45 protein-coding genes (1 of these 45 only partly in view) are annotated in these 50,497 nt (G+C 36.8%); 33 read left to right on the forward strand and 12 right to left on the reverse strand.

Annotation, left to right across the window (positions count from 1 at the left end; translation table 11 throughout):
• From uppS to tilS, 13 genes are all read left to right on the forward strand, one after another.
• A protein-coding gene (uppS, locus tag V6255_RS02530) for a polyprenyl diphosphate synthase (protein WP_425355897.1) crosses the window boundary here: on the forward strand, positions 1 to 553 show its 3' portion. 134 nt of this gene lie to the left of the window's left edge; the window shows 553 of its 687 coding nt (coding positions 135-687); its start codon lies beyond the left edge, outside the window; its stop codon occupies positions 551 to 553.
• Positions 554 to 603: 50 nt separating this feature from the next.
• Positions 604 to 1,455 (forward strand): phosphatidate cytidylyltransferase, encoded by an 852-nt coding sequence (locus V6255_RS02535; protein ID WP_341626728.1) that lies wholly within the window; start codon positions 604 to 606, stop codon positions 1,453 to 1,455.
• A 2-nt stretch (positions 1,456 to 1,457) separates the two neighbouring features.
• On the forward strand, positions 1,458 to 2,654 hold the full coding sequence (ispC, locus tag V6255_RS02540; RefSeq protein ID WP_341626729.1) for a 1-deoxy-D-xylulose-5-phosphate reductoisomerase: 1,197 nt from the start codon (positions 1,458 to 1,460) through the stop codon (positions 2,652 to 2,654).
• The gene (rseP, locus tag V6255_RS02545) at positions 2,648 to 4,024 is read left to right on the forward strand and encodes a sigma E protease regulator RseP (RefSeq protein WP_341626730.1); all 1,377 of its coding nucleotides are present in this window, start codon (positions 2,648 to 2,650) and stop codon (positions 4,022 to 4,024) included. The genes ispC and rseP overlap by 7 nt, the downstream gene beginning before the upstream one ends.
• Positions 4,025 to 4,139: 115 nt before the next feature.
• Positions 4,140 to 6,557 carry an outer membrane protein assembly factor BamA gene (gene bamA / locus V6255_RS02550; protein WP_341626731.1) on the forward strand — a complete coding sequence of 806 codons (2,418 nt, stop codon included), beginning with the start codon at positions 4,140 to 4,142 and terminating at the stop codon, positions 6,555 to 6,557.
• Positions 6,558 to 6,650: 93 nt separating this feature from the next.
• Positions 6,651 to 7,160, forward strand: coding sequence for an OmpH family outer membrane protein (locus V6255_RS02555; RefSeq protein WP_341626732.1), 510 nt, complete (start codon positions 6,651 to 6,653; stop codon positions 7,158 to 7,160).
• An 8-nt stretch (positions 7,161 to 7,168) separates the two neighbouring features.
• Positions 7,169 to 8,191 (forward strand): UDP-3-O-(3-hydroxymyristoyl)glucosamine N-acyltransferase, encoded by a 1,023-nt coding sequence (gene lpxD / locus V6255_RS02560; RefSeq protein ID WP_341626733.1) that lies wholly within the window; start codon positions 7,169 to 7,171, stop codon positions 8,189 to 8,191.
• Positions 8,192 to 8,202: 11 nt separating this feature from the next.
• Positions 8,203 to 8,655 carry a 3-hydroxyacyl-ACP dehydratase FabZ gene (gene fabZ, locus V6255_RS02565; RefSeq protein ID WP_341626734.1) on the forward strand — a complete coding sequence of 151 codons (453 nt, stop codon included), beginning with the start codon at positions 8,203 to 8,205 and terminating at the stop codon, positions 8,653 to 8,655.
• Positions 8,655 to 9,443, forward strand: a complete 789-nt coding sequence (gene lpxA / locus V6255_RS02570) for an acyl-ACP--UDP-N-acetylglucosamine O-acyltransferase (RefSeq protein ID WP_137297505.1) — start codon at positions 8,655 to 8,657, stop codon at positions 9,441 to 9,443. The genes fabZ and lpxA overlap by 1 nt, the downstream gene beginning before the upstream one ends.
• A gap of 119 nt (positions 9,444 to 9,562) precedes the next feature.
• Positions 9,563 to 10,702 (forward strand): lipid-A-disaccharide synthase, encoded by a 1,140-nt coding sequence (gene lpxB, locus V6255_RS02575; RefSeq protein WP_341626735.1) that lies wholly within the window; start codon positions 9,563 to 9,565, stop codon positions 10,700 to 10,702.
• 42 nt (positions 10,703 to 10,744) lie between these two features.
• Positions 10,745 to 11,356: a ribonuclease HII gene (gene rnhB, locus V6255_RS02580; RefSeq protein ID WP_341626736.1), complete on the forward strand. Its 612-nt coding sequence runs from the start codon at positions 10,745 to 10,747 to the stop codon at positions 11,354 to 11,356.
• 6 nt (positions 11,357 to 11,362) lie between these two features.
• Positions 11,363 to 14,905, forward strand: coding sequence for a DNA polymerase III subunit alpha (dnaE, locus tag V6255_RS02585; protein WP_341626737.1), 3,543 nt, complete (start codon positions 11,363 to 11,365; stop codon positions 14,903 to 14,905).
• Between the two features lie 7 nt (positions 14,906 to 14,912).
• Positions 14,913 to 16,334, forward strand: coding sequence for a tRNA lysidine(34) synthetase TilS (gene tilS, locus V6255_RS02590; RefSeq protein WP_341626738.1), 1,422 nt, complete (start codon positions 14,913 to 14,915; stop codon positions 16,332 to 16,334).
• Here tilS and V6255_RS02595 read toward each other — a convergent pair.
• Both V6255_RS02595 and V6255_RS02600 read right to left on the reverse strand, forming a co-directional pair.
• Positions 16,314 to 17,207 carry a GGDEF domain-containing protein gene (locus V6255_RS02595; protein ID WP_341626739.1) on the reverse strand — a complete coding sequence of 298 codons (894 nt, stop codon included), beginning with the start codon at positions 17,205 to 17,207 and terminating at the stop codon, positions 16,314 to 16,316. The genes tilS and V6255_RS02595 overlap by 21 nt on opposite strands.
• 346 nt (positions 17,208 to 17,553) lie before the next feature.
• Positions 17,554 to 18,747, reverse strand: coding sequence for an NnrS family protein (locus tag V6255_RS02600; protein ID WP_341626740.1), 1,194 nt, complete (start codon positions 18,745 to 18,747; stop codon positions 17,554 to 17,556).
• Positions 18,748 to 18,828: 81 nt separating this feature from the next.
• Here V6255_RS02600 and frsA point away from each other — a divergent pair, with 81 nt between their 5' ends.
• The 4 genes from frsA (at position 18,829) to V6255_RS02620 (ending at position 23,113) form a co-directional block, all read left to right on the forward strand.
• Positions 18,829 to 20,088 (forward strand): esterase FrsA, encoded by a 1,260-nt coding sequence (frsA, locus tag V6255_RS02605; protein ID WP_341626741.1) that lies wholly within the window; start codon positions 18,829 to 18,831, stop codon positions 20,086 to 20,088.
• A 53-nt stretch (positions 20,089 to 20,141) separates the two neighbouring features.
• Complete coding sequence (gene crl / locus V6255_RS02610) at positions 20,142 to 20,513, forward strand: sigma factor-binding protein Crl (RefSeq protein ID WP_341626742.1); 372 nt, start codon at positions 20,142 to 20,144, stop codon at positions 20,511 to 20,513.
• Between the two features lie 200 nt (positions 20,514 to 20,713).
• Positions 20,714 to 21,823, forward strand: coding sequence for a glutamate 5-kinase (proB, locus tag V6255_RS02615; RefSeq protein ID WP_341626743.1), 1,110 nt, complete (start codon positions 20,714 to 20,716; stop codon positions 21,821 to 21,823).
• Between the two features lie 42 nt (positions 21,824 to 21,865).
• The gene (locus V6255_RS02620) at positions 21,866 to 23,113 is read left to right on the forward strand and encodes a glutamate-5-semialdehyde dehydrogenase (RefSeq protein WP_341626744.1); all 1,248 of its coding nucleotides are present in this window, start codon (positions 21,866 to 21,868) and stop codon (positions 23,111 to 23,113) included.
• A 189-nt stretch (positions 23,114 to 23,302) separates the two neighbouring features.
• Here the strand turns inward: V6255_RS02620 and xseA are convergent, their stop codons facing one another.
• Positions 23,303 to 24,631: an exodeoxyribonuclease VII large subunit gene (gene xseA, locus V6255_RS02625; RefSeq protein ID WP_341626745.1), complete on the reverse strand. Its 1,329-nt coding sequence runs from the start codon at positions 24,629 to 24,631 to the stop codon at positions 23,303 to 23,305.
• A gap of 178 nt (positions 24,632 to 24,809) precedes the next feature.
• On the opposite strand from xseA, the gene guaB reads away from it, so the two are divergent.
• The 9 genes from guaB to V6255_RS02670 all read left to right on the forward strand — a co-directional run bounded on the left by guaB (position 24,810) and on the right by V6255_RS02670 (position 38,329).
• Entirely contained in the window at positions 24,810 to 26,276 is a 1,467-nt protein-coding gene (gene guaB, locus V6255_RS02630; RefSeq protein WP_341626746.1) for an IMP dehydrogenase, read from the forward strand.
• Positions 26,277 to 26,460: 184 nt separating this feature from the next.
• Positions 26,461 to 28,041 (forward strand): glutamine-hydrolyzing GMP synthase, encoded by a 1,581-nt coding sequence (gene guaA, locus V6255_RS02635; RefSeq protein WP_341626747.1) that lies wholly within the window; start codon positions 26,461 to 26,463, stop codon positions 28,039 to 28,041.
• A 109-nt stretch (positions 28,042 to 28,150) separates the two neighbouring features.
• Positions 28,151 to 28,696: a 1,6-anhydro-N-acetylmuramyl-L-alanine amidase AmpD gene (ampD, locus tag V6255_RS02640; RefSeq protein WP_341626748.1), complete on the forward strand. Its 546-nt coding sequence runs from the start codon at positions 28,151 to 28,153 to the stop codon at positions 28,694 to 28,696.
• A 327-nt stretch (positions 28,697 to 29,023) separates the two neighbouring features.
• On the forward strand, positions 29,024 to 29,773 hold the full coding sequence (pdhR, locus tag V6255_RS02645) for a pyruvate dehydrogenase complex transcriptional repressor PdhR (RefSeq protein ID WP_160060516.1): 750 nt from the start codon (positions 29,024 to 29,026) through the stop codon (positions 29,771 to 29,773).
• A gap of 196 nt (positions 29,774 to 29,969) precedes the next feature.
• Complete coding sequence (gene aceE / locus V6255_RS02650; protein ID WP_341626749.1) at positions 29,970 to 32,630, forward strand: pyruvate dehydrogenase (acetyl-transferring), homodimeric type; 2,661 nt, start codon at positions 29,970 to 29,972, stop codon at positions 32,628 to 32,630.
• Between the two features lie 57 nt (positions 32,631 to 32,687).
• A complete protein-coding gene (aceF, locus tag V6255_RS02655) occupies positions 32,688 to 34,265 on the forward strand; it encodes a dihydrolipoyllysine-residue acetyltransferase (protein WP_341626750.1) in 1,578 nt (525 codons plus the stop codon).
• Between the two features lie 106 nt (positions 34,266 to 34,371).
• Positions 34,372 to 35,802, forward strand: a complete 1,431-nt coding sequence (gene lpdA, locus V6255_RS02660) for a dihydrolipoyl dehydrogenase (protein WP_341626751.1) — start codon at positions 34,372 to 34,374, stop codon at positions 35,800 to 35,802.
• 1,006 nt (positions 35,803 to 36,808) lie between these two features.
• A complete protein-coding gene (locus V6255_RS02665; protein WP_160060520.1) occupies positions 36,809 to 37,642 on the forward strand; it encodes a winged helix-turn-helix domain-containing protein in 834 nt (277 codons plus the stop codon).
• A 321-nt stretch (positions 37,643 to 37,963) separates the two neighbouring features.
• Positions 37,964 to 38,329: a YacL family protein gene (locus V6255_RS02670; protein ID WP_341626752.1), complete on the forward strand. Its 366-nt coding sequence runs from the start codon at positions 37,964 to 37,966 to the stop codon at positions 38,327 to 38,329.
• Positions 38,330 to 38,400: 71 nt separating this feature from the next.
• On the opposite strand, the gene mgtE is transcribed toward V6255_RS02670, so the two are convergent.
• The 9 genes from mgtE to kdsC form a co-directional block, all read right to left on the reverse strand.
• Entirely contained in the window at positions 38,401 to 39,762 is a 1,362-nt protein-coding gene (gene mgtE, locus V6255_RS02675) for a magnesium transporter (RefSeq protein WP_341626753.1), read from the reverse strand.
• 14 nt (positions 39,763 to 39,776) lie between these two features.
• The gene (locus tag V6255_RS02680; RefSeq protein ID WP_341626754.1) at positions 39,777 to 40,052 is read right to left on the reverse strand and encodes an HPr family phosphocarrier protein; all 276 of its coding nucleotides are present in this window, start codon (positions 40,050 to 40,052) and stop codon (positions 39,777 to 39,779) included.
• 6 nt (positions 40,053 to 40,058) lie between these two features.
• On the reverse strand, positions 40,059 to 40,901 hold the full coding sequence (gene rapZ / locus V6255_RS02685) for an RNase adapter RapZ (RefSeq protein ID WP_341626755.1): 843 nt from the start codon (positions 40,899 to 40,901) through the stop codon (positions 40,059 to 40,061).
• 16 nt (positions 40,902 to 40,917) lie between these two features.
• Positions 40,918 to 41,361 (reverse strand): PTS IIA-like nitrogen regulatory protein PtsN, encoded by a 444-nt coding sequence (gene ptsN / locus V6255_RS02690; protein ID WP_341626756.1) that lies wholly within the window; start codon positions 41,359 to 41,361, stop codon positions 40,918 to 40,920.
• Positions 41,362 to 41,458: 97 nt separating this feature from the next.
• Positions 41,459 to 42,904: an RNA polymerase factor sigma-54 gene (locus tag V6255_RS02695; protein WP_341626757.1), complete on the reverse strand. Its 1,446-nt coding sequence runs from the start codon at positions 42,902 to 42,904 to the stop codon at positions 41,459 to 41,461.
• Between the two features lie 33 nt (positions 42,905 to 42,937).
• A complete protein-coding gene (gene lptB / locus V6255_RS02700) occupies positions 42,938 to 43,663 on the reverse strand; it encodes an LPS export ABC transporter ATP-binding protein (protein WP_160060527.1) in 726 nt (241 codons plus the stop codon).
• Between the two features lie 2 nt (positions 43,664 to 43,665).
• The gene (gene lptA / locus V6255_RS02705) at positions 43,666 to 44,220 is read right to left on the reverse strand and encodes a lipopolysaccharide transport periplasmic protein LptA (RefSeq protein ID WP_341626758.1); all 555 of its coding nucleotides are present in this window, start codon (positions 44,218 to 44,220) and stop codon (positions 43,666 to 43,668) included.
• Entirely contained in the window at positions 44,207 to 44,770 is a 564-nt protein-coding gene (lptC, locus tag V6255_RS02710; protein ID WP_341626759.1) for an LPS export ABC transporter periplasmic protein LptC, read from the reverse strand. Before lptC ends, lptA begins: the two co-directional genes overlap by 14 nt.
• The gene (gene kdsC, locus V6255_RS02715; RefSeq protein WP_341626760.1) at positions 44,771 to 45,319 is read right to left on the reverse strand and encodes a 3-deoxy-manno-octulosonate-8-phosphatase KdsC; all 549 of its coding nucleotides are present in this window, start codon (positions 45,317 to 45,319) and stop codon (positions 44,771 to 44,773) included.
• Between the two features lie 366 nt (positions 45,320 to 45,685).
• On the opposite strand from kdsC, the gene V6255_RS02720 reads away from it, so the two are divergent.
• The 7 genes from V6255_RS02720 to murA are packed head-to-tail and all read left to right on the forward strand — an operon-like array spanning position 45,686 to position 50,157.
• Positions 45,686 to 46,492 carry an ATP-binding cassette domain-containing protein gene (locus V6255_RS02720; RefSeq protein ID WP_341626761.1) on the forward strand — a complete coding sequence of 269 codons (807 nt, stop codon included), beginning with the start codon at positions 45,686 to 45,688 and terminating at the stop codon, positions 46,490 to 46,492.
• The gene (mlaE, locus tag V6255_RS02725; RefSeq protein ID WP_341626762.1) at positions 46,492 to 47,280 is read left to right on the forward strand and encodes a lipid asymmetry maintenance ABC transporter permease subunit MlaE; all 789 of its coding nucleotides are present in this window, start codon (positions 46,492 to 46,494) and stop codon (positions 47,278 to 47,280) included. Before V6255_RS02720 ends, mlaE begins: the two co-directional genes overlap by 1 nt.
• A gap of 1 nt (position 47,281) precedes the next feature.
• Positions 47,282 to 47,752, forward strand: coding sequence for an outer membrane lipid asymmetry maintenance protein MlaD (mlaD, locus tag V6255_RS02730; protein ID WP_341626763.1), 471 nt, complete (start codon positions 47,282 to 47,284; stop codon positions 47,750 to 47,752).
• Positions 47,752 to 48,372 carry an MlaC/ttg2D family ABC transporter substrate-binding protein gene (locus tag V6255_RS02735; RefSeq protein WP_341626764.1) on the forward strand — a complete coding sequence of 207 codons (621 nt, stop codon included), beginning with the start codon at positions 47,752 to 47,754 and terminating at the stop codon, positions 48,370 to 48,372. The genes mlaD and V6255_RS02735 overlap by 1 nt, the downstream gene beginning before the upstream one ends.
• Entirely contained in the window at positions 48,369 to 48,620 is a 252-nt protein-coding gene (locus V6255_RS02740) for a hypothetical protein (RefSeq protein ID WP_341626765.1), read from the forward strand. The genes V6255_RS02735 and V6255_RS02740 overlap by 4 nt, the downstream gene beginning before the upstream one ends.
• A 9-nt stretch (positions 48,621 to 48,629) precedes the next feature.
• Positions 48,630 to 48,878 (forward strand): BolA family protein, encoded by a 249-nt coding sequence (locus tag V6255_RS02745; protein WP_160060536.1) that lies wholly within the window; start codon positions 48,630 to 48,632, stop codon positions 48,876 to 48,878.
• 19 nt (positions 48,879 to 48,897) lie between these two features.
• The gene (gene murA / locus V6255_RS02750; protein WP_341626766.1) at positions 48,898 to 50,157 is read left to right on the forward strand and encodes a UDP-N-acetylglucosamine 1-carboxyvinyltransferase; all 1,260 of its coding nucleotides are present in this window, start codon (positions 48,898 to 48,900) and stop codon (positions 50,155 to 50,157) included.
• The last annotated feature ends 340 nt before the right edge of the window (positions 50,158 to 50,497 follow it).

The following is a 50,497-nucleotide window of genomic DNA, read 5'->3' on the forward strand; positions in this document are numbered from 1 at the left end:
TTTTAGTAGTGAAAATTGGAAACGTCCTGAACAAGAAGTCAGTATGTTAATGGAGTTGTTTTTTATTGTGCTAGGGCGCGAAATAAAAAAACTGCATAAAAGTAATATCAAGCTAAACATTATTGGTGATATATCTGGTTTTAGTGACCGATTACAAAAAAAAGTACATGAAGGCCAAGAGTTAACAAAAAATAATACTGGTTTAGCATTAAATGTTGCTGCGAATTATGGTGGTCGTTGGGATATGACCAATGCGACTAGAAAAATTGCAACTCAGGTTCAAAGTGGCGAATTAAATATTGATGATATCGATGAAGAGTTAGTTGGTCAGACATTAACATTAGGTGACTTACCCGATGTTGATTTAATGATTCGTACTGGCGGCGATTATCGTATTAGTAATTTTTTATTGTGGCAACTTGCTTATGCAGAAATGTATTTTACTGACGTATTATGGCCAGATTTTGACGGCGAAGCCTTCCAATTAGCATTAGATGTATTTTCAGGTAAAGAGCGACGTTTTGGACAAACTAGCGCACAAGTGAACTGCTAATTTTACCGGAAGCAACTTTATAGCCTACAGATAAAAAACGGGAATTTTCTGTGAAGCAACGAATTATAACTGCGCTTGTATTAGCGCCATTGGCCATTGCGGCTATTTTCTTTTTACCACTTAAATTCTTTATGTTATTTGCCGCTGGTGTGTTTTTACTTGCAAGTAAAGAATGGGCTGGTTTTGTAAGTAAAGAACCTTCTTCTGCCATTCTTTATATTTTTGGATTAATACTGGGTATTACATTAATGTTAATGCCGGTAAGCGCTATTTGGGCTGGCGAATTGCCAAACCAATATATTATTTATGGACTTTCGATTGCTGCCGTTTGGTGGTGTGTTGCTTTAGTCATGGTTGTTCGTTATCCAACTTCTGCGACGCTTTGGCGATCAAATAAAGTGATCAAAAGTATTTTTGGCTTATTAACGTTAATTCCGTTTTTTTGGGGACTCGTTGTATTACGCTCAATGAATATGCACCATGACTTTTACTTTGGAGCACAGTTGGTGATGTATGTTTGTTTGTTGGTGTGGGCTGCTGATTCTGGCGCTTACTTTGCTGGGAAACAGTTTGGTAAACATAAATTAGCCCCTAACGTAAGCCCAGGTAAGACTATTGAAGGACTTGTTGGTGGTTTATTAAGTGCAATGATTGTTGCTTACTTTGCCAGTTCTTTCTTTGCTATATCGGCTGACAAAATGGCCTTGTTTTTTGCTGCTTCAATAATAACGACTTTAGTCTCTGCTTTAGGTGATTTAACTGAAAGTGTGTTTAAGCGTGAAGCAGGCTTAAAAGATAGTAGTAACTTATTACCGGGACATGGTGGGATATTAGACCGTATTGATAGTTTAACCGCTGCTGTTCCAGTATTTGCCTTTATATATATCTATTGGTTAATTTAACCATGAAGAAATTAGCAGTATTAGGTGCGACAGGGTCTATTGGAGATAGTACGTTAAGTGTATGTCGCCATAACCCTGGCTTATACAATGTTGAATTTTTATATGCAGCAACTAATGTCGATAAGATGTTAGCGCTGTGTATTGAATTTGAACCAACTTATGTTGCCTTATCTAATGATCTAGCTTCTTTAAAGTTAAAACAACAATTAAAAGATCACAAACTAAATTGCCAGGTGTTACCTGAAACTGAAGTACTTTCTTTATTAGGTAGTGCTGAAATAGATTCTGTGATGGCTGCGATAGTCGGTGCTGCTGGTTTAAAAACGACACTTGCAGCAGTTTATGCAGGAAAAGAAATTTTCTTAGCAAATAAAGAGTCATTAGTGATGTCTGGTGCGTTATTCATTGATGCCGTTAAGCAATCTGGAGCAAAATTATGGCCAGTAGATAGCGAGCACAATGCAATATATCAATCAATGTCACCAATGTTGCAAGAAAATATCGGACATTGTGATTTAGACACTGGTGGCGTGTCAAAAATCTTACTAACCGGATCTGGCGGGCCTTTCTTAAATAAAGCATTAAATGAATTTACTAGTATTACGCCCGATGCGGCCATTAAACATCCTAACTGGTCGATGGGACCTAAGATCTCAATTGACTCGGCTACAATGATGAATAAAGGCCTTGAGTACATTGAAGCAAGATGGTTATTTAACACCAATAAAGATCAGCTCAAAGTTATCATACACCCTCAATCAGTTATCCATTCAATGGTTCAATACAAAGACGGTAGTGTTATTTCTCAAATGGGTAATGCTGATATGCGTATTCCTATTGCGCATGTGATGGGGGGCGAAAAGCGAATTATCAGTGGTGCAGAAGGGTTTGATTTCTTCAGCAGTGCAAACTTTACTTTTGTGGAGCCAGATTATAATCGCTATCCTTGTTTGAAATTAGCAATACAAGCTTGTTATGAAGGCCAACATGCAACAACCACACTTAATGCTGCTAATGAGATTGCAGTACAAGCTTTTTTAGATGAACGCATTAAATTTACTAATATTTCTACGATCGTTGAGCATGTGTTGAATCAATTAACACATCAAGCTGTATCGTCAATTGACGAGTTATTAGTTATAGATAAAATGGCAAGAGACTCAGCGGTTGAATTGATTAATAGAGGTATCATTTGTTAGATTTTATTTGGAATACTGCTTCATTTATTATTGCTTTAAGTATTTTAGTTGCCATTCATGAATATGGTCATTTCTGGGTAGCCCGTCGTTGTAACGTTAAAGTGCATCGTTTTTCCATTGGTTTTGGCAAAGTACTTTTTAAAAAAGTAGATAAACAAGGTACTGAGTTTGTTATTGCTGCTATCCCGTTAGGCGGTTACGTTAAAATGCTTGATGGTCGTGTTGAAGAAGTACCTGAAGAATTATCTGAGTTTGCCTTTGATAAAAAAACAGTGTGGCAACGCATTGCGATTGTTGCTGCAGGACCGATTGCAAACTTCTTATTGGCGATTGTTGCATTCTTCTTGATGTATACGATAGGTGTAAACAGTGCTAAACCAATTATCAGTGATGTCGCTGAAAACTCTCCTGCAAGTGTTATCTCAGAACAAAAGAAATTCCAAATTACAGCTGTAAATGGTCAAGACGTTAACGACTGGGAAGCTTTAAATCTAATGCTTGTGGCTCAAATAGGTGAGTCTAATTTTGATTTAAGTATTACCCCATTTATGAGTACAAATTCACAAATAGTTAATGAACCAAGCCAAACTTATACAGTCTCATTAGACAATTGGAAGTTTGATCCTAAAAAAGAATCGGTTATTAGGAGCTTAGGTTTTGTACCTTATTCTCCTAAAGTGTATCTAGTCGCTGATTCTGTTGCTGATGATAGTGCATCCCAACGTAGTGGTTTAACGGTTGGAGATAAACTTATTTCAATTGACGGTATTAAACTAAATGACTGGCAACAATTTGTTAAAATCATTCAGAAAAATGCAAACAATCCACTGCAACTGACGATTGAAAGAAATAGTAGTAATAAAGTATTAACGCTCGTACCAGACTCTCGTGAAGTATCTGATGGTCAAATTCAAGGTTATATTGGTCTTGCTCCTAAGGTAGACGTATATCCTGATGAGTTTAGAGTAAGCTTAAAATACGGTTTAGTCGAAGCGTTTACTAAAGGGCTCGATAAAACATGGCAGTTAACGGAATTAACTTTTTCTACCCTCATTAAGTTGGTAACAGGTGATTTGTCTGTTAAAAATTTAAGTGGTCCGGTTGGTATTGCAAAAGGTGCTGGAATGAGTGCTGATTATGGGGTAGCTTACTTCCTTGGGTTTATTGCCCTAATCAGCGTTAATTTAGGCATAATGAATTTGATTCCATTACCCGTGTTAGATGGTGGGCATTTAATGTACTACTTTATCGAAGCGATAACGGGTAAACCTGTGTCTGAAAAAATACAAGAAGTTGGTTTTAAAATAGGTGCAGCTGTATTAATGACATTTATGTCAATCGCGATACTGAACGACTTTAATTTATTATAAAATACGAATAGAATTTTAATGATAGCTGTTATCATTTAATTATGTTGTTATTAGCTCGATTACGAGTGCATTTAAACTATTTTTGCACAAAGTGCACTAAAGGATTTTGTAGATAATGTTTAAGAAATATTTATTGGTTATAACGCTAACTGTTACAGGGTGCTTTACGAGTCTAGCTTCGGCAGAAGAATTTACTGTCTCTGATTTACAGTTCAAAGGACTTCAACGTGTGACTATTGGTGCTGCCTTATTAAGCTTACCGATACGTGAAGGTGATGTAGTTGATGATTATGATTTGTCACAATCCATTAAAAAGCTATATAGCACTAGCTACTTTGAATCCATACAATTATTCAGAGATGATTCAGTTCTTATTTTTAAAGTAAAAGAACGTCCAACGATCAGTGCAATAGAATTAACAGGTAATGATAAATTATCTGAAGAACAAATATTAGATTCACTTAAGTCTTCTTCTATTAAGGTGGGTGACACGCTCGATAGAACAACATTAACGAGTATTGAAAAAAGTTTAGAAGATTTCTACCACAGTGTTGGTAAATACAGCGCACAGGTTGAAACAATTATTACCTCTTTACCAAGAAACCGTGTTTCAGTGCAATTTGTGTTTCGTGAAGGTTTAACAGCAAAAATAGAACAAATTAATATTGTTGGTAATAACGTTTATTCAGATACTCAGTTATTAAAACGACTAACTTTAAGTGATTCTGGTGGCTGGTGGGATCTCTTTGCAGATGATAATTACCAAAAACAAAAGTTAGCTGGCGATTTAGAAGTCATTAAAAGTTATTACTTAGATCGCGGTTATATTCGCTTTAAAATTGATGAAACACAAGTGTCTTTAAGACCAAACAAAAAAGGTGTTTATGTAACAGTAAACGTCAACGAAGGTGATATTTATAAAGTTAATGATGTTACTTTTATTGGTGATCTACTTGGCCATGATGAAGATATTAAGAGCTTGGTTGCATTCTCAAAAGGAGATATTTATGCCGCATCAGATGTGTCAGCTTCAGAGCAAAGTATTCGTAAATATTTTGGCCGTTTAGGTTACGCTTTCCCAGAAATTAATGCTTATCCTGAGATTGATGATGAAACCAATACGGTAGTGGTTAACTTTTCTGTTGACCCTGGTCAAAGAGGTTACGTGCGTTATATTAATATTTCCGGTAATACAACGACAAAAGATGTTGTTTTACGCCGTGAAATGCGTCAAATGGAAGGAGGATGGTTATCTAGCGAAGCACTTGAGACATCTCGTGCACGTTTAAATCGTTTGGGTTTCTTTTCAAATGTAGATATCAAAACTGATCGTGTTAGTGATGATCTTGTGGATGTTAATGTAAATGTTGAAGAACAATCTTCTGGTAGTTTTAATGCTGGTGTTGGTTTTGGTACTGATTCTGGAATTAGTTTAAGTGGTGGAATTCAACAAAGTAACTTTTTAGGCAGTGGTGATAAGGTTTCATTACAAACTAAATTTAATGACTTTAGTGTCAGTACGGATCTTAGCTATGATACACCTTACTTAACTAAAGATGGTGTAAGTGGCGGTATTCGTCTCTATTATGATAAGTTTGAAGCTGCCGACGCTAATATCGTAGACTTTACTAATACAACTTATGGGCTGCGTCTTAGCTCTGGCTTTCCTATCAATGAAATTAATCGATTGGGCCTTAGTGTCGGGTGGGAAAATAACGGGATTTCACAAGTAAATGGTTTTGCACAATTAGATAAATTTTGGGATATCTACGGTTCATTACAAGACTCTGACGGCAGTGCAAACTTTAAAAACTTTGATTTAACCGGAACTTGGTCCCGTAATAATCTCGATAGAGGCCAGCTTGCAACGCAAGGTATGTCACATACATTACGCGCTAAAGTAACTGTGCCTGGTTCTGATCTTCAATACTTTAAACTTAATTTCGATATTCGTAATTATCAACGCTTGAGTGATGATGGTGATTGGACAACCTTATTAAGAGGTAGTTTAGGCTACGGGAATGGTTATGGTAAATTTGAGGGTAGTGACCAAATTTTACCCTTTTTTGAAAACTATTATGTTGGTGGTTATCGAACAGTGCGTGGTTTTGCAAGCAATAGTATCGGACCTCGTGCGATTAATACTGGCACAGATAGCGGTAATGCTACTGCAAGTTACACCGATAGCTCGATAGGCGGAAATGCAAAATATACATTAAGTGCGGAACTTATCTTCCCAGTGCCGTTCTTAGATGAAGCTTATTCTCGCCAAGTGAGAAGTAGTTTGTTTGTTGATGCTGGTGAAGTATGGGATACAGAGTTTGATTATGATGCATTTAAAGACATTTGTTCATTCAATTGTGATTTTGCAGGTGATTTTTCTAAGCCTGGTCGTATTCGAGCATCATTGGGTACCCAGTTAACTTGGGTTTCTCCTTTAGGACCACTTGTATTTACTTTAGCGGTTCCATTAAAAGACTATGCAGGTGATACAACTGAAGTATTCTCATTCAATATTGGTGATACGTTCTAGTTATATTCTTGGCTAGCTGTAAGCTCAAATAGTGTGCTTTATTGCACACTTCTTTTTATTTAAATAACAATTTTATTAATACGGAGTTACAACATGAAGACCTTTTTTAAAGTTATTACATTAGCAACTGCAATGGGTACAATATCTGCGGCTAATGCTGCTGATGTACAAAAAATTGGTGTGGTATTTCCATCAAAAGTGATGCAAGAGTCTCCACAACGTGAACGTATCATTAAAAAATTAGAGTCTGAATTTAAAGGTCGTTATGAAAAACTTCAGTCTTTAGAAAAAGAAATAAAAAATCTACAAACTAAAATTAAAAAAGATGGTGAGTTATTAGGTAAGAATGAAGTAACTGGGTTACAACGCCAAATTGAAGTTAAAGTATCTGAATATAAATTAAGCCGTAAAGCATTTGAAGAAGACCAGCGCCGTCGTCAAAGTGAAGAGCAGCAAAAATCATTAGCAGTCGTTCGCGATGTTATCAATACTATTGCTAAAGAAGGTCAATACGATCTTATTTTAAATGGTGAACAAATTGTGTTTTCAAAACCTGGTTTAGATATTTCAGACAAAGTTATTCAAGAAATCAGTACTAAATAGGTTTAATTATGGCTTATTCATTAGCAAGTTTAGCAACTCAGTTATCTGCTCAATTAGGCGGCGACGGAGAATTGCAAATACTGCGTTTAGCTACCTTTGATGGAGCTAAGCAAGGAGACATTACTTTTGTCTCGGATAAAAAACTACTGACACGCCTAAGTGAGTGTCAAGCAAGTGCAATTGTATTACCTACTGCATTAAAAGAGTCGTATCAAGGTAATGCATTATTCATGGATAATCCTTATGTTGGGTATGCGTTATTAGCGCGTTTATTTGACACCACACCAAATCTTTCGGCTATGATTGCAGATTCAGCTCAAATACATGAATCAGCGATTATCGGTGAAAATGTCGCGATTGCCGAAAATGTAGTGATTGGAGAAAATGTTAAAGTTGGTGATAATAGTCAAATCTTTGCTAATACTGTGATTGCACAAGGGACTGAGCTAGGTAAAGCTTGTAAAATTTATCCTAATGTTACTATTTATCATAATAGCCAAATTGGCAACGATGTTATTATCCATGCCAATACGGTAATCGGTTCTGATGGTTTCGGTAATGCACCGTATCAGGGGACTTGGGTTAAAATTCCACAAATTGGTAAAGTGATTATCGGCGATGATGTTGAGATTGGTTCGTGTACCTCCATTGATAGAGGTGCATTATCAAATACAATCATTGGTAGTGGTGTGAGGATTGATAATCAATGTCAAATTGCACATAACGTACAAATTGGTGAACACACAGCTATTGCAGGCGGTAGTAATATCGCAGGTAGTACCACTATTGGTAAACATTGTATTATTGGTGGCAGTGTGGCAATGAATGGTCATATATCTATCGTTGACAATGTTATCATTACTGGTGACAGTATGGTCATGCGTAGCATTAAGAAAGCAGGAATTTACTCTTCAGGTATTCCTACTCAAGAAAATAAAGCGTGGCGTAAAACGGCGGCTTATACATTAAAAATCGAAGAGTTATTCAAACGAGTTAAATCGCTTGAGAAACAAATTGAAGATAAAAACTAAGGAAATCAATCGTGTCTAACGAATTAAATAGTCTTGATATTAAGGAGATCATGGATCTTCTACCGCATCGTTACCCATTTTTATTAATCGATCGCGTAGTTGATTATGTACCTGGTGAAACATTATCTGGTTACAAAAATGTCTCTTTTAATGAACCTCAGTTCACAGGACATTTTCCAGGTACGCCAGTTTTTCCTGGTGTTATGATCTTAGAAGCTTTAGCACAAGCAACCGGTGTTTTAGCATTTGCTACATATGGAAAACCTGCCGAGAATGAACTATATTTTTTAGCATCTATTGATAAAGTACGCTTTAGAAAACCAGTTGTACCTGGTGATAGGCTTGACTTAGAAATTATTTACCTTAAAGAACGACGTGGAATGGGTAAATTTGAATGTGTTGCAAAAGTTGATGGTGATATAGTCTGCCAAGCAATGATTATGTGCGCAAGAAGAGAGATTTAATGATTGATTCAACAGCAAAAATTCATCCAACTGCAATAATTCATGAGAATGCGATTATTGGAAAGAACGTAGAGGTCGGTCCTTATAGTATCATCGGCGATAATGTTGAAATTGGTGATGATTGCTGGATTGGTCCACATGTTGTTGTTAAAGGCACCACTAAAATGGGTAAAGGTAATAAAATTTACCAGTTTGCTTCAGTGGGCGAAGATTGCCAAGATTTAAAATATAACGGCGAAACAACTTTTTTAGAAATTGGCGATAATAATGTTTTTCGTGAAAGTTGTACTATTCATCGTGGTACTGCTCAAGATGAAAGTCTGACTAAAATTGGTAATAATTGTTTGTTAATGGCTTACGTACACGTCGCCCATGATTGCATACTTGGTAATAACATTATCTTGTCAAATAATGCAACGTTAGCGGGGCATAGTAAACTAGCTAATAATGTTATTATTGGTGGACTAACTGCGTTGCATCAATTCACTCGTGTAGGTGAGTATGCAATGATCGGCGGTTGTTCTGCTGTGAATAAAGATATTCCTCCTTACTTTATGGCTTCAGGTAATTACGTACAAGCTCAAGGGATTAACTCTGTTGGTTTGAAGCGTCATGGATTTAGTAGCGCGACGATTATGGAAATCAAACGTGCATATAAATCACTATGTCGTAATGGTAATACGTTAGCGGAAGCAAAAGCTGAAATAGCAGAAAATGTTGCTGATTGCCCTGAGTTAAAAATATTGTTGGATTTTATTTCAGATGAAAATCGCGGTATTGTTCGTTAAAGCATTTGCTTATAGCGTCTAAAAAACTAGGCTCTTTTGAGCCTTTTTTTTTATCTAAAATTTTTAGTTAATTACATAAAAAAATGCATTGTTGCATTACTTATACAAAGAAGAAAATAATGACTAAACCATTACGTATTGGATTAATAGCAGGTGAAACATCCGGTGATATTCTGGGTGAAGGCTTAATTAAAGCACTCAAAAAGCAATATCCAGATGCTATTTTTGAAGGTATTGCTGGGCCTCGTATGATTGCTCAAGGCTGTATTGCTTTACATCCTCTTGAAGCTCTATCTGTGATGGGCTTTGTTGAAGTGTTAGGTAAATTACGGAGTATTTTGCGTATTCGAAAATCAATTACGCAACATTTTATTAATAATCCTCCAGATATTTTTATTGGTATTGATGCGCCTGATTTTAATTTAACGGTTGAACTTAAATTAAAACAACAGGGCATTAAAACTATCCATTACGTTAGTCCCTCTGTTTGGGCTTGGAAGCAATGGCGTATTCATAAAATAGCTAAAGCGACTGATTTAGTATTAGCATTTTTGCCCTTTGAAAAAGCCTTCTATGATAAATTCGATGTACCATGTCAGTTCATTGGGCATACGCTTGCGGATCAGTTACCTCTAATTCGTGATAAATCAGGTGCACGAAAACAACTTAATATTCCAGAAAATGATAAAATTTTAGCAATTTTACCTGGTAGCCGAAAAGCAGAAGTAGAAATGCTTGGACCTATATTTTTACAAGCTGCAGATATTATTCATCAAAAATATCCTGATTACCGCTTTATAGTACCAATGGTCAATGATCGTCGTAAAGTACAGTTTCAAACACAAATAGACGAGCTTGCACCTTCATTGCCAATTACTTTATTAGATGGTCAATCTAGTGCTATTTTACAATCAGCGGATATGGTTTTATTAGCCTCTGGCACGGCTGCGTTAGAAGCGATGTTAGCGAAGGCACCAATGGTTGTGGCTTATAAGGTAAAACCTATTACGTATTTAATTGCTAAATCATTGTCTAATATTAAATATACGTCACTACCTAATTTAATCGCTGATAGAGAAGTGGTAAAAGAACTGAATCAACATGACTGTACTGTTGATAAAATTGTAGAGGAGCTACAACGTTTAATTGATCATGATGCACAGAAGATGATTGAAACTTTTACTGAATTACATCAGTTAATTCGCTGTGACGCAGATACACAAGCTGCTAATGCTGTCATTAAGCTATTAAATCGTTAATCTTTTAATAAATATTTGCCCTAAAAATTGAGATAACTAGAAATGAAAGTAGATTTTCCTGACGTTATTTATCCTGACTTGCAGTATATTGCTGGAGTCGATGAAGTAGGACGTGGTCCATTAGTAGGCGATGTTGTTACGGCAGCTGTTATTTTAGATCCTAATAAACCGATTATAGGCTTAACGGATTCAAAGAAATTAAGTGAAAAAAAGTTAGCGTTATTATTTGATGCTATTAATGAAAATGCATTAGCTGTTAGTGTCGGACGAGCTTCTCCATCAGAAATAGATCAGTTAAATATTCTACATGCCACTATGTTAGCAATGCAAAGGGCAGTAGAAGGTCTTTCCGTTACGCCTGATTTTGTCTTTATTGATGGAAACCGTTGTCCAGCTTTGGCAATGCCAAGTGAAGCTATTGTTAAAGGTGATTTACGCGTCGCTGAAATAAGTGCTGCTTCTATTATTGCTAAAGTGACACGTGACCGTGAAATGGTTGAGTTAGATAAGCTTTACCCTCAATATGGTTTTGCGAAGCATAAAGGTTATCCAACAAAAGCACATTTTGAGGCGATAGAAACTCATGGTGTCACTGCTGAATATCGACAAAGTTTTAAACCAGTTAAAGCTATTTTAGCTTTGACTTCAAAGTAGAGTGTTATGCCAGAAATGAGCAATGAAGTATCTATAATAACTACATCGGAAAACTCACCTAAATTTGTACATCTACGAGTACATAGTGACTTTTCAATGGTGGATGGTTTAACTAAAGTTAAACCACTCGTTGCAAAAACGGCAGCACTAAAAATGCCTGCGCTTGCGATAACCGATCAAACTAATTTTTGTGGTTTAGTAAAGTTTTATAGTGCTGCGCATAGTGCTGGTGTTAAACCTATTATTGGTGCTGATTTTTGGGTTAAAAGTGAGTTGTTAGGCGACCAACAGTTTCGTTTAACTGCATTAGCAATGAATGCCGAAGGCTATAAAAACGTGACTGAGCTTATCTCTAAAGCTTATTTACGCGGGCATGTTAAAGGGCGAGCGGTAATAGAACAATCTTGGTTAATAGATCATCAAAAAGGTGTTATTTTATTATCGGGAGCCAAAGACGGTGACCTAGGTAAAATGCTATTAAAAGGGAACCAAGTTGCCGTTGCTGAAATTACTGCATTTTATAAAACACATTTTCCAAATCGTTATTATTTAGAGCTGATTCGCACTAATCGAGCTCAAGAAGAAGATTATTTGCATTTAGCCATTGATCTGGCGGCCCAACAAGGATTGCCTGTTGTTGCCACTAATGAAGTTATCTTTGCTGAAAAATCATTGTTTGATGCGCATGATATTCGTGTCTGTATTAACCAAGGTTATGCATTAGGTGATGAGAAACGTCCTAAAGATTACAGCCCAGAGCAATATTTACGTAGTGAAGAAGAGATGTGTGAACTCTTTTCTGATATTCCTGAAGCCCTACAAAATAGTGTTGAAGTAGCCAAACGTTGTAACGTTACTTTACGCTTAGGAGAGTATTTTTTACCTGACTTTCCAACCAACGGCATGCCAATGGATGAATTCTTCTGTGAAGCATCACGAGAGGGGCTAGAAGCGCGTCTAGAATTTCTGTTCGATAAAAACAGCCCAGAGTTTGCTGCAATAAGAAAGCCTTACGATGAACGTTTAGAGATTGAATTAGGCGTTATTAATAAGATGGGATTCCCTGGTTACTTCTTGATCGTAATGGAATTTATTCAATGGAGTAAAGATAACAATATTCCTGTTGGACCCGGCCGTGGTTCAGGTGCTGGTTCACTGGTGGCTTATGCTTTAAAAATTACCGATTTAGACCCATTAGAATTCGAATTACTTTTTGAACGATTTTTAAACCCTGAGCGTGTTTCTATGCCCGATTTTGATATCGATTTCTGCATGGATAGACGTGATGAAGTAATCGATCACGTTGCACAATTGTATGGGCGTGATGCGGTATCGCAAATCATTACCTTCGGTACGATGGCTGCTAAAGCGGTTATTCGAGATGTAGGGCGAGTGTTAGGTCACGCTTATGGCTTTGTTGATAGCATTTCTAAATTAGTGCCGCCAACGCCAGGCATGACACTAACCAAAGCGTTTGAAGAAGAGCCTCGTTTACAAGAGCGTTACGACTCAAGTGAAGATGTTCGCGCTTTAATTGATATGTGTCGCACACTTGAAGGGACTATCCGTAATGCAGGTAAGCATGCTGGTGGTGTGGTTATATCACCAACCACCATTACAGACTTTGCACCATTATATTGTGACGATGAAGGTAATAACCCAGTAACACAATTTGATAAAAATGATGTCGAAACCGCTGGTTTAGTTAAGTTTGACTTCTTAGGTTTAAGAACATTGACCATCGTTCAGTGGGCATTAGATATGGCTAATGCACACAAACATGAACGTGGTGAAGAACCTATTTATATCGAAAAAATAGATCTTACTGAACCAGCTTGTTTTGAACTGCTAAAGCGTTATGAAACAACGGCTGTTTTCCAGTTAGAGTCTCGTGGTATGAAGGATCTAATCCGTCGCCTACAACCTGATTGTTTTGAAGATATGATCGCATTAGTGGCATTATTCCGTCCGGGCCCACTTCAATCAGGCATGGTAGATAACTTCATCGAACGTAAGCATGGTCGAGAGGTAGTATCGTATCCAGATGAAAAATGGCAGCATGAGTCACTAAAAGAAATTCTGTCACCCACTTACGGTATTATTTTATACCAAGAACAAGTTATGCAGATTGCACAGGTATTATCTGGCTATACATTAGGTGGCGCGGATATGTTACGTCGTGCAATGGGGAAGAAAAAACCAGAAGAGATGGCAAAACAACGTGCTACTTTTGAATCTGGAGCGATTGAAAATGGTATTGGTGGCGAGCTCGCCATGAAGATCTTTGATTTGGTAGAGAAATTTGCTGGCTATGGGTTTAATAAATCTCACTCTGCTGCTTATGCACTCGTATCTTACCAAACTCTATGGATGAAAACTTTTTATCCGTCTTACTTCATGGCAGCGGTTATGTCTGCTGATATGGATAACACTGATAAAGTGGTTATCTTAGTCGATGAATGTCAGAACATGGGATTAACGCTATGTCCACCTGATGTGAATGAAGGCTTATTTAAATTTAACGTAGATAAAGATCTACGTATTATTTACGGTATCGGTGCGATTAAAGGTGTTGGCGAAGGCCCAATAGATGCCATTATTGAAGCCAGAACTGAAGGCGGAAAATTTAAAGACTTATTTGATTTTTGTACCCGTGTTGATTTAAAACGTTGTGGAAAACGTATTATTGAAAAACTCATTCTAGCGGGGGCTTTAGATAATTTAGGGCCACATCGTGCGGCCTTAATGGCTAACTTAAGTGATGCATTAACCGCTGCTGCACAATATAAAAAAGCTGAGTCATCGGGCCAAACTGATTTATTCGGTGTATTAACAACCGATGATGATGAAATAGAGAATAAATTTTCGGTAGTAGAAAAGTGGCCTGAAAAACAATGGTTAAAAGGCGAAAAAGATACACTTGGATTATATTTAACCGGTCATCCTATCAATCAATATGAACCTCACTTACGCGCCATTAACTGCCTTAAGCTAGTTAATTTAGCAGTAAACGGACGAGGTCAAAATAGCCGAGTTTGCGGACTCGTCTTAGCAATGCGAGTCATGGTAACAAAAGCCGGGAAACGTATGGGGATTTTGACTCTCGACGATAAAAGCGCACGAATGGATGTGACCGTTTTTGCTGATCTATTAGACCAACATGAAGCGTTATTATTTACTGATAATATCGTGGTATTACAAGGGCAAGTTAGTGAAGATTATTTCAATGGCGGTTTGAAAATGAATGCGCGTGAAGTAATGAGTATCGATCAAGCAAGGGAGCGCTTTGCGAGTAAATTACGTTTGAATATTTCATCAAATATCTTACAACATCAATCAATGCCAGAATTTGAGTCTCGTTTAAAAAATATTTTAACGCCTGCTTCTGGTGGTTTATGTCCTGTGTTTATTAATTATCAAAATCATCAAGCACAGACAGAAATTGAACTTGGTATTGAGTGGTCTATTACGCCTAGTGACGATTTGTTATTTGAGCTTGGACGTCTATTAGGCGAAGAAAACGTAGTCTTACATTTTGATCAAGGTTAAGTGAACAATGCACAATAAGATGGAGGCTAAATTTAATCTACATTTGAAGGCGTTATTAGATCTCTTACCTGAAAATGCTTCAGTATCGGAGCACTTTCCAGTTTCTTCATCTGAGACACTATTATCAGAAAAACCAGTAAATGAAACTCCACGACTTGTGGTTGCACTGAGTGGCGGGGTTGATTCAGTTGTGCTATTACATTTATTAGTAAACTTTAAAAAATGTCATCCTGCTTATAGTGTTATAGCACATAATGTTAATCATGGACTGAGTGATAATGCAGATCATTGGGGAATATTTTGTGCTGAACTTTGTCAAAAATTAAAGGTTCCGTTTATAAGCTCTACTGTTAAAATTGAAAAAAAATCAAGAAGCAGTCTAGAAGCACTTGCACGGGATGCTCGTTATCAATGTTTTAAAGATAACATGTTAGAAAACGATATTATTTTGACAGGGCATCATCAAGACGACCAACTTGAAACCTTATTATTAGCACTAAAAAGAGGTTCAGGCAGTACTGGATTGCAAGGCATTAGAAGTACTCAGCCTTTTTTTAATGGGCACTTAGTTAGGCCATTATTAATTTTTTCTCGTCAAGCATTAACCGATTATGCTGAGTTTTATCAACTACAATGGATTGAAGATGAAAGTAATCAAGATATAGATTTTGATCGTAACTTTATTCGCCATCAAATATCACCTCTATTAATACAGCGTTGGCCTGCAATGGCTCAATCAGCTTCTAGAACCGCACAATTATGCCAAGATCAGCAAACGTTATTAAACGAAGTTGCACAGCAAGATTTAGGTCAATGTATGGTTAAGCGTCTATCTTGTCAAACACTTGATATTGCTTCGCTTGCTGCATTTAGTAGCGTAAGACGTAATAATGTTATCCGCTTTTGGCTTAAGTCTAATGGATTACAATACCCAAGTAGTAAACAGCTGACTATATTATGGCAGGAAGTTGCGCTTGCTGACGCCGATAAACAACCTAAGCTACAGTTAGAATCGAATACGATTTGTCGTTATCAAGAGGCGCTTTACATTGTTCCTATACAATCGATAAAAACACTTGAGGAGCCTTTAACTTGGTCAGGCGAGTCTTTTTTATGGTTAGATAAAGATCGATTAGGAGTTGATTTTTCTCAGGTAGATCCTGCTGTGGCTAAACAACATCAAATACAGTGTTGTTTTCGTCAACACCTTGACGCAAAGTTAATGTGTTTACCTGAAGGGCGTAATAAAACAAGAAGCATTAAAAAGTTGCTACATGAATACCAAGTGCCGCCATGGTTACGAGACCAAGTTGTGTTTATCTTGGTGGATAATCGGTTAATTGAGGCTATTGGTTTATGGCGTTGCCAACCTAATGCCTCTAATGTATCAAATATCCCTATAATGGACTTATCGTTGTATTCTCGCTAAGGCTTTATTTTCATAAAGGTTTTGATCTGCTAACTCAAATAACTGCGTTGCACTGGTTCCTATTTCCCAATGGCTATAACCAATGCTTGCTGAAAAGTTAATTTCTTTTAAACTTATATTATTGCCTATTTCTTCTTTAATACGCTGATGAACCTTATCAATTGAGCAAGGTGCTGATGGTTGTAAAATAACCACAAATTCGTCACCGCCTAATCGAAATACGATATCTGATGTACGAATACTTTTTGTTAAAACTTGTGCAAACTGATTTAGCACTTGGTCGCCTTTTAAGTGGCCATAAGTATCATTAATCACTTTGAAGTGATTGATGTCTAGTACCATTAATGACAAGCCTAAATTAGCTCGATTACTTTGTTCGATCGCATGAAAGATAGTTTCTTCGTAGTATGCTCGGTTGCCTATATTAGTTAAATGATCTTTGTAGACCATTGCATTTAATTCAGAAAACTTTAAAGCGTGCTTTAAATTGGGTATCAATAACGCATGTAATTCAGTTAATAATTTGTCTTCATTCACTGTAAATGGTGTTTCGCTTTGATATGTCATTGTTCCCAATCTTGGCGACTGCCCTGAAGATCCTAAATTAAAGTTTTTAGTGAAATTGTTGTGTTGTAATTTAGGCAAGCTAAAGAAACCAAAAGCAGATTGAAAACGAATATTAAAAGGGCGGTTAAATGTTGCCACAAGGGTGGCAAAATTGTCCATCATCTCTTTTAAGTCTAAACTTTGCTGTAATGTTTCTAGTGTGAGCAATTTATCTTTAACGCTTAATAAAGGTTCATTGGAAAAAACAGTGAAAACCGGTGTACGGTGTCCTAAGTTACTGTGTTTATTATTATGGATGGTTTCCATATGATTTCCTTTTTTATTACGTTGATGACAGTAATTTGGCTTTTGTGAGTATCTATTCACAATTAAGCTATATTCGTGCCAATTTTGGAATAGAAAAGTCATTTCAATCTAATTTAGAAAAGGTTTTTTTTGCCGATATTTAAAATAAATAATGGAATCATAAGTTTGAAGTATATTTTTATAATTTATTTGTTAATAGGGAGAGGTTTTCTACTTATTTGTTTTTTATGATTAGATGGCACCTTGAATACCAATAGCCCCTTTAATAACAATTTTATTGTGTTTAAAGGGGAAAATAATAAATAAAAGACTGATATTTAGAAAATAATCCTGACGTTAATTTATTTTAACCAGGTCGTTTATCAAGACGAGCAGAAAGTAACATTTTTGCATAAAAAATAATAAATAATATAAATGCACTACACCAAAAAAGAGCACTTATGGCATAAGCCATTAAGGGTAAATCAGGTAAGAAATACGGTAAAAAACCACGTGCTAATGCAGAGAGAGCTGTAGCAATAAAAGCTATATTCATCCATTTAGATGGGTTTAAAGGTCTGCCTGTATGGCCTAAAGAAACGCGACTTATCATTGCTAGTATTATTCCGCCAATACCGCCAATAGCAGATAGGTGAATCATACTCGTGCTATCTAATCCGGGTAGTAATATGCCTAAAGGATAAAAAATCAAACCAATGGCAAGTAGGAAGTAACTTAGATGTAATGACCATAATAAAGGGACTGGTAAAGTGGTTAATGGCTTCCAGCGTAATAATCTCATTAAGTGAGCAAGTCCACATATTAAGGCTAACGGGACAGAGAAGGCGGTTAATGAGGGAAACCAAATTATAATTGCTAGCAATAATAAAGGAGCAAGGCATAAATACTCTAAGCCAAGTATAGCCACAGGTTTTTCAGTATTAGTTCCTTTGGCTGTAAAAAATGGAATCACTCGCCCACCCATCACCGCAATAATAAATAACACTAAAAAGAACATACACCATATTGCTTGTTGTGATGTTATATATTGATAAGAGTGCACGGCTAGTAAGCTAACGGCATTTAATATACTCATAATAATCAGTAGCGGTACAAAAAATAAGTTTTTCCATTGCTTGGCTGAAATAACAGATGTTGCTAAGGCAATCGTTGCGAGTGGCATCCAGCTTACTTCCAGTATAAAGGTGATCCAAAATAATGATGGGGGAAGGAAAAATAAAGCTAAGCGTGAAAGTAACCATATTGTAAATAGTATTGCTAATTTTTTACCTTTTAAGCCAGGCGAACCAGTCCAGTTCTGCACTGCGGTTAGTAAGAAACCGAGTATGATTGCCCCTGTAAAACCAAATAACATTTCATGTGCGTGCCAAAAACTGATTGATATTTGTGAAGGTAAAGCCATTTTTCCTGTTAATAATAAAACCCATAACAATGCACTAATAACACTGAAAATTGTTCCTGCTAAAAAAAAAGGTCTAAAACCTAATCTAAATACAGGTATTAATTGTTGTTCTTTAGCATTGTCGCTTATCTGGATCATGTTATTCTCTACCTTACTGAACTGACTTATATCGATTAGATTGAAATGATAAGTTAAACCCTATTATTAAACGAGGAACTTATGTCGAAAAACCTATCTGAAGTTCTCTTTTCTGAAAAATATAATATTCAAGAAACCTCTACCCTAATTGCTAATAGTTGTTCTAAAAAGAACAAAAAATTACATAACTCAACAATGGACGGTGGGGAGCAAGCTGGTTGGTATCGATTGCTTAAATTATTGCAGTGGGCTTGGCAAGGTTTAGATATCATTGATTGCTATGAAGTCTTAGCAAAAATAAGCGCTTCCACTAACCAGCGGAGTGATCCTGAATTGTTAGATACAGTGATTGGATTCCGTTCAGGCAATTGGAGCTATGAATGGTCAAACAAAGCCATGCGATACCAGAAGCAAGCAAATCAATTTGCGAGCAATGGTAATAAAGAAAAAGCTAAAAAATATTATTACCTGGCATCACAATATTACAGCGTAGCGAGTTACCCACATTTAAAAGGTGATGAGAATAGTATTCAAGCTCAAACGTTGGCTTATAGTAATTATCGAAATGCATTTGAACATGATGACCATGCTTTATTAAAAGAAATTCATGTCCCTTTTGAAGGTAAAAGCATTCGTTGTTATTTACACCTACCTAATGATCATGTAATTCACCCTGTTGTGATTGTTAGTTCAGGTCTTGATGCTTTGCAATGTGATGTTTTACCTTTGTTTGAAAAACAACTAAAACCAGCGAACATTGCAATGCTAACCGTTGATATGCCTGGCGTAGGGTTTTCTAATCACTTAAAATTAGAGCAAGATACCTCTCGTTTACATCAAGCCGTTTTAAAGTATATGAGTGAAGTACCTTGGGTAGATCAGTCTCGTGTTGCTTTGATGGGAATGCGTATGGGTGGAAATGCCCTTACTCGCCTTGCTTATGTTGAACCTAAATTAGTCAGAGCTGGGGTTAGTGTTGGAGCTGCCGTAGGGAGTATTTTTGATGATATTAATAATTTCAAAAAACTACCTGTGATGACCTTAGATTGTTTAGCGAGTCGAATGCAATTAAATAACTCAGATGTGAATAATTTATATCAACTTTGTGTTCCATTTTCATTAGTTAAACAAGGGTTGCTTGGGCGAAAACGTATTCAAACACCATTATTGAGTATTGGCCACGCAGAAGATCTTATGTGTAATGAACAGGATTTGAAATTGATTGCAAGAGCGAGTTGGGAAAGCGAATCTAAGATTATTAGTAAACCGCCTATTTTTGATTCTTACTTGGAATCTTTAGAATACTCTGCTAAATGGTTGACAAAACATTTACAAGAGTAAATGATAGGCTAGAAGATATACTACTCATAAAAATACTAAAGGAGCCTTTTGATATGCCTGAGACCCTAATAAAAGGGCCATCGCGTGGTCGTTTGTTTAAGTTATTTACTGATATGGGCCCTTACTTTCGTAAATTACAGTCTGATGAGAATAAATTCTTCTTCGATTGTTTAGAAATATGTGTTGATGCAGAGGAAGAGCCTGAAAATAGAATATTTTTAGGCTGGTGGATGATTGTAACGCGTAACGACAATGAATTTACTTACCAACGTTTTAATGGCTTATATGATATTGAAGGGAATTGGGTTGCTCAAAAAATAAATAAAAAGCAAATGAAACAGCTCGATGAATCTTTCGAGGCTTTTATCGTAAAGTTAACTGATTTAATTGATGTGGAAGTAGGTTGCAAACTAAAAACTAGTTAAGCTATTTATTTTATAATGTTCAACTTGATTCTTGATTATAGGTGAATATTTATTTTGACTCTTTCATTACTGCAATAATGGTATACTAGAAACAGCAACTCACTTAGTTGCTGTTTTTTTTTGAGCTCAATAACGGTTATTATTAATACATCTCTTGATAAATTGAGCCTTTTTTATTTTTTGAAACGAAGCATAAACGAATGAATGCGAATAAAAAAACAATTGTAGTTAAATTAGGCACTAGTGTTTTAACTAGTGGTACCACTAAGCTCGACCGAGCTCAAATGCTCGAAATCGTTAGACAGTGTGCAATGTTGCATAAACAAGGTCATCCCATTATCGTTGTTACCTCTGGTGCAATTGCTGCAGGTAAAGAACACCTCAATATGCCTGATATTGAACCTACCGTTGCTAATAAACAAATGTTAGCAGCTGTTGGTCAAGGGCAGTTAATAAGAGAATGGGAAAATCTGTTTAAGATATACGGTTTGCATGTTGGTCAAATGTTATTAACACGAGCTGATTTAGGTGACAAAGGGCGTTTTCTTAATGCTCGTGACACACTTAATACATTGTTAAAGCACCGTATTATTCCATTAATAAATGAGAATGATGCCGTTGCTACCCGTGAAATAAAAGTGGGCGACAATGATAATTTGTCGGCGTTGGTTGCGTTATTAGCCGATGCCGACCAGCTTATATTATTGACCGATCAGCAAGGTTTATTTACAGCTGATCCACGCAATAACCCTGATGCTAAATTAATTACAGAAGTCACAGAGATAACCGATGCGATTCATAACCTTGCAGGTGGAAGTGTTGGTGGTTTAGGCACTGGTGGTATGGCGACAAAAATAGAGTCTGCTACCGTCGCTAACCGAGCTGGTATTGAAGTGGTGATCGCTTCAGGACAGCGTAAAGATGTTATCATCGATGCTGTAAACGGCATGTCGGTTGGTACACGATTTGTGTCTGAAAATAACCGTTTAGAAGCTAGGAAAAATTGGATATTTGCAGGATCTCGTTCTGCAGGTGTTTTAGTGGTTGATCAAGGTGCAGAGAAAGCCATTCTTAATGATGGTAGTAGTTTACTCGCTAAAGGTATTCTATCTATTGAATCTCACTTTTTACGTGGTTATGTTGTTTCAGTTAATAATCAAAGAGGTAAAGAGATCGCACGTGGTATCGTTCGTTATAAAAGCGCAGATATCGAAAAAATAAAAGGTCAGCACTCAGATAAAATTGAAGAAATATTAGGTTATGAACATGGCACGGTGGTAATACATCGAGATGACCTAGTTATTTTATAATTAAGATCCTATCTACTGTAGGATCTGTTCAAAGGAGTAGAAATGAATTTACAACAAATAGGTCAACAAGCGAAAGATGCAAGTTACGAGTTGGCGATCACTGATACGACTACAAAAAATGCCGCACTTGAGGCAATTGCAATTGAACTAGAAGTTAATGTTGCGGAAATTGTTGCAGCAAATAATAAAGATATCGAAGCAGGTAAAGCAGCGGGCTTAACTGATGCGTTATTAGACCGCCTGTTATTAAACGAAGAACGTTTAGCGGGTGTGATCGCTGATTTACGCAGCGTAATAGGTCTTGCAGACCCTGTCGGTGAAGAATTCGATGGTAAAGTATTAGAAAACGGCTTAAAACTTTGTAAACGCCGTGTACCGGTAGGTGTATTGGGTGTTATTTATGAAGCTCGTCCAAATGTAACCATCGACATCGCAGCATTAAGTTTAAAAACAGGTAATGCAAGTATCTTACGTGGCGGTAAAGAAACTATTAATTCTAACCTTGTGCTAGTTAAATTGATTCAAGCAGCATTAGAAAAAGTAGGTTTACCAACAACATCAGTACAGTACATAGAAAATACAGATCGTGCCTTAGTCGGTGAGTTATTAAAACTAGATAAATACGTGGATATGATTATTCCTCGTGGTAACTCTGGCTTACAAAAATTCTGTAAAGAAAATAGTACTATTCCTGTGATTATTGGTGGCATTGGTATTTGTCATCTATTTGCTGAAAAAACCGTAAATGTTGAAAAAGCATTAGTGATTATTGAAAATGCAAAAGTACAACGTCCAAGTGTTTGTAATGCTTTAGATACATTGTTAGTTGATGCTGACATTGCTGAAATATTTTTACCTAAACTAGCTGCACACTTATTACCATTAGGTGTCACGTTAGTAGCGGAAGAAAAAGCAAAAGCAATATTAGGTGATGACGCACAACTTGCACAAGAAGGTGACTTTTCTCGCGAATGGTTATCTTTAAATTTAGGTGTAAAAGTCGTTGCAGATTTAAGTGAAGCGTTATCACATATACGTGAACATAGTTCAGAGCACTCTGATGGTATTTTGACTAATGACTTTACAATCGCAAACAAATTCATCAATGCTGTTAACTCTGCTGCGGTTTATGTCAATACAAGTACGCGCTTTACTGATGGTAGCCAATTTGGTTTAGGTGCTGAAGTAGCGGTATCAACTCAGAAATTACATGCACGTGGGCCAATGGGGTTGCCTGAGCTAACCACTTATAAATGGATTGGTATAGGCGATAACTTAATTCGTTCTTAAGCTAATAACTAGTTACTAATTGTTTTAGTTAACTAGCTTAACAAGTTAAAATACTAAAAAGGGCTTGATACATGTCGTATCAAGCTCTTTTTTATGCTTATTACTTTTTTATGCTTATTAATTTAGGGGGGGGGGGAATTTATAGCCCGTACATTAGAGAATGATTAAGCATTTTACTATTATTGATTATTAAATAACCTGCGCATTAAACAGACCTTTATCTAATGTTACTTGAATCGTTTCGCCCACTTTAAGCGTTGTCGGGTCAGTGCTGACTTTACCACTTTCATCTTTAACAATTGCGTAACCACGAGCCAGCGTTGCTAATGGACTAAAGGCATTAAGCTGTTGTATTTGATGATGTAGATTTTGTTCTGAATGAGTTAACTTCGCCGCCATTGCTTGAGTTAATTGTCGACTTAATTGCTGTTGTTTTTGTAATTCAATATTAATGTGATGACCTGGACTGGCTTGCTGCAACCGATTTTTCAGTTGCGTGGTTAAGTTATTCTGAAGCTGCATTTTTTGCTGCATTGCGTATTGTAAGCGCAAACTTAATTCATCTAGGTGTTGAGCTTGTTGTTGTAACTTATGTTTTGGATCGTGTTGTAATAAGGTTTGCTTTAATACACTTTGCTGGTGGGTTTTATGTTGCATGGTATTAAGCATAGATTGTTTAAGGCGATTAACTAATGTTGTTAACTGAGTAGAAACAAAGGTTTTGTGTTGGCTAACGAGTTCAGCTGCTGCAGAAGGGGTTGCTGCTCGCACGTCGGCAACAAAGTCACTAATAGTCACATCTATTTCATGGCCTACGGCACTGATTACTGGTAATTGACTATGATGGATAGCATAAGCCACTTCAGGTTCATTAAAACACCACAAATCTTCTAAAGAGCCGCCACCACGCCCTACAATTAACACATCACATTCATGGCGAGCATTTGCTAATGCTATTTGTGATGCAACTGATAAAGCACTACCTTGCCCCTGAACTTGGCTTGGGTAGATAATAACTTGTAAACGCGGATCTCGACGCTGTAATACACTCAATATGTCATGTAAAGCCGCGCCCGTTGAAGAGGTAATGATACCGACACGTTTGATTATTTCAGGCAATGGCTTTTTTAAAGATTCAGAAAACAAACCTTGTGCCGCTAATTGGCATTTTAACTCTTCGAATTGCTGCTTTAATAAACCATCACCCTCTGGCGCCATTGTTTCGACAATCAGTTGATAATCGCCACGTGCTTCATACAAGCTGAGTTTTGCTCGTACTAATACTTGTTGGCCGTGTTTAGGTGTAAATCCTGCTCGGCTATTATTGCCTCGAAACATCGCACATTTGATTTGTGCATTATGATCCTTGAGTGTGAAGTACCAATGCCCTGAAACCGCGATGGTCAAATTTGAAATTTCACCGGATAACCAAATAACACCTAATCCAGTTTCAAGTAAGGATTTTGCGGCACGGTTAAGTGAACTTACGCTGTATATATTTTTGTTTTGAGTCGCCATAACAGAGTTTTTTACCAAATAAATCGGGGCCTAAATATTAACACAGTAAAAACTCAGTATAAAAACATAAATAGTATTGTACTTATTGCTGATTACGATTAAAATCCCACCGCAATATCATACCCAAGCTATTTTGGGTATATCTAAAAATGCTCCCAACTATAAGTGAGATATTGCAATGCTAAGAATCGCAAAAGATGCGTTAACATTTGACGATGTATTATTAGTACCAGCCCATTCGACTGTACTACCAAACACTGCCGATCTAAGAACCCAATTAACAGAAAACATATCGTTAAATATCCCTGTTGTATCCGCTGCTATGGATACAGTAACAGAGGCGCGTTTTGCTATTGCTTTGGCTCAAGAAGGCGGTATTGGTTTTATTCATAAAAACATGTCTATTGAAGTGCAAGCAGAACAAGTTCGTTTAGTAAAAATCCATGAAAGCGGTGTTGTCGCTACGCCTGTGACTGTTTCACCATCTACTACCTTAGGTGAAATCAAAGAATTAACTGAGCAACATGGTTTTGCAGGTTATCCTGTTGTTGAAACATCAGGAGAATTAGTGGGTATCATTACTGGACGTGATGTTTTATTTGAAACAGATATGTCGCGACCTGCCTCTGCGGTAATGACACCAAAAGCTGAATTAGTGACTGCTAAATCAAATACACCGCGAGATGAAATTGAAGCGTTAATGCACAAGCACCGCATCGAAAAAGTATTATTAACAGATGATAACTTTAAATTGAAAGGTATGATCACCGTTAAAGATTTCCGTAAAGCAGAACAAAAACCTAATGCATGTAAAGACGAGTTAGGTCGTTTACGTGTAGGTGCCGCTGTTGGCGCGGGTGCTGGTAATGAAGAACGTGTTGATGCATTAGTAGAAGCAGGTGTTGATGTATTATTAATTGATTCATCACATGGTCATTCTCAAGGTGTGTTAGATAGAATTAAAGCAACACGTGCAGCATATCCAAACCTAGAAATTATCGGTGGTAATATCGCAACAGGTGATGGTGCTAAAGCATTGGTTGCAGCTGGTTGTAGTGCTGTTAAAGTCGGTATCGGCCCTGGTTCAATCTGTACGACTCGTATCGTAACAGGTGTTGGTGTACCACAGATCACTGCTATTTCTGATGCGGTTGATGCATTAGAAGGGACCGGTATTCCTGTTATAGCTGATGGCGGTATTCGTTTCTCTGGTGATATCGCAAAAGCATTAGCAGCTGGCGCATCATGTGTCATGATGGGTAGTATGTTTGCTGGTACGGAAGAATCTCCTGGTGAAATCATTTTATTCCAAGGTCGTTCATACAAATCATACCGTGGTATGGGATCTTTAGGTGCGATGTCTCAAGGATCATCTGATCGTTACTTCCAATCTGATAATGCAGCAGACAAATTAGTACCTGAAGGTATTGAAGGTCGCGTTGCTTATAAAGGTAAAGTAAAAGAAATTATCCATCAGCAAATGGGTGGCGTACGTTCATCTATGGGCCTAACGGGTTGTGCAACGATTAAAGAAATGAATACAAAAGCAATGTTTGTGAAAATCACAAGCGCAGGTATGGGTGAAAGCCACGTACATGACGTTGCTATTACTAAAGAAGCACCTAACTACCGTAGTGGTAGCTAAGTAAATAATGAGTCTAATGTGCAAATAGCAATGTAGCTATCTATTGAGAATAAAAAGTTTTATTGATAAATCTTTTTGTAAATAAGCACTTAGCTCTGCTTCCTTAAGTTATAAATAAAAGACGATATATATCGTCTTTTATTATTTTTAGAAACTGAATAAAAAGAAATTAAAGGACAATATAATGAGTAAGAACATTCATGAACAGCGTATTCTAATATTAGATTTTGGTTCTCAATACACACAATTAATCGCGCGTCGTATCCGTGAAATTGGTGTTTATTGTGAACTTTGGAGCTGGGATGTTAATGAAGAGGACATCAAAGAGTTTAATCCTAACGGTATTATTCTTGCTGGTGGCCCTGAAAGCGTTATAGCAGAAGGTTCTCCACGCGCATCTGAATACGTATTTACTGCTGGCGTGCCAGTGTTAGGTATTTGTTACGGCATGCAAACTATGTCTCACCAATTAGGTGGTGCAGTCATCAAAGGTGAAGGCGAAGGCGAGTTTGGTTATGCCAAAGTTGAAGTGCAAACTAAATCTGCATTCCTTAAAGGTATCCAAGACGCATTATCTGCAGACGGAAAACCATTATTAGATGTATGGATGAGTCATGGCGATAAAGTGTCAGCTATTCCTGCTGATTTCACTACCGTTGCTAACACGGCTACGTGTCAATATGCTGTTATTGCTAATGAAGAAAAACGCTTCTATGGTGTTCAATTTCACCCAGAAGTAACGCATACCGCGCAAGGCGAAGGTATGTTACGCAACTTTGTTGTAGATATTTGTGGTTGTGAAACATTATGGACACCTGCATCAATTATTGACGATGCCGTTGCTCGAATGAAAGAGCAAGTAGGTGATGATGAAGTTATCCTTGGTCTATCTGGCGGTGTAGATTCATCTGTTGTTGCGATGTTATTACAACGTGCTATTGGTGATAAGTTAACATGTGTATTTGTTGATAACGGTTTATTACGTTTGAACGAAGGTGCGCAAGTAATGGAAATGTTTGGTGATAAATTTGGATTAAACATTATCCATGTTAATGCTGAGCACCGTTTTCTTGAGCAAATGGCTGGTGAAAACGATCCAGAAGCTAAGCGTAAAATAATCGGTCGTGTTTTTGTTGAAATCTTCGATGAAGAATCTAAAAAACTAGCTAATGCAAAATGGTTAGCACAAGGGACTATTTACCCCGATGTTATTGAATCTGCTGCTTCTAAAAATGGTAAAGCGCATGTTATCAAATCTCACCATAACGTAGGTGGTTTACCTGATGATATGGAAATGGGATTAGTTGAACCTCTTCGTGAGCTTTTTAAAGATGAAGTACGTAAAATTGGTTTAGAGCTTGGTTTGCCATATAACATGTTATACCGTCACCCGTTCCCTGGGCCTGGTTTAGGTGTGCGTGTTTTAGGTGAAGTGAAGAAAGAATACTGTGATTTATTACGTCGTGCAGATGCTATCTTCATTGAAGAGTTACACAAAGCTGATTTATACCATAAAGTAAGCCAAGCATTTGTTGTGTTCTTACCGGTACGCTCTGTCGGTGTAATGGGTGATTGCCGTAAATATGATTGGGTTGTTTCACTTCGTTGTGTTGAAACTATCGACTTTATGACAGCACGTTGGTCTCACTTACCATATGAGTTAATCGGTCACGTTTCTAACCGTATTATCAATGAAATTGATGGTATCTCACGTGTTGTGTACGATGTGTCGGGTAAACCACCTGCTACTATTGAATGGGAATAATCATCAATAAATAATGACTGTTTAAATTAAAGCAGTGGTTTAATATAAAAGGTGGCTTATTAGCCGCCTTTTTTGTTTTTAACTTCTTAAGTTTTGATAAGGAAAAATAATGATCGATACATTTGGTTTGCTGAGCAATGCTACTTTTATTAAAAGTCCTTTTTATAATCAACGACCAAATCAGGCTGAAATTAGTTTACTGGCGATCCATTGTATTAGTTTGCCAGAAGGGCAGTTTGCAACAGAGCATATTAAAAACTTATTCACTGGGTGTCTAGATTGCTCCGCTGACCCTAGTTTTGCCGACTTACAAGGTTTAGAAGTGTCTGCTCACTGTGTGATTCGTCGAAATGGCGCAATAGAACAGTATGTTCCCTTTGAGCAACGTGCATGGCATGCAGGTGTATCTTCTTTTCAAGGTGTAGATGGATGTAATGACTTCTCTATCGGTATTGAATTGGAAGGAACTGATTGTACGGCTTATACTGAAGCACAATATCTAGCGTTAGCTGATACCACTAAGCACATTCAAGTTCGTTATCCTTTAATTACAAAGGATCGCATTGTCGGGCATAGTGATATTGCGCCTGGCCGTAAAACAGACCCTGGTAGTGGCTTTAATTGGGACCATTATTTAAAGTTGTTAATTGATTAGTGTTATTTTTATGATGTTAAAACATCTAACAAATAAATTTATTATTTAATTAAATAAAAAATTGGTCAATAAGTCATACATATTAAATAGTCGAAATGATAGCTTTTAAGAAACAAAGATTTTTATCAATACATAAACAGTCTTTATCCCTTATTAAGGCAATAACCATCAACTTAATGAGGTCATTTAAAACGATAAAAATCTAGACATAAATTGTTAATTTTGTTAATTTCTATAGCTAAATATTAAATTGGTAATACCATTTTACATTTGTTGTGATTTGTTCACTGCAATAAGAGTATAAAGTTTAACTAAATTAAGGCTGTTATGACTTACGCAAAAATTAAACAACCTAAGCTTGCCGATGTGATCGAATCACAACTCGAGAGCATGATTTTAGAAGGTAGTTTAGAGCTTGGCGAAAAGTTATTACCAGAGCGTGAATTAGCGAAACAGTTCGATGTTTCACGTCCTTCATTACGCGAAGCCATTCAACGTTTAGAGTCAAAAGGACTATTAACACGTCGCCAAGGTGGTGGAACGTACGTTAAAGAAGAATTGCGTGAGCAATTGACTGATCCTTTATTTGAATTATTAAATTCACACCCTGAATCTAAATATGACCTATTAGAATTTCGTCATGCTATTGAAGGATTCTCTGCTTATTACGCTGCTTTACGTGGAACTTCAGAAGATTTCAAAAAAATAAAAACAAGTTTCAGTGCTATTGATATGGCAAACACAACTGGTAATATTGAACTTGAAATAGCATCTGTTGCGGAGTTTTATTTAGCCGTCATCGAAGCATCGCATAATGTTGTCTTTTTACATTTAGCGCGCGGCATTAAACCTCTGTTACAAAAGAATATTTCAGACAACGTTAAACAGTTGTATTTGTATCCAGAAGTCGCGAAAAAAATACATGAACATCGATTACAGTTGGTGGATGCTATTTTATCTAAGCAACCAATGAAAGCGAAAGAAGCGTCAGATAAGCATCTTAATTATATTGAAGAAACGCGCTTGGTTATGTTGCGCGAAGAAAGTGCCTTTAAACGTGAGTTAGGCGGCTTTTAAAAGTAACCTCCGTTTTATAGTGTGACGGACACAATCAACAATGTGAAACATACTTATATACATAACTATTTAGATTACTTATTGCCGAAATGGCATGCAAACGTGCTGTAAAGCAGGTAGTGGTTAATGTAAATAATTATAACAAAACGCTTAGCTTTCGAGCTGAGATTATCTAGTGATATAGAAGGAAAGTGTCATGACTGACATCTTAAAAGATATTGATGCACAAGAAACTTCTGAATGGCTTGAAGCATTAACAACCATTCTTGAAGATGAGGGCTCTGAACGTGCTCAATTTGTCCTTGAACAAGTGATTGAAAAAGCACGCGTTGAAGGTGTTAACTTGCCAACTGGCATTAACACTAACTACGTGAATACTATTCCTACAAGTGAGCAACCTGCTTATCCTGGCGATCTGAAAATAGAACAACGTATTCGTTCAATTATTCGTTGGAATGCGATCATGATTGTTATGCGCGCTTCTAAGAAAGATTTAGATTTGGGTGGCCACATGGCTTCTTATCAGTCAGCTGCTGCATTTTACGAAGTATGTTTTAACCACTTCTTCCGTGCATCCAATGAAACAGATGGTGGTGATTTAGTTTATTACCAAGGCCACATTTCTCCTGGTATTTATGCTCGTGCATTTCTTGAAGGTCGTTTAACTGCTGAGCAGTTAGATAACTTCCGCCAAGAAGTAGACGGTAAAGGTTTACCATCTTACCCGCATCCAAAACTACTTCCTGAATTTTGGCAGTTCCCTACGGTATCGATGGGGCTTGGTCCAATCGCTGCTATTTACCAAGCACGTTTCTTAAAATATCTTGACGGTCGTGGTTTAAAACCAACTTCTGCACAACGTGTCTACGCTTTCTTAGGTGATGGTGAGATGGATGAGCCAGAATCTCGTGGTTCATTATCATTTGCTTCACGTGAAAAACTAGATAACTTATGTTTCTTAGTTAACTGTAACTTACAACGTCTTGATGGACCTGTAATGGGTAACGGTAGCATCATTCAAGAACTAGAAGGCCTATTTACAGGTGCTGGTTGGAATGTTGTTAAAGTTATCTGGGGTGGCAATTGGGATTCCCTAATCGCTAAAGATACGTCTGGTAAATTATTACAATTAATGGAAGAAACTGTTGATGGTGATTACCAAACATTCAAATCTAAAGACGGTGCTTATGTTCGTGAGCATTTCTTCGGTAAATACCCTGAAACAGCTGCACTAGTTGCAGACATGACAGATGAACAAATCTTCGCACTTAAGCGTGGTGGTCATGATTCATCTAAACTGTACGCTGCATTTAAAAACGCAGAAGATACAGCGGGTAAACCGACTGTCATCCTTGCTAAAACTGTTAAAGGTTACGGTATGGGTGCAGCTGCTGAGGGTAAAAACATTGCTCACGGCGTGAAAAAAATGACTGAAGAGCATATCGAAAGCTTACGTGATCGTTTAGGCCTACAAGACTTATTAAGTGATGAGCAAGCTGCAACACTGCCTTACTTAACGCTTGAAGAAGGTTCTGAAGAGTACAAATATCTGCATGGGCATCGTGAAGCGTTATTAGGTTACACACCTAAACGCCTACCTAAGTTTACTGAAAAACTAGCCGTGCCAGAATTAGATAAATTCTCAGCACTATTAGGTGAGCAAAAACGTGAAATTTCAACAACTATGGCTTACGTACGTATCCTAAATGTATTGTTGAAAGATAAAGGTATTGGCAAAAACATCGTACCAATTATTGCCGATGAAGCGCGTACATTTGGTATGGAAGGTCTATTCCGTCAAGTTGGTATTTACAACCCACATGGTCAAGAATACACACCAGAAGATCGCGGCGTCGTTTCTTACTACAAAGAAGCAACATCAGGTCAAGTATTACAAGAAGGTATTAATGAACTTGGTTCAATGTCTTCTTGGGTTGCTGCTGCAACATCTTACAGTACTAATGACTTACCAATGATTCCATTCTATATCTATTACTCTATGTTTGGTTTCCAACGTATTGGTGATATGGCATGGATGGCAGGTGACCAACAAGCACGTGGTTTCCTATTAGGTGCGACTGCTGGTCGTACTACGCTAAATGGTGAAGGTTTACAGCATGAAGATGGCCACAGTCATATTCAAGCAAATACTATTCCTAACTGTATTTCTTACGATCCAACATTTGCTTACGAGCTAGCAGTTATCGTTCAACATGGTATTGAGCGTATGTATGGTGAGAAACAAGAAAATGTGTTCTATTACTTAACAGTAATGAATGAAAACTATGCAATGCCAGCAATGCCTGAAGGTGTTGAAGAAGGTATTCGTAAAGGTATTTACAAGTTTGCTTCACTACCAGGTAAGAGCAAAGTACAACTACTAAGTTCAGGTACTATTATGAATGAAGTACGTGCTGCTGCGACGATACTAAGTGAAGAATATGGCGTTGCTTCTGACATCTTCTCTGTTACTTCATTCAATGAATTAACACGCGATGGTCAAGACGTTGAACGTTACAACATGTTAAACCCTGAAGCAGAGCAAAAAACACCATACATTACGTCTGTATTAGGTGATGAGCCAACAATTGCTGCAACGGATTACATGAAAAACTATGCTGAGCAAGTACGTGCGTTTATTCCTGCTGATTCATACAAAGTACTTGGTACTGATGGTTTCGGCCGTAGTGATAGCCGTGAAAACTTACGTCGTCACTTCGAAGTTAATGCGGGTTACGTTGTTGTAGCTGCGCTAACTGAGTTAGCAAAACGTGGTGATGTTGAACGTAAAGTCGTTACTGAAGCGATTGCTAAGTTTGATATCGATGTAAACAAAATCAACCCATTATTTGCATAAATCAGTCTCGGTGTTAGTAGAAGCTAACACCGACTTTTATTGATTAGGAAAATTATTATGTCTGAATTAAAAGAATTTTTACTACCTGATATTGGTGCTGATGCGGCTGATATTACTGATATCTTAGTTGCAGTCGGCGATACTATCGCTGAAGACCAAGATGTATTAACGATTGAAGGCGATAAAGCGTCAATGGACGTACCTTCATCAGTTGCTGGTGTTGTTAAAGAAATCAAAGTAAATGTTGGTGACAGCGTTTCTGAAGGTAACTTAGTATTAATCGTTGAAGTAGCTGGCTCAGCTGCCGCGCCTACAGAAGCTCCAGCTGCTGAAACACCAGCTGCACCAGTTGAAGCTGCCGCGCCAGTTGCACAAGCAGCGACTGCAGTTAAAGAACTATGCGTTCCAGATATCGGTGGTGATGAAGTTGAAGTGACTGACATTCTAGTTGCTGTTGGCGATACGATCACTGAAGACCAAGATATCATCACTGTTGAAGGCGATAAAGCATCAATGGACGTACCTGCTCCATTCGGTGGTGTTGTTAAAGAAATTAAAATCGCGACTGGCGATAAAGTGTCTGAAGGCACATTAATTTTATTGATTGAAGCTCAAGGCACTGCGGCACCTGTAGCGGCAACTGCTCCAGCAGCAGAAGCACCTAAAGCAGCACCTGCAGCGGCTCCAGCTCCTGCAAAAGCAACTAAAGCTGAAGTTGCTGTAAACAAAGACGTTAAAGCTTCACCATCAGTTCGTCGTATTGCACGTGAATTCGATTTAGACTTAAATGTAATTGCTTCTACTGGTCCTAAAGGACGCACAACAAAAGATGACGTACAAAAATACGTTAAAGCTCAATTACAAGCGGCTAAATCTGGTGGCGCTGGCGGTCTAGCTGTAGCAGCTTCACCTAAAGTAGATTTTGCTAAATTTGGTGAAGTGGAAGTGAAAGAACTTTCTCGCATCCAAAAAATATCTGGTCCTGCTCTACACCGTAACTGGGTAACTATCCCACACGTTACGCAATTCGATGAAGCTGATATCACTGAATTAGAAGAGTTCCGTAAGGAACAAAATGCAATTGCGCTTAAACAAGATCTGGGTGTTAAAATTAGCCCATTAGTGTTTATGATGAAAGCAGTAGCTAAAGCATTACAACAATACCCTAACTTTAATTCATCTCTATCTGAAGATGGTCAAAGCTTGATTCTTAAGAAATACTTCAATATTGGTATCGCAGTAGACACACCAAACGGTCTAGTTGTACCAGTAGTTAAAGATGTACTAAACAAAGGTATTTTTGATATCTGTCGTGACATCGCTGAAATTTCTAAGAAAGCACGTGCTGGTAAATTAACATCTAAAGATATGCAAGGTGGTAGTATGACTATCTCTAGCCTTGGTGGTATCGGTGGTACTCAATTTACACCAATCGTGAACGCGCCAGAAGTTGCTATTTTAGGTGTGTCTAAATCAGCAATTAAACCACAGTGGAATGGTAAAGAATTTGAACCTCGTATGATGGTTCCTCTTGCTCTTTCATATGACCATCGTGTAATTGATGGTGCTGACGGTGCACGCTTTATTACTGCCGTTAATAAGCACTTATCTGATTTACGTACGTTAATCCTATAATCTTTGTTAAGCAGGTCGGCAGTTATGTCGACCATTTATTTACATTCTATTAACATTTGAATAGACTACAAATCCTATTCGAGTGTTCTTATTTATAGAGGTCGTCATGAGTAAAGAAATTAAAACGCAGGTTGTTGTATTAGGTTCTGGCCCTGCAGGGTATTCTGCAGCATTTCGTGCAGCAGATTTAGGGTTAGAAACAGTTCTAATCGAAAAATACAGCACATTAGGCGGTGTTTGTTTAAACGTAGGTTGTATCCCATCAAAAGCACTTCTACACGTTTCTAAAGTAATTGAAGAAGCAAAAGCGCTTTCTGAACACGGTGTATTATTTGGTGAACCTTCTACAGATATCGATAAAATCCGTATCTGGAAAGAAAAAGTAGTTTCACAGTTAACTGGTGGCCTACAAGGCATGGCTAAAATGCGTAAAGTAACATCTGTTACTGGCATGGGGCGTTTCACTGGTCCAAATACAATTGAAGCAACAGATCTTGACGGTGAAGTAACAACTATTACGTTTGACAATGCAGTTATCGCTGCTGGTTCTCGTCCTATCAAATTACCATTCATTCCACATGATGACCCACGTGTTTGGGATTCTACAGATGCATTAGAACTTAAATCTGTACCAAAACGTTTACTTGTATTAGGTGGTGGTATCATCGGTCTAGAAATGGGTACAGTGTACAAATCTCTAGGTTCAGATGTTGATGTTGTTGAGTTTGCTGACCAATTAGTACCTGCTGCCGATAAAGATATCGTGCAAGTTTATACTAAGAAAGTAAAAAACAAATTCAATATCATGCTTGAAACTAAAGTGACTGGCGTTGAAGCTAAAGAAGATGCGTTATACGTTTCTTTTGAAGGTAAAAATGCACCTGCAGAAGCAAAAGCTTACGATGCAGTTTTAGTGGCTGTTGGTCGTGTGCCAAATGGCTTATCGTTAGATGCTGAAAAAGCAGGTATTACGGTAACTGAACGTGGCTTTATCGAAGTTGATAAGCAAATGCATACTAACGTACCGCATATCCACGCAGTAGGTGATATCGTTGGCCAACCAATGCTTGCGCATAAAGGTGTGCATGAAGCGCATGTCGCTGCTGAAGTTATTGCTGGTAAAAAACATTACTTTGATCCTAAAACTATTCCTTCAATCGCTTACACTGAGCCAGAAATGGCTTGGGTTGGTGTGACAGAGAAAGAAGCGAAAGCGCAAGGTCTTAACTACGAAAAATCAGTATTCCCTTGGGCTGCTTCTGGTCGTGCAATTGCATCTGATTGTTCAGATGGTATGACTAAGCTTATCTTTGATAAAGATACGCATCGTATTCTTGGTGGTTCTGTTGTTGGTACTAATGCTGGTGAATTACTAGGTGAAATCGGCCTAGCAATTGAAATGGGTTGTGATGCTGAAGATATTGCATTAACAATTCATGCTCATCCAACATTACATGAATCAGTTGGTTTAGCTGCTGAGATTTATGAAGGTTCAATTACTGACTTACCAAATGCAAAAGCGGTAAAACGTAAATAATTTAACGAGTTAATTGTTAATGTTAAGGCAACTCATTGAGTTGCCTTTTTTGTATCTACTCTGCCTAAAATTGATTTATTCGTTATAAAATCTACTGCCAATCAAGTACCATAAGAAATACTAGATCGCTATTTTCTTCCGTTATTATATTCAATTATCTCCCAATAGCTCCTCATTGGGTTAATTATCGGATAGAGCTTTTCATTAATAACATGGGAGGATATAAAGCGTTATTAAATATTTAATCTACTATGATCCTGTCTAGGGTCTGTTGATCTTTCGAGTTCGTTTTTACAGCAATTTGTTGACTATTTATACAGATCTGAGCTTATGTAATGTGGTTGTTCCACATAAATAAGCGAAAAAGCATTATAAATTGTCAAAAAATACTGTCCTCAGGATTATTATGCTCTTCGTTAGGCAAGATTTGCTTAGAATCACTAAGCTACACCTTACTGGCCGTGATCAAAACGTGCTGGATTGAACAAAATTCGAACGGCAAAGATCAACAGCCCCTAGTATGTAAAAACGATATTCTTCATATTATTTTTATAAGATAACTTTATAAAGTAGTGGAATTTAAAATAGGTAAAATTGTTTAGAACTTATTACAGAGGTTGTCTTTGGTTATTAAACATATGGAAATACTTAGCACAATATCGATGGTGATATTTTAAAAAGACTAAGCTTACTTTTTAGCAATGATTATTGTTATTATTTATTTAACTCTGAATTCCAAGTAAATAAGTAAAAATATCTATTATTAAATATATTTTCTGTCTATTTTTCTTTGCATGATAAAAAAACTACTCTATAGTAATGAATAGTGATTTTATTTTTACAAATTAATGACTGAGTAGGAATACGTTTGTGTTTTTATGTTAATTTGATAATATGATTGCGAAAATATATAAGAGACTGCCTAAGTAGTCCGAAAATTAAAATAAAAAATTGCCTATCCATTGGAACTGGCACTTATATTAAAACAAAAATGGGTACTATTATTATGTTAGAAAAAAGTTTAGTTGTGGGCGAATTCCACATTGATACGAGCCAAAATAGTTTAATTCATGGCAGCCGTAAAGTTTATTTAGGTCCTTTACGTACTTCACTTTTGCACTTTTTATGCAAAAATGTAAATACTGTTGTTACACGTGAAGATCTTGCACAACACGTTTGGGGTCGTTTAGTAACGGACCATACAATCAATCAACATATCTCTCAGTTACGCAAAAGCGTAGGTACATTAAGTCTTCATGGCTTAAATATATCTACTATTCCTAAACGTGGTTACATCGCACGTATGGAAGGTTTAACTGTTTCTGAAAATACTGTTTCACCAATGGCACAGGGTGAAATCATTACTAATGCAATTACTAATATGAAGGTGTTAATTGTTGAAGGTTCTGCTGAAGGCCGTATACAGTTAATTGACCAATTAGAAGCGTTAAACGTTTCTTACGTTGAAGGTGTTGCTACAACACTTGAAGCGGAGCGCTCAATTGCACTACAAGATTTTGACTTAATTATCGTTGATGCTTTATTACCTGAATGTTCAGGTATTGAGCTGATTAAATCAATCCGTACAGGTCAAACATCAGCGTCAGCTGATATCAGTATTTTAAACTCTCATCACGATGTGCAACGTGAATTATTAGGTTTAAATAGTTTATTAGATGTTCAAGGTTTGCTACTAAAACCTTTCGAATCAAATCGTCTTAAACAAATGTTGATGGTTGCAAGTAAATCTAATGTGGTATTAAAACCACAAGCAGCTTATGAATTAGTACCAACGAACGTTGTTGCTACTGCTGAACTAAAAGTAGCAGTTAATTCTTAATTAATAACTGACTTGACTAGTAGAAAGCTCTTATATCTTTATATAAGGGCTTTTTTATTTTCTTTTATCCTATTCCTATCTATTAGTTATTTTTTATACTTGAAATTTATTAGGGATTTTTTATCTAAACTTGCCTATAAGTCATTTTAGTTAACGAACTAATAATTGAAAATTAAAAAATAGTTTATCGTTTATCACCTTATTAACACTGATTCTTTTTAGTCTTTTCTGCAGAGCCTCAATTCTTTCTCCCTAGTCAATTGGTATAATATTAAAACCTGTTTATACTGCGGACATAATTCAATAATAGAGAAGAATGTAATGGAATTTGACTTTAAAAAAGATTATTTCAGCGATAAAGCAACGGTAAAACTATCAATGGGACATGAAGCTTTTGGTACTTGGTTAGAGCAAGAAGGTCAAAAAAAGAGCTGGGTTGAAGCTTTGCTTACGGTTATCGGTCAGTTACAACAACGTGAGATCACTGAATATAAATTAGTCGGCGATGAGTTTGCTTTAGACTTAAATACCGAAGAAGCTATTATTAGTAACCATAGCTTGCATCAATCTGAATCTGATTTAGAAGATGCTAACGATTTAAGTTTTTATGATCAAGAGATTCAATCTGAGTGTGGTTTAGAGGACTTCTTGAATTTATTGGAGTCATGGTTAGAGTTCATTGGGTAATAGCAAACTAACCATCTATCTTTAGTAATAATATAAAGTAAATGATTAGTTATGATATTCATATTTAAGGTTTAATGACGTAGGACTAGTGTTGCCATTCCTAAAAATGAAAATAGACCAATAACGTCAGTAACGGTTGTTAATGCCATACCACCCGCAAGCGCAGGATCTATTTTATATTTGTGCATTAACAGTGGGATACAAACACCTGCAACACCTGCAATAGAAAGGTTAATAAACATCGCACCTGCAATGATATAACCAACTTGCATATCTCCTTTCCACAAGACGACGGCAGTGGCGACTAAAACAGCCCAAATCATGCCGTTTAGCAGGCCAATGGCCGCTTCTTTACCAATTAACCAACGTGTATTACTGCTGCTGATATGGCCAACTGCAATACCTCGAATAACTAAGGCTAATGTTTGGTTACCGGCAATACCGCCCATACTCGGCACGATGGTCATTAATACGGCTAATGTTGCTACTTGCTCTAGAGTAGCTTCGAACATATTGGAAACAGAGGCTGCAATAAAAGCGGCAACTAAATTAACAGATAACCATACCGTACGACGTTTAGCACTAGGCAAAATAGGGGCAAAGGTGTCTTCGTCATCATCCATACCTGCCATACCCATCATCGAGTGTTCTGCATTTTCTCGAATAATGTCTACGACATCATCAATCGTTATACGGCCCAATAATTGTTTGTTATCGTCAATAACAGGGGCTGAAATCCAGTCATGTCGTTCAAATAGTTTGGCTATTTCATTTTCTTCCATTAATACTTGAAGCGGTTCTGTATCATGCTTCATTACATCGCTGATGATAGAAGTGGTTTCTACTGTTAATAAAGTTGATAAAGAAACGTCACCGAGTAACTTATTATCAGTATCAACAACATATAATGCATCAGTCGTATCGGGTAACGAACCTTTTAAGCGTAAATAGCGCAGAACGACTTCAATGGTTACATCAGGACGAACCGTAACTGTATCGGTATTCATCATCGAGCCAGCAGTGTCTTCAGGATATGCTAAAGCCAGTTCAACTCTTTGCCTGTCCTGCGTATCCATTTGTTCTAATACAGCTCTATAGACACTGTCAGGGATGCCTCTTAATACATAAGCTAAACCATCGGTTTCCATGCCTTCAGTTGCTGCGACAAGGTTATCTGTTCCCATTAAATTAATGATGCCATCTTTAGCATCTTCGTTTAATTCTTCTAAGATTTCACCGTGTTGATCATGGTCTGTTAAGTTCCATAATACTTTACGATCTGCAGGAGGGGAGGATTCTAATAAAAAGGCGACATCACAAGCTGGCATTTTATCTAAAATGCTGCGTGCTAAAACAAACATACCGTGTTCAAGTGCTTTTTTTACTTCTTGAAGTCGTAGCTGGGTATTATCAACTTTAGTGTTTTCCAGCATACTTGCCCCTAGTATTATTCTTCTTCTAAAAACTTATTTTCGATGAGCTCAGTAACAGCTAACATCGCTTCGTGTGCTTGTGCACCTTGCGCTTCTATTTCAATCTCTTGACCAAAACAAGTTTCTAATACTAATAAACCAAGTACGCTACCAGCATCTGCTTTTTTTTCATTGTGTGTGATGGTGATTTGCGCATCAAAAGCATTAACTAATTCAACTAGTTTTATCGTTGCACGTGTGTGCAAACCGAGTTTGTTTTGTATTGTAATTGTTTGCTTAATTTTATCCAACAGGAATTACTCCTTTAAACATTTATGTTCAATTTGTATTTGGTACTTATGTTTAAAACGTGCTGCTATTTGTTCTGTGACATAGACAGAACGATGTCTACCGCCAGTACAACCAATAGCAATGGTGACATAGTTGCGGTTGTTTTGTTCTAGGTGTGGCAGCCAAGTTAAAAATAGGTTTTCGATATTAGTGATAGTTTCTTTGACTAATGGGAAGGCACTTAAATAGTCTTGAATAAGTTTATCTTTGCCTGAGTATTCTTTTAAGTTTTTTTCCCAATATGGATTAGGTAAAAAACGCACATCAAAAATATAATCGGCATCTTGCGGGTGTATATGTTTAAAACCAAAAGATTGGAAAATGACTAATAAATTACTCTTAGTCGAGCCTTGTAAGTATATTTTTAGGTGTTCATTTAAATTATGAACAGATAGGGCTGTTGTATCAATTGAAAAAGCAGAGAGCGCTTGTAGTGGTGCTAACATCTCTTTTTCTAATTCTAAGGCTTGAGATAAAGAGTGCTTTTGTTTGGAAAGAGGATGTAAACGTCGAGTCTCACTATATCGACGAATTAACTCACTGGTTAGCGCATCTATATAGATGATTTCTAATTCTACTTTTTTTTGTAATGCTTCAACAAGCTGTTTAATTTCATCAACTTCAGTTGGCATATTACGTATATCTAAGGTGACCGCTATTTTATTGTCTTTTGGGTCGACCGTATCAATTAATTGTTCTAGTAATTGATACGGGACACCGTCAATACAGTTGTAACCTAAATCTTCAAGTACATGGAGGGCAATTGTTTTTCCTGATCCTGAACGACCGCTAATAACAATTAACTTCATATCTACTCCTGTGATTTTATAACGTCAGTAATTCAAATAACTCTTGGTTGCTTTGCGCACTTCGTAATTGGCGTAAAAACTGTTTATCTAGTAACTTTTGGCTTATTTCTGATAAGGCAGAAAGGTATTGCTTACAAAGATCTTCTGGCACGAATATAGCAAATAATATATCGACTTTATTACCGTCATATGAATCATAATCAATGCCTGTTTCACACTGTAAAAAGACTGCTGTTGCTGGTAATTCACTAGAAATTTTGACGTGAGGAATAGCGATACCTGATCCTACTCCTGTCGACCCAATTTTCTCACGTGCAATCAAGCTTTCGAATAGCTCTTGCGAATCTAAGTTTAATTCTTTGGCCGCAATCAGGCTGATTTTTTCTAAAGCACCTTTTTTACTAGTGCAGGCAGTTTGGCAGAATACTGAATCTTTATTTAATAAAGTAGATATTTTCATAATATATAGTTTAACTGTACTTAATGGACGCGCGAGTCTAGCAGGTTAGCATTAAATAACTATAGTTAATCCCAATTTTATTTGCGTTGCTCACTAATTAAAGTAATTGCTTTCGCTGGTTAGAAGGTGGAATACCTAATGATTCTCGGTACTTAGCAATAGTACGTCTTGCTACTTGAATACCTTTTTCTTCTAATAACTGCGTTATCTTGTTATCACTTAAAGGTTTAGTTGTTAACTCTGCTGCAACGAGCTTTTTAATTAAAGCACGGATAGCTGTTGATGAACATTCACCACCGCCATCGGTTGCAACATGACTCGAAAAGAAAAACTTCAGTTCATAAATACCACGAGGAGTATGCATAAACTTTTGCGTAGTCACACGAGAAATAGTTGATTCATGCATTTCGACTTCAAACGCAACATCATTTAAAACCATTGGTTTCATCGATTCATCGCCGTATTCAAAGAAAGCTTGTTGTTGTTGCACAATACAGTTCGATACTTTTAATAATGTTTCATTGCGGTTTTCTAAGCTTTTGATGAACCATTTCGCTTCTTGCAAATGGCCTTTAATGAATTGAGAGTCCGTTTTGCTTATGTTACCTGAGCACATATTTGCGTATTGTTGGTTAATCGATAAATTAGGATCGCAATCTTGATTTAATGATACTCGCCATTGTCCTTGAATCTTTTTAACATAGACATCTGGAATAATATATTGTGTTTCACTTGTTTCAACACCATTACCTGGTCGGGGTTCTAAGCTTTGAATTAAGCGCATGATTTCTGCAAGTTGCGCTTCTTTGAATTTACTTTTACGTGCAAGTGTTCTGTAATCTCTGTTGCCAAGAAGATCCATGTATTGTTCAAGTATTTGAATAGCTTCGTCACGCCATGGCGTTGTATTTGGTAATTGGCGAAGTTGAATTTGTAAACACTCTTGAGTGGTACGAGCTGCGACACCTAGTGGATCGAAATGCTGGATACGTTTTAATACTACTTCTACTTCATCTAATTCTAAATCTTCTAAATCAGCTTTTAAGCTATCTAAAATACTTTCACAGTCAGTGGTCAAATATCCTGACTCATCGATAGAATCGATAATTGCCATTGCAATGACTTGATCCGTTTCAGTAAAAGGCGTTAATTGCATTTGCCATAATAAATGGTCTTGTAGAGAAGTCGAAGATTCTCCCTGATAGACTGTACTTTCACCGTCATAAGCAACAGCACTAGAGGTGTTACCTGTAATAGGCGTAGAGTTATAAGATTCTTCCCATTCTTTTTCTGCAGGAAGATCATCTGAAAATTCTTGTTGGGAAATGGCTTCTGAAGTATCAACTTCACTGCTATCAGCTTCTTTGACTAACTCTTCAGTACCCGTTTGATCATCTTGCTCTAAAAGAGGATTTGAATCTAATGCGTTTTGAATCTCCTGTTGGAGATCGAGCGTTGATAGCTGCAATAGTTTTATTGCTTGCTGTAATTGAGGGGTCATTGCTAATTGCTGACCCATTTTCAATTGTAAACCCTGTTTCATCAAAACATATCTTCCTGAACGTATGGTTACGATTTAAAGTTTAAATTCTTCACCTAGATAAACGCGCTTCACATGGTCGTTTGCTAATATCTCATCTTGTGTGCCTACGGCTATGATCTCTCCGTGGCTCACTATATATGAATGCTCACAAACATCTAATGTTTCTCGTACATTATGGTCTGTAATCAATACGCCTAGACCGCGATCACGTAATTGTTGAATAATATTTTTTATATCAATGACCGATATAGGGTCAACCCCTGCAAAGGGCTCATCTAACAAGATAAATTTTGGCTCAGTTGCTAGTGCTCGTGCAATTTCTACACGACGTCGTTCACCACCAGATAAGCTCATTCCTTTACTGTTACGGATATGGGTGATGTGAAATTCTTCTAATAGTGTATTTAGCTTTTCATCTCGTTGTGGCTGCGTTAGTTCTTTACGAGTCTGCAAAATCCCCATAATATTTTCAGTCACGGTTAAGCGGCGGAATATAGAGGCTTCTTGAGGTAAGTAGCCAATACCTTTTTGCGCTCGAATATGCATCGGATCGCTAGAGATATCTTCGTCATCGATAACGATACTGCCATGGTCTTGTTTAACGAGACCAACAACCATATAAAAAGAGGTTGTTTTTCCTGCGCCATTAGGACCTAATAAACCAACTATTTCACCTGTTTTAACTGTTAGGCCGACACCATTTACAACAGTACGTCCTTTATAACTTTTAACTAATCCGCTTGCTCGTAATTCTGCCATATTTACTGTTCTCCAGTCGTTTTTGGAGTAGAAGATTTAGTTGAATCTGTGCTTTTTTCTTTTTCAAACTGAGCCGGCAAGAAGACTGTTTGTACACGTTCTTTTTTACTTTGATCGGTCGTGACATTCAGTTCTTGGCTTTTTAAAAAATAAACTATTTCTCCACCATTTACCTGACTATCTAATTGTTTCACTTGTGCGCTTTTAGATAATGTTATTTTGCCTTTTGCGACTTCATAGCTGATGTGTTTTGCTTCTGCATCAAGTGGTTTTCCATCATCTTGTATTTGATGAAATGTTGCTACATTACCTTCTGCAATCATCATTTCATGATTGGGTTTAGTACCACGGATAACCGTTAGTTTATCTGCCGTAATTTTAATGGAGCCTTGCGTAAGTAAAACCTCATCAGTAAAAACGACTGTGTTAGTTTTCAAACTTGCATGTTGTTTTATAGAAGAAACATGAATAGGTTGATCGAAATCAGACTCTAATGCTGAAGCATTTACATTAAACAGCGAAATAGTAAGTAAAACTGTTAATTTATTTAGATTCATTAAGGTATACCGCTTTTATATTAGAATTAAGTTTCATTTCTTCTGTGACCATTGATGCCCAAAATCCAACACCTTCTTGTTTAACTTGTGGTCCTGTCCATGTGACTTTTTGGTCGCTGCTAATTTCTTTACTATCCAGTTGCAATGTTGCTTGAGCTGTAGACATTGTTTGTACTAATTGATCTTTACTGAGGTTCTCAACTAAAACGTCTCCTGATAATAGTAAGTTATATTTTTCTGTCAATGTGCCTGTTTTACTGGTTAATTGCCATGTTGTTATAACATCCGTTTTTATATCTTTGGTATAAACAATCACTTTAGGATACTCAAATAAAGTGGTGTCATTTTCAGGGAAATTAGTCATTTTCTCTGCAAACACTCGATAATCATTAAAGCCAAACTCATCGTAATGATTACTTTGTACATCGTCAGCAATATAACTAGGATGATGATCAGGAAGAGATGAAAGTTCTATATCTGGTTTTACATATATCCATACTATAAATGCAACTAATAGGGCTATAAAAGGAATGCTCTTACGTTTGTTCATTTATTCGCTTTTACCTTGAGTCATTGAAAGTTGTCCATGGCATTGTAAAAATAAGTCACAAATTTCACGTACGGCTCCAAATCCACCTTTAACTGTTGTCACTAAATCCGCTTTTTGTAAAACCAACGGATGAGCATCATTAACCGCTATTCCTAAGCCTGACTGTTCCATGACAGGTAAGTCTACAACATCGTCACCGATGTAAGCCGTTTGCTCGGGTGTTAGATTTAGTTTTTCTAATAATGATTGGTAAACACTTAACTTATCATCTTTGCCTTGATAAATGTGTTTAATACCTAGTGCAGACATTCTATTTTCAACTATATTAGATTGTCGACCAGTAATGATAGCTACTTTTATACCTTGCTGCATTATAGCTTTAAGTCCAAATCCATCTTTTGTATGGAATGCTTTAAGTTCTTCACCATCATTGCCTAAATAAATTCGACCATCAGAAAATACACCATCAACATCACAGACAAAGAGCTTTATTTTTTTTGCTTGTTGAAAAACCTCGGTGCTGATTTTTCCATAAGGGGTATCAATCATTTATCGACTCTTTTTAAGATGCTAGTAATATATTATGAAAATATCAAAGTACACACAGTAAGGCGAGCATTGATTATTTCAAATTCAAAATATGTGCCAATCATAACAAGACTACTTACCATTAAATAGATTAAACAGTATTAATGTCGTTATTAATGTCATAATTATCGAAACTATCATAAAGATAGTTTGTCAGAAAAGAGCCACAAGTTACATTATACGCTTGCTAAATTTAGCTTATTTACCTTTTTATAGGTAAAATCCAATCTAAATTATTATTTTACTACGATTTAGTCCGATTATTAATTGCCTTTCATGGTGGAGTTATTAGACTGAGCTTTCTTTTTCTTAGAGAAAAATGTATTTATGCCAACACAACACATTGTAATTAATCAACTTAGCTTTACGCGCCAACAAAAGAAAATTTTTGATAAGCTCGATATGCAATTTGAACAAGGTAAAATCACCGCTGTGCTTGGACCAAGTGGTATTGGTAAAACAACTTTACTAAAATTGATTGGTGGACAAATTCCTGTCGATAGTGGAGAAGTTATCTTCAATGGAACTTCAATTCATGAATGTTCTGAAAAAGCGCTTTATAAAGCACGTAAAAAAATGGGCATGTTATTTCAAAGTGGCGCGCTATTTAATGATTTAAGCGTGTTTGAAAATGTGGCTTTTCCATTACGAGAACATACTCATTTAGATGAAAAACTGTTGTCGACGTTAGTATTGATGAAGCTGAATGCTGTTGGTTTACGTGGAGCAAAAGATTTATATCCATCACAATTATCGGGAGGAATGGCTAGACGCGTTGCGTTAGCACGAGCCATTGCACTGGATCCTGAAGTCATTATGTATGACGAACCTTTCACGGGACAAGATCCTATCTCAATGAATGTGTTGTTAAAATTAGTTAAACAACTCAATGACACATTAGGTTTAACATCTATCATTGTTTCACATGATGTTAATGAAGTCTTATCGATTGCAGATAATGTTTATGTTTTTGCCGATAAAAAAATTATTGCGGAAGGTACTGTTGATGAAGTGTTAGCACAAAAAGATAATGCATTATTACAACAATTTTTAGCGGGTGCAGTTCAAGGGCCTGTCCCATTTCATATGCCTGCTAATGATTATCGAGCAGATTTAGAAGAGGTAAATCGATAATGTATCAATACCTTACACAAGTATTACAAAATACTGGTACTTATACTTTGCAATCTATACAAGGTATCGGGCAGTCAGCGGTAATGTTTTATCGTACTTTATTTGCGAAACCCCACCCTAAACTATTTCATTTATGTGTTGCACAAGTTTATCAGTTAGGGATTTTGTCATTACCTATTATTATAACTGCAGGTCTTTTTATTGGTATGGTACTGAGCTTACAAGGTTATTATGTTTTGGTAGACTATGCCGCCGAAGAAAGCTTAGGTAGTATGGTTGCTTTATCTTTATTGCGTGAACTTGGGCCGGTCGTTGCCGCCTTACTCTTCGCAGGACGAGCTGGGTCTGCATTAACGGCTGAAATAGGGCTAATGCAAAGTACAGAGCAAATTGCCAGTATGGAAATGATGGCTGTTTCTCCTTTAAAACGAGTCATTGCACCTCGTTTGATTGCAGGTATCCTCACTTTACCGCTATTAACTTTAATATTTAACCTAGTTGCTATCTGGGGAGGGTTTTTGGTTGGTGTTAGTTGGATGGGAATTGATGGTGGTTCTTTTTGGTCTGTAATGGAAGGCAGTGTTCATTTCGTTCCAGATGTTGTGAATGGTATGATCAAAAGTCTTATCTTTGCTTTTATTGTTACTTGGGTTGCTTTATATAATGGTTTTCATGTGATTCCTAATGCACAAGGGATCAGTAGAGCAACAACCAAAACCGTGGTATTAGCTTCGTTACTTGTTTTAGCGATGGACTTTTTACTGACTGTTATTATGTTTGGAGGCTAAAATGCCACAAAAAAAATTAGAAATTTGGGTTGGGTTATTTGTTGTTGCAGCAATCGCCTCTTTTATTGTTTTAGCGTTTAGTGTTGCAGGCTTATCTTTTAAAGGAGAAGGCGGTAGTTATACGTTACAAGCTAACTTTAGTAATATTGGTGGGTTAAAACCACGTGCTCCCGTTAAATTAGGTGGCGTTGTTGTTGGACGTGTTGAATCTATTTCTTTAGATACTAAAACTTATACCCCTTTAGTTACGCTTTCGATGTTCGAAAAACAAGGTTTTTACCCTGAAACCTCTTCTCTTGCTATTTTAACCTCTGGATTATTAGGTGAGCAATATGTTGGTATTAAACCTGGTTTCATTCTTGATGATACAGAGATGTTAGGTAATGGTGATGTCATTGAAGATACTAAGTCTGCATTAGTACTTGAAGACCTCATCGGGCAGTTTATTTATTCTATTAATAAGGACGACTAATGCGCTTATTTATTTATGTTTTTGCTTTTTTATATTCACTTTCATTTTCACTGATGGCGAGTGAAAATGATTTAACTGATCCTAACAAAACGTTACATACTTTATCGACTAATGCTTTTGAACGTTTAACCAGTGAAAAAGACAGACTAGCGAAAGAGCCTGAATACATTAAAGTAATTATTAATGAAGAGCTTATTCCTTATTTTGATTACAAATATGCAGCCTATAGTGTGGTTGGTCCACATTTGAGTGATACGACTGCTGAACAACGAGATAATTTCGTTGAAGCATTTCGTACTTACTTAATTAATGCTTATGGTCATATATTGATTAAATATGATCAGCAAACGCTCACAATACTCGATAATAATAATTTTAAGGATAAGAAAATTGTTAGTGTTCCTGTTAGAATGCGCGACAATAATGGGCAAGTAACCCAACTAGATTTTAAATTGCGTAAAAATAAAAAAACAGGTGAGTGGAAAGTTTTTGATGTGATCGCTGAAGGTGTCAGTATGTTAGATACTAAACGATCAGAGTTTGGTTCATTAATTCAGAAACAAGGAATTGATGAAGTGATTAAATTACTACTACAAAAAAACGATGAGTTTAAATCATGAGTAACAGCATGTTGCTTGAACAAGATTTATTGCTTGCTAATTTAAGCGAGCAAACCTATCCCGCTCTAGATACTTATAAAGCAGTTGAAAACTTAGATTTATCGCAACTAAATAACGTTGACTCGGCCGGAGTCGCTTATTTAGTACAAATTAAAACACAATATCCTGCATTACAATTAGTTAATGTTTCAGCAAAATTGCTTGTTTTAGCTGAACTTTATGGTGTAGAAAATTTTTTTGAAAAATAATGGTTTATTATGAATACTGAAATAATTAAAGAAAAATTAGAACAAGCCCTGACATTGGACGTTTGTATTGTTAAAGGCGAAAATGGTACTTTTCAAGTGATTGCTGTGAGTGACATGTTTATTGATATGAGCCGCGTTAAAAAACAACAAAGTATCTATGCTCATTTGTCTGAAGAGATAGCAACTAATGCTATTCATGCGTTAACAATTAAAGCGTTAACACCAGATGAATGGCAAAAACAAAAACATTTTATTTAGTAAGTTTATAGGGATTTTCATGGGTCAATTTATTATTCAAGGTGGCTGCCAATTAAATGGTGAGGTTACTATTTCTGGTGCAAAGAATGCAGCTTTACCAATTTTATTTGCTACTTTGTTATCAGAAGGTGATATCAATTTAAGTAATGTACCGCTTTTAAAAGACATATCTACAACACTTGAGCTATTAAAAGAGCTAGGTGCTACTGCTAGCCAAGACCAGCATACAGTTCATATTAATGCTAAAGATGTTAAAAATTACACAGCTTCTTATGAATTAGTAAGAAGTATGCGAGCTTCGATTTTAGCATTAGGCCCTTTAGTTGCTCGTTTTGGCGAAGCTGATATCTCATTACCTGGTGGTTGTGCAATTGGTGCGCGTCCAGTGAATTTACATATTCATGGTTTAGAGCAAATGGGTGCCACTATTAAAGTAGAAGATGGCTTTATTAAGGCACGTGTTGATGGTCGCTTAAAAGGTTGTCACCTATATATGGACCTTGTAAGTGTTACGGGGACTGGCAATTTAATGATGGCTGCATCACTTGCAGAAGGCATCACTACGATTGAGAATGCTGCTAAAGAGCCTGAAATTGTAGATCTTGCTAATTTTATTAATGGCATGGGTGGTAAAATTACTGGCGCGGGTACTGATACAATCATTATCGAAGGTGTTGAAAAGCTAGGTGACTGTGCTTACCAAGTACAACCTGACCGTATTGAAACAGGTACTTTCTTAGTCGCTGGTGTTGTGAGTGGTGGCAAAGTACGTTGTGTTAAAACTGATCCATTATTATTGACTGCTGTATTATCTAAATTAGAAGAAGCTGGTGCATTAGTGACTACCGGAGATGATTGGATTGAAGTCGATATGACAGGCCGTACTTTAAAGTCAGTTAATATTACAACAGCACCACATCCTGCTTTTCCTACTGATATGCAAGCTCAATTTACTTTATTGAATACCGTTGCACCGGGTACTGGTCGTATTAAAGAGAATATCTTTGAAAATCGTTTTATGCATGTCCCTGAGTTAATCCGTATGGGCGCTAATATCGAATTGGATGGTAATTTAGCTATTTGTGGTGACAATGATAAGCTAAGTGGTGCAACTGTAATGGCAACTGATTTACGTGCCTCTGCAAGTTTAGTCATTGCTGGTTTAATCGCACATGGCGAAACAACAGTAGATGAAATTTATCATATCGACCGTGGTTATGAAGCTATAGAAGATAAACTTATTCCACTAGGTGCTAAAATGCGTCGAGTAGAATCTTAGTTTAAAAAGTTGTACTGAATAGATGATCTCTATTCTATAAATAAAAAGAAAGCTTCGGCTTTCTTTTTTTATATCAAAAATTCAAGGAGATCGTATTTATAGAAGAGGGATAGATGAATAAAAAACGGGCTATAAACGGGAAAAACGATTAACAAATTTAGGTTAAATTACCATGTTATTTTTCTAGTAAAAATACAATGACTTTTTACTCAATCCCATTTTTATGTTGAACTTTTTACTCTTGATAGCAGAGCATGATTCATTTTTATGTTGAACTTTTTACTATTGATAGCAGAGCATGATTCATTTTTATGTTGAACTTTTTACTATTGATAGCAGA

Source organism: Psychromonas arctica (assembly GCF_038155225.1).
Taxonomy (GTDB): domain Bacteria; phylum Pseudomonadota; class Gammaproteobacteria; order Enterobacterales; family Psychromonadaceae; genus Psychromonas; species Psychromonas arctica_B.

Bases quoted from the DNA above. Each gene is read 5' to 3' on its own strand.
- ispC (WP_341626729.1), top strand. From the start codon at position 1,458: ATGAAGAAATTAGCAGTATTAGGTGCGACAGGGTCTATTGGAGATAGT.
- bamA (WP_341626731.1), top strand. From the start codon at position 4,140: ATGTTTAAGAAATATTTATTGGTTATAACGCTAACTGTTACAGGGTGC.
- V6255_RS02555 (WP_341626732.1), top strand. From the start codon at position 6,651: ATGAAGACCTTTTTTAAAGTTATTACATTAGCAACTGCAATGGGTACA.
- lpxD (WP_341626733.1), top strand. From the start codon at position 7,169: ATGGCTTATTCATTAGCAAGTTTAGCAACTCAGTTATCTGCTCAATTA.
- lpxA (WP_137297505.1), top strand. From the start codon at position 8,655: ATGATTGATTCAACAGCAAAAATTCATCCAACTGCAATAATTCATGAG.
- lpxB (WP_341626735.1), top strand. From the start codon at position 9,563: ATGACTAAACCATTACGTATTGGATTAATAGCAGGTGAAACATCCGGT.
- rnhB (WP_341626736.1), top strand. From the start codon at position 10,745: ATGAAAGTAGATTTTCCTGACGTTATTTATCCTGACTTGCAGTATATT.
- dnaE (WP_341626737.1), top strand. From the start codon at position 11,363: ATGCCAGAAATGAGCAATGAAGTATCTATAATAACTACATCGGAAAAC.
- tilS (WP_341626738.1), top strand. From the start codon at position 14,913: ATGCACAATAAGATGGAGGCTAAATTTAATCTACATTTGAAGGCGTTA.
- V6255_RS02595 (WP_341626739.1), bottom strand. From the start codon at position 17,207: ATGGAAACCATCCATAATAATAAACACAGTAACTTAGGACACCGTACA.
- V6255_RS02600 (WP_341626740.1), bottom strand. From the start codon at position 18,747: ATGATCCAGATAAGCGACAATGCTAAAGAACAACAATTAATACCTGTA.
- frsA (WP_341626741.1), top strand. From the start codon at position 18,829: ATGTCGAAAAACCTATCTGAAGTTCTCTTTTCTGAAAAATATAATATT.
- crl (WP_341626742.1), top strand. From the start codon at position 20,142: ATGCCTGAGACCCTAATAAAAGGGCCATCGCGTGGTCGTTTGTTTAAG.
- proB (WP_341626743.1), top strand. From the start codon at position 20,714: ATGAATGCGAATAAAAAAACAATTGTAGTTAAATTAGGCACTAGTGTT.
- V6255_RS02620 (WP_341626744.1), top strand. From the start codon at position 21,866: ATGAATTTACAACAAATAGGTCAACAAGCGAAAGATGCAAGTTACGAG.
- xseA (WP_341626745.1), bottom strand. From the start codon at position 24,631: ATGGCGACTCAAAACAAAAATATATACAGCGTAAGTTCACTTAACCGT.
- guaB (WP_341626746.1), top strand. From the start codon at position 24,810: ATGCTAAGAATCGCAAAAGATGCGTTAACATTTGACGATGTATTATTA.
- guaA (WP_341626747.1), top strand. From the start codon at position 26,461: ATGAGTAAGAACATTCATGAACAGCGTATTCTAATATTAGATTTTGGT.
- ampD (WP_341626748.1), top strand. From the start codon at position 28,151: ATGATCGATACATTTGGTTTGCTGAGCAATGCTACTTTTATTAAAAGT.
- pdhR (WP_160060516.1), top strand. From the start codon at position 29,024: ATGACTTACGCAAAAATTAAACAACCTAAGCTTGCCGATGTGATCGAA.
- aceE (WP_341626749.1), top strand. From the start codon at position 29,970: ATGACTGACATCTTAAAAGATATTGATGCACAAGAAACTTCTGAATGG.
- aceF (WP_341626750.1), top strand. From the start codon at position 32,688: ATGTCTGAATTAAAAGAATTTTTACTACCTGATATTGGTGCTGATGCG.
- lpdA (WP_341626751.1), top strand. From the start codon at position 34,372: ATGAGTAAAGAAATTAAAACGCAGGTTGTTGTATTAGGTTCTGGCCCT.
- V6255_RS02665 (WP_160060520.1), top strand. From the start codon at position 36,809: ATGTTAGAAAAAAGTTTAGTTGTGGGCGAATTCCACATTGATACGAGC.
- V6255_RS02670 (WP_341626752.1), top strand. From the start codon at position 37,964: ATGGAATTTGACTTTAAAAAAGATTATTTCAGCGATAAAGCAACGGTA.
- mgtE (WP_341626753.1), bottom strand. From the start codon at position 39,762: ATGCTGGAAAACACTAAAGTTGATAATACCCAGCTACGACTTCAAGAA.
- rapZ (WP_341626755.1), bottom strand. From the start codon at position 40,901: ATGAAGTTAATTGTTATTAGCGGTCGTTCAGGATCAGGAAAAACAATT.
- ptsN (WP_341626756.1), bottom strand. From the start codon at position 41,361: ATGAAAATATCTACTTTATTAAATAAAGATTCAGTATTCTGCCAAACT.
- V6255_RS02695 (WP_341626757.1), bottom strand. From the start codon at position 42,904: ATGAAACAGGGTTTACAATTGAAAATGGGTCAGCAATTAGCAATGACC.
- lptB (WP_160060527.1), bottom strand. From the start codon at position 43,663: ATGGCAGAATTACGAGCAAGCGGATTAGTTAAAAGTTATAAAGGACGT.
- lptA (WP_341626758.1), bottom strand. From the start codon at position 44,220: ATGAATCTAAATAAATTAACAGTTTTACTTACTATTTCGCTGTTTAAT.
- lptC (WP_341626759.1), bottom strand. From the start codon at position 44,770: ATGAACAAACGTAAGAGCATTCCTTTTATAGCCCTATTAGTTGCATTT.
- kdsC (WP_341626760.1), bottom strand. From the start codon at position 45,319: ATGATTGATACCCCTTATGGAAAAATCAGCACCGAGGTTTTTCAACAA.
- V6255_RS02720 (WP_341626761.1), top strand. From the start codon at position 45,686: ATGCCAACACAACACATTGTAATTAATCAACTTAGCTTTACGCGCCAA.
- mlaE (WP_341626762.1), top strand. From the start codon at position 46,492: ATGTATCAATACCTTACACAAGTATTACAAAATACTGGTACTTATACT.
- mlaD (WP_341626763.1), top strand. From the start codon at position 47,282: ATGCCACAAAAAAAATTAGAAATTTGGGTTGGGTTATTTGTTGTTGCA.
- V6255_RS02735 (WP_341626764.1), top strand. From the start codon at position 47,752: ATGCGCTTATTTATTTATGTTTTTGCTTTTTTATATTCACTTTCATTT.
- V6255_RS02740 (WP_341626765.1), top strand. From the start codon at position 48,369: ATGAGTAACAGCATGTTGCTTGAACAAGATTTATTGCTTGCTAATTTA.
- V6255_RS02745 (WP_160060536.1), top strand. From the start codon at position 48,630: ATGAATACTGAAATAATTAAAGAAAAATTAGAACAAGCCCTGACATTG.
- murA (WP_341626766.1), top strand. From the start codon at position 48,898: ATGGGTCAATTTATTATTCAAGGTGGCTGCCAATTAAATGGTGAGGTT.